Genomic DNA, 57,671 nt, shown 5'->3' on the forward strand with positions numbered 1-57,671 from the left:
AAAGAGTACTCCCCGGAAGTGACACTCCCGCTACCTCCGCTCAGGGGGCTTCCTATCTGCCCCCTTCGTTGCGAACTCTGAAAATGAATGTTGCGAAAGGGCATGCAACCGGGGAAGGCTGGGCCAGGGGGGCTCCAGTCTGTCTGAAAGAATACCGATTTTTACCCACCCAGGATCATGCCGTTTATGCCGGTGTGACCGGGGAACGGTTGCGGCTGATTGGTGCTCTGGAGCAGGTTCAGAAAAATCTTTTTCAGACGATCGAAACGACGGAGCTGGTTGCAGAACGTGAAGTGCTTGGGGCTCATTACACGCTTGCCTGTGACCCGGACTTTAAAAGAAGAATGCTTGACCATGTGAATAATGGCCTGTCGGTCGTAGAAAGTATTGAAGCCACACTGGAGCATTTTTCGCATGCTCTGAAAAGCGGCGACAGCACTTATCTACAGGACAGGGTGATTGATATCCGGGACCTGTGTGATCAGCTGATGCATTTTTCCTACGGCAGTGGTTGTTTGTATACCCCTGACGTTCTCAGCCAGCACAGTATTTGTCTTGCCGACAACCTGACCCCCAGCCAGTTTCTGGCCCTGGATCACCGTTATCTTAATGGCCTGGTGCTGGAGTCTGGTGGTAAGGCGTCACACACGGTACTGATTGCACAGGCGAGAGGTATTCCTGTTGTCGTGGGAGCGGAAGGAGCCAGAGAGCTGATGAATGCTTCCAGCGAAGTCATTCTGGATGCCGGGCTGGGCATACTGATTGGCGATCCTTCCAGAGAGGTTGGGCGGTATTATCAGCAGGAACGCCGAAAGCAGCAAAGAATGAATGAGCGCTATCACCCTTTTATTGGCAGGCTGGCTGAAACCCGTGATCATCAAAGGCTGGAAATAGGCGCCAATATCGTCGGGGTAGAGGATGCAGAGCAGGCTTTTGGGCAGGGTGCTGAGAGCATAGGGCTGTTTCGCACTGAAATGATTTACATGCAGAGAGAACAGGCTCCGGATGAAAAAGAACAGGTGACCACCTACAGTAAAATCCTGGCGCTGGCTGAAGAGCGTTCCGTTATTATTCGCACAATGGATGTTGGAGCGGATAAGCCTGTTGATTATTTTGAGCTGGAAGAAGAAGAAAACCCTTTTCTGGGTTATCGTGCTATTCGTTTATATCCGGAATTTCTTGATCTCTTTCGCATACAGGTTCGTGCCATTCTGCTGGCTGCCCGTGAAAAGTCTGTACTGGTTATGATTCCGATGGTCAGCTGTCTGGACGAGGTTCTGTGGGTCAGGGATGTAATCCACACTATTCAGGAAGAGATGGACCAGAACAATGAAGTCTATGGAGCCATCTGCCTGGGTATTATGCTGGAGGTTCCCTCAGCCTGCCTGATCATTGACCAGCTGGCACCCTGGGTCGATTTTTTCAGCATCGGCAGCAACGATCTTGCACAGTACTTTCTGGCAGCAGACCGGGACAATGAAAAAGTTGGAGATTTGTACAGCTATCTGCACCCGTCTTTCCTGCGTCTTCTGAAAATGGTAACGCATGAAACCCGACAGCATCAGCGCTGGACAGGTCTTTGTGGCGAGATGGCGGCTGATCTCGAAGCCTTACCCCTTCTGGTCGGTTTGGGGCTGGATGAAATCAGTCTGCCAGGTACTTTTATTCCCGCAATTAAAGAGAAACTCAGCCATCTGGACTCTTCAGAGTGCCGGAAACTGCTGGATCAGGCGATAGCCTGCAACGGTATTCAGGCGGTGCAGGCTTTACTGCGGGCATTTCGCTGCGATGTGACTTCCAGAGCCGTATTTGATCCGGCCATTGTCAACCTTGATTATGAAGCGCTCAGCAGGGAGGAAGCGGTTAAAGAATTGGTTGATATGATGTTGATGGATGGACGTTTATCGGATGGTTGTCATGTGGAAGAAGCTGTCTGGGCGCGTGAAGCCCTGTACCCAACAGGGATGGGGAGTGGAATTGCGATTCCCCACTTACAGTCTGAACATGTGTTGTGTCATTCCGTGGGCATTTTGCGGTTACGGGAGCCTTTGTGCTGGCAGGAGGGCAGTGAAGACGGAGTGAAAACAGTATTTTTACTGGCTGTTCCGGACTCAGGCACAAAAGATCAGCACATGAAAGTGTTTTCCCGGTTGGCGAGAAAACTGGTCAAACCCGAATTTATTGAGCGTTTTGACCAGTGTGACGATCGGCAGCAGGTCATTTGGTTGCTGGAAAAAGAAATCGAATTGTCAGATTGAATCCGGTGGTTTCTCAGAGTTGTGCCAGTTGTTTCAGGAAGCGTAGTTGTTCATCATTGTTCAGCTGTTCCAGGTGTTTGGCATAGGGGTTCTGGTCTTCTTCGATCCGCTCTCTGCTGTTTGCATCGTCTTCAGGTTGATAGCCAGCAGTGGGGGGAGGCATATCTTCTGCCCGGTTTACCAGACGGGCGGCCTTACTCATCTCACCTTCATTGGCCAGCAGCTTCCGCCATTGATCACAAAATCGGGTCGCTAGCTTTTTTTGTGCAGCGGGAACCGGATACCCTCTGTTGCTTTCAAGGCTATCGATATCAAAGTCATCTGAAAAACGCATATCTTCAAGGCGAATGACATCGCGCATAACTTTTGCTGCAAGGCTGTCCGTATGTCGGGTTCCTGCAACAATATCAGCAACAAAAGCGGCAACAGGAGGGGTTACACTCTCTGCCTGCAGAAGGAAGTTTTGACACTCCTCTCTGGCCCTGGGGTCTGCTTTCCTGTTCAGCAGGTCTTGCTCCGAAACGCCAGTAGACATAATACCCAACTGAATAAGCCGGATGATATCGGTACTTAAGTGTTTGGCTTCATCGTGATTAGAGAAGCGATGCAGGCTCATAAGTAGTTCGAACAGCAGGGCTTTGCGAGTGGTGTGGGCGTGGCGGTAACGAATATCTGAAGCCTTGTGCGATGGATCCCCAGCCTGCAGGGCAAACGGAGCAGAATTAAGAACGGAGTCAGGCTGTTTGGCAGGATCTATAAATATTCGATATTTATTTATTTCCGCCAGATAAGGTGGTTGTCCTGTCAGCCCCTCCGGAGAAATATCTGGTTTAGTATAATCTGGCGGCTCAGAACGCTCCGGGGGATTAGCACTTCCAAAAACAGGTTCACCAGCTTCAGGCTTGTGGGCGGGGTTTGGCTGATAGTGAAAGTTATCCTTTACTCGGGCAGGAGCAGGAGCAGGAGCTGGTTGAGAAGGTGTTTCGAGCTGCCTCTCAGGAGTCGTATTTGGTACACGGGTTTGAAGAAATTCAGTGATTGAAGTGGGTGCAAAACCTTTGGGAATGGGAGGTGTTGTCACTCCTGCAGCCTGAAGTTGCATTCCCAGCCCTGTGAGAGTTGCTTCTTCTTTATCAAGTTCCTGCCTGAATTTTTTGGTTCGTTCCCGATTATAGTGACTATCAATGGTTCTCATGCTCTCAATCAGTTGATGCCTGGCGTTTTCAGCTTTACCTGTTTGCTGTTGAAAGGCGTTGTCATCAGCAGGAACCAGACGATTCATGTCTCCGTTGTTATCAATGTGGATAATGATAAACGGAAGAGCATCCCGGGGTGATTCAGGTACGTTGAGGCTGTGGATTATGGCATCAAGATACTCAAGCATGTGATGTTGGGTACGCATGGCCTGAACGGTTTTCCACTGCCCGGCAAACGTGTTTTTTAAAAATTCAGTGTGCGCGGCTTCATTAATGACAGACGTTGAGGCGTGAGGGGAAACGGTACGCTCGCTGACTGTCTTCGTGACCGGCGATTCCGATGCCAAACCCGGAGGAGAGGGAATATGCCGGGTTCTTTTGGCAAGGGATGCCCCATCTGTATCAGGAGGCGTGGTTGCTGGTCGTTTGCTGTCGCGAGTCGACGGTGTGTAGGGGTGAGTCGGTACTCCTCTGGAGGGTTTTCCTGGTGGAGAACTCATAATCGATTAGTCCTTTTTACCTTTCATTCGTTGTACATTACTGAAGTGCTGATCTTCTGTTTCTTCGTACTGAATTTCTGAAAGGGTGACGTTCTCAATATGAGCCAGTGCTTCATCAAATCCAGCCTGAATAGCAGCGGCCAGCTCGTTTTTATCAGCCTTCGGATGTTTAAAAAAGCCGCCTCCTACCATAGGTGATCTCAGGACGGGTAGAACGGGAAGGTATTTAGCTTCAGCGTAGATATTCCAGGCATTCTGTGCTGCCAGAATATTGCCGCTGAACATTTTAATATCCAAAAGCCATTGTCGTTTACCATCCTCCGTATCAGGGTAGGAACCATCGGCACCATTGGGGGCAACAGCATAGATCATGGCACCGTTTGCCTGATCTCCCCCCGGAGGGGTATTGAAGACATCAATGAAAATGGTTCCCGTATTATCTGTGGCGTCTTGGGGTCTATAGATTGCAGCTCCCACTAATGCCGCATTCCTGTCAGGAAAATGATTCGGGTCAAAGGTGACAAAGCCGCCTTCAGGACCAGCCTTCTCGACCATGTATTCGTGAAGCGCTTTATAGCGCTTTGCTTCTGGTATCTGGTCCGAAAATTCACTGTTGATCCCTCCATGTCCGACAGCCAGGTCTGGATTGCCAGAGTTGACCGATGCAATCTTACCCCGGGCAGCTGGTTCAGAGGCGGTGTGGTAAATATTGGCAAAGCCTGTTGACGGAGAAGGCTGTAGGAATGTTGTCTCAACTTTCTGTAGTCCCTGACCGGTGGGACGAATCTCTTCAGCTACCTCCCCGGGTGAAACTGGTTTGGGTGGTTCTGCCTTTGGACGTTTTCTCAATCTTTGTTGTGGCAGTTCTGACGGGTCAACATCATCCGGCAAGGTTCTTGTTGCTGGCTGACTTTTTTGGGGGCCCAGTGGAGCAGGTGGGTCGGGGAACAGTACAAACTCACCTTCTTCGATCGTGGAGCTGTCAGCCGTCGCGCTTGCCGGTTGCGTGGATGGTGTTACGTTTAGCAGTGAACTGAAGGCAAACATGATAGGTGTGTAGGGTATTTCAGGTTCCGGGATGTCGACCTGGTTTAATTCATTTCGACAGGCTTCCAGTCTGGCTTCTGCTCTCAGGGCTTTTTCACCAAGCACTGTTCCTTTCGAGCCTTTGTAATGCTGATCGATAGCGTTGAACTGCTCTGCAAGCCTGGCTTTGAGAGCCTGATATTTTTCTTTGTTTCTTTTCAGTTCCGGATCGGGGGGAATAAGCCGGACCTGTTTGCCACCGTCATTCACAAGAATGAAGAACGGAGTGTTAACAGAGGTCTGCTCCGGTTGTTCCAACTGTTGCAGCAGCCTCGGAATCGAGGACACAAAGTTCACCTGAGCCCTAAGCTCCCTGACTTCGTGTGTCTGGTTTGTGAAGTTCTGTATGGCTCGTTGTGGTGCGTTGACGTTGACTGCAGGTGTAACGGTGGAGAGGGTGCGGCCTGCAATTGGCTTTCGTGGAGGTTGTAAAGCACTGGGTGGTGGCGGGGGAAAAGATGACTCTGCTGATACTGTGGTCACTTCGTCACCATTCTTTACCCCGTGCGAAGGTGGCGACGACGGGGGAGGTGTTAACAGGCCGTCGGCAGTGTATGGAGTACCTCCAACTGAAGAGGAGTCGCTGGAACTCATAAAGTTATCCCAAAGAGAGGGTTTATTGACTGGTTATCGGTCAGGTTTGGGGTTTGTAAATGCTATTCCGTGATAACGGTTCTGGCTCCTTCCGGAATCAGCGATTTAAACTGTTGCCAGATGTTGGTTGTGGCCATACTTTTCTCTTTATTCGATTGTCTGGAACCAGGAGTCATGCAACTCAAGCGAGCTTATAAAACAACAAGTGCTTTCCCGACAAAAGCATTGCAGCTCCATCTTGATATGGTGAGGCTTTGCAGCTGTCAGCAACAGCCGGACATCTTGCACTTTATGCCCCGGTAAATCTGACCGGACGTCATAACTTCGTATTTTAATGCCTCCGATGGTAACGCCTCCCTGTACGGCATGCCATGCGTCCAGCAGTCTTTGCAGGGTTGCCGGTACAAATGACACCTTGAATAAACCAGGCAGATCACTGTCTTCATTGACACCTCCATGTATGGAGATATTGGTAAAATCCAGTTCCCGACAGTATTCTTGCCTGACTTGCCGTTGATCCTTGAGTTGATACATTGGGAGCGTCCTTGAGTGGGTAGTTGGCAACAACTAATACTTTAGTCTAATAATGCCGTTCCAACTCCAGCCTCTGCGTCACCTTCCCACCTGAAGACCCTATGCTGGTCGCCAGACACAAGGCTCGCCAGTTGTTATTCGTCCCATTCAGGAGTGAGTCCCGCACTTCGACCAGCTGCCCCGGCTCCACCAGTCCCGGTGCCGTGTTGCTGTCGGTCAGTGGGATCTCGATGGTGGTGACGCTCTGGTTTCCCCCTTTGGCCAGCTCATTGCGGCCTCGCTCGGTGTTGACCTGGGTTTCTGTCAGCCAGTCTTCCAGAATATCCGGTGCCGGATCGTTGCCTGCTGACCCTTGCCGCTTGACGTTGACGGCGACTCCGGCATGGGTGCCTGAAACATAAACAGCGTTGTATTCCGGCTCGGGTCGCCAGCTGGCGTTCAGGCTGACCATCAGGCTGGCGGGTATGATTTTATCCATGGTGGCATCGTTCCACTTCCAGGGGCTGGCTGGGTAGCGGGGCTGGCTCCACCAGCTGCAGGATTTCCTCGCCCTGAAGTTTCTGTTTTGCCCAGGCTTGCCCCAGTGCCAGGGATATTCCGTTCAGCCGTTCCATGCCGCCACCGAGTTTGGAGGTCTGGTCGACGATGGCCTGCAGCGTGCCGTCCATGGGGTCAAGGCCGAAGTTCTTCAGGGCGGTGAAGGCATCGGCTACCTGTTGCCTATGCTCCGCAATCGGGCAGTGACTTTGGTAAGGGTGTCTTTGGCGAGATCCCTGGCTCGGATAACAATATTCAGTACGCTGTTGCTGCTGGCCATTGTGTTCGTCTTCCAATTATTAATTTCTAATTTTTAGAAGTTTTTGAAAGCTGGCACATTCAAGAATTTTCCATATGCTACTTTTAAAAGCCAAAAGGAAGGCAGTAAAAATATGAATAAAAATGAATTGTTTTTTTGTGTTTTTGTCATCCTGTTTTCGATAACAGGTTTTGCGGGTGTTAATTGTGAACAGTGTGGGCATGAGTATGAAGGAGAAAGTTGTCCGTATGAGGAGCAGCACCTACTTTTGCTTGACCAACTAGATGCACTTATAGGTAGTGATAATGAAAGTACCTCAGAAGCTTGCTCGATGAATAGTGGTGATAGCTTTAACCACTTTTACCTCGATCCGGGTTGGGGTTCACTGCCCGTGGTGACTTACTTCCCGAATGGGAATTCTGTTATGTTACTTAATGCAGCTCCCCCAAAGTACAGTGAGTATGATTCAAAACAACTATATAATTCTTTTAAACTTAAAGCTGACAGATATTGTGAAGGTTCTTTGGAATGGATAAGTGTCTGGCAAGAAGCATACGCATTTGCAATGGCAGATTCCTACAATATCAATTACCTTTTTTTGGGAGTGACAGCACTAGCCAAATTACAAAGATTCAATGAGGCTCTGAATTTGCTTGAATATATAAAAACTCATCCTGTCTCACAAATAGATGCCAAAGTTATTAAGCGTATTATTAAGCAAGAAAATTTCATTTACCACTGTATTGAAAAGTATGACCATAATTAGGGTGGTTGACTTTTAGTTGTAGTAAACCAAATTATAAAGGCCACTTACATTCTCAATAAATAATAGTGGCCACATATGGACATCTACTAATCAACCTCCTAACACCTGAGTCATTTTCATAAACTGCGAGATACCCGATCCGGTTTTGGTACTGTCCCGCAGCACCTCAAATTCCATACTCACTTCTGCAAACTCATCATGGTTCCGCACCGGCAGTTCCAGCCATTGGGCGGGTAGTGGGTTTGCCAGAAAGGGTCATCGACGGGGCGAACCGTACCGTTCCACTGCTGATGCTCCGGGCGGGTACGGCTGTCTTCCACGGCGTCATAAATCAGAAACGGGGCGGTTTCCCTGTTGGCCTCGATGCTTTGCCACTGCCCCACGGCATAGGCACTTTGCAGGTTGGTGCGGAAGATGTTTTCCAGCCGGGAGGTACTGCCCAGCTCGGCTTTGGTGACTTGTCCGGTTAGTGGGTCAATAATATCTTTCTTACCCCACCAGCCAGCCTTCTGAAGTTTTGGGATCAGGTCTTTCTTGAAGTCCGCCAGCGTCAGCCCTTCATCCACCACCTTCCGGCTTTGCTCCTGAACATAAGACAGCAGATCGTTATCCATCATCTTAGCGACGGTGTAGGCAGCGTCGTTTTCTTCACCGATCATGTCCAGCCAGCTGAATGAGGTTTTCAGCCCCTTGCCCTGGAAGTGCTTGATGGCCTGCTCGGGCTTGAGGTCGAAGGCGGATGAGAGTTCGAAGAAGTTGTAGATTTCTGTGGACATAAAAAAAGCTCCTTGATATCAGGAGCTTCTTTGTCTTTGTGCTGTTAAATCAGTCAGGCTTGTTCCGCAGAGTGGTATCTATTGCCAATCAAACTGGTAAGAATGTTGTAATCCTTTGAATCAACACATCCGCTGGTATATCCAGTCCATTATGAAGCCTGCGGATCATAGCCAGACTCAGTGGGCGCTTTTTGTACCTTACTGGCAGAACCAAAAAAAGCTTCATATCCTTTTGGGTTAGTCCTTGCTGATCCATGCGGAACTTAATGGCATCAATTGGATCAGGCTTGTCCATAGGAAAATGGACAGATTCATATTGTTCAATGAGCAATGACAATACTTCCAGTTCATTATCTTCATCAGAATCTTCAGCGTGGTCAATATCCATTAGAGCCATGAGGCGCTCCATGGCATCAGCATGATCTTGTTTTGTCTTTATGACTTTGATCGCAGACATCACTTATCCTCCTGTTAAAAGTTTTTTTTGCTCAGGAATGCTACTGATCGTTCGTCATTTTGAGAAGCGACTTCAGCTCCCAGCCAGAGATTCATACTTTAAGTTACCGACAAACAAACTGAACTATGTGCCGAGATTCAGAATTAAAATCTGCCTTTGTTTCTGTGTTGCTCAAGAAATGATATGTTTGGCTCATACATTTTAGGCATTTTTATTTTCTGCCCCTCTTTTTTCAGGAAGTATTCAGACACACTCTTACTAGCAAAATGATCCCTAATGTCCCTTGATAGAATCAGCCGATAGTCCTCATCAAAGCTGATTAGGTTCCGGTCGAACGCTGCGTCATAAGTTGCAGACAAGCATAAACCATTGCTTGGATTCATCCGGTTATCTTTATCTTCAGCCCAAGGCACAATATGGCTGGCACGATTAACGGCGGGAATATCTAGCCCTGTGATACAACAACTGCCCTCGTATATCTCCAGAATCATCTTTCTGAATACATTCTGGTTACTTCGAACAGTGACAGAGCGAGTAACGTCCGTACCTACCATATTCTCATAGTCATTCTGCAAGAAAGCAGGGATGGTCACATTTTGGTTTAACCTACTGGCTAAATCTGTGGCACTTCCTGAATGCTGGTGAAAACTTCTTAAAAGGTTCTGTTCGTGCAAGTGCTCCACAAGAAAGCGCTGGTAACTTTTTAAAGCGGCAGAGCAATAGCCCCTTTGTAAGTAACTTCTGGGGATACCCTCAATATTCCAGATGCTTCTGTTGCCTTTTCTCTGCTCCTCCAAGACTTTCAATCGCAACTCTTCGAGGCGGTCGATAGAAGACATTTCCCAAATATTGATACAGTCAAAAAAGCCCTCTGGTTTCTGCATGAGCATTTGGCTCAGAAGGTCGAGTGCTCTGATATAGGATGTGGCTTTACCGCTCCCCTCGATGTTTGAGGCGAACATGTAAGTTTGATATGCACTTTTGCTCATGGTTTTCTCTTGATCTGTGTATCACATGTCAATTATGCACTTGTGAAATCTGGATGAAAGAAGCCAAGGCAGCTCTGTTGCGTACTCAGGCTGAATAGCTAAGTCTTCTCAAGCAGTTTGCATAGGGTTTGTCCCTGTCAAAAATTTTGACAACTTCAAACGAAATATCTAACTTTGCAGACAACACACCCGCCATGCCTAGGTTGACTTTGGTCTTCAAGCGCAAATCGAGCGGGTTTTTTATGCCCGCCTGTTGTGAGAATAAGGAGCGGGTCTAGGAGCCTGACCGAGAATAGGATTTATCTGATATAATAGCGTTCAAAACGCAGCCCTGATGAAGCCTGATGTCGCCACCACCAAAATTCAAGGATAGCCCTGTTGAGTTCGACCAGCACCTGCTGTTTCCAACCAACATCTTTGATCTTCTTCCCAAAGATCATGACTGCTACATCTATGAGACCATCTTCCAGAACATTGATACCTCGGAAGTTGAAAAGCAGTACCATCACCTTGGACAGCATGCCTACCCACCCAAGCTGATCGTAGGTATCCTGATCTACGCCTACAGTCATGGTGTATTCAGCTCCCGTGAAATAGAAAAACGGTGTCGGCAGGACTTGGCATTCATGTACATCTCTCAGATGAATTGCCCAAACTTTCGGGTCCTGGGGGACTTCCGCAAAAACAACCTGTCGTTTTTTCATGACTGTTTCAAACAGTCCGTCAAGCTGGCGATGGAGCTGAAACTGGCATCGCTTGGGCATATCAGCCTGGATGGTTCGAAATTCAAAGCCAACAGTTCAAAGCATAAGGCCATGAGCTACGGCCGGCTTAAAGCCAAAGAGGCAGAACTCAGCGCTGAGGTTGATGAACTGATCAAAAAAGCCAGCCAGTGCGATCAGGAAGAAGACGACGCCTACAAAGAAACCAATGGCTACAGTATTCCTGAAGACCTCCTGTTTAAAGAAGAACGGCTGAAGAAAATTAAGGCTGCTAAAAAAGCACTGGAAGAGCGTGAGAAAGCCCTCAATCCGGACGAGCCAATAGACGACAAGAAACAGATTAGCTTTGCAGACCATGATGCCCGGATGATGAGCAAGAAGGGGTACTGCGAATACAGCTACAATGCTCAAATTAATGTAGATGCGGATCACCAGATCATTGTCGGCCAACACATCAGTCAACGCGCCAACGACGTACAGGAAGTAGAGCCTGCTCTTCAGGCTTTGTCAGAATCTACCGATGGCGCGGCTGTGGATAAATGGAGTATGGACAACGGCTATTTTTCAGGGCCAAATCTGCACACCTTGGATAAACATGGAATAGACGGTTATATCGCTACTGACAAGGAAGAAAAACCGGCTGTTACGGACCTTGAAAATACTGATCGAAAATTTGTCAAAGCGGATTTTACATACAATATTGAAGCTGACGTCTTCATCTGTCCGGCTGGGGAAAAATTGGTTACCAATCCAGCCAGTAAAGCTAAGAGGAAAGGCTACCGGGCAAACAAGGAAGTATGCCGAGAGTGCGCTTACCGCTCCAGATGCAGTGGCTCCAAGAAAAGTGCAGGCAAGGTAATTCGCACAGACAAGTTTGAAACTGCACGACAAGCCATGAATAAAAAAATGGAAACAAGCGAAGCGAAAGCGGTATACGAACGTCGCAAAGTAATAGCGGAACCGCCGTTTGGTCAGATAAAAAACTCTGGATTCAGGAGTTTCAGTCTGCGCGGGAAAGAGAAAGTGGAAGCAGAGTTTTCACTGGTATGCACAGTGCATAATTTCAAAAAAATTGTGAAGAAAGCTTTAACGGGGTCACTCCGTCTTGAGGATTTAAAAAAGGTTGAAAAAGCGGCATAAAGGTAAAGAAAAGCTGTAAATTGGCAAAAATGAGCAAATCAACCTCAAAAAGTGGTTGTTTTTTGCTCATTTTGAATTTTGCGAAACCTTTAGGAGGACTGCCTAAGCTATTCTCGGTCAGGCTCCTAGCAACTTGCATAACCGCACAATGAAAGACCTGACCTTATTTTTTCATTTTTTGTTTTGCGACCTTAATTTTTGCACCGGTGTGGTGTGGGGAGAGCTGGAGAAAGACCAGCTCTTATCCGATTTATGCGCTGGTTAACCTAATTGGATATTCTTTATCTTGTACACGAACTCTGGCTTATTTGCATATTTTAATGCTCTATCCCAGAGTGGGCGAGTTCGGTCATTGAGATTTTTTGTTAATGCTTTTATCTCTTGTGGTGCATCATCACGGAAGAAATTCTGGTTCTTGCGATTTTTATCATAGCTCACGTCAGAAATCTTAAATTTAATTCCCTGAACTCTCTTTTGCTTTTGTTGCTCTATATCCAGGTGTGCTGTTTCCCAAGTTATTGCTCGGATTGCCAAATAATACTAACGTTCATTCAACTTCCCATTAAAAGTGAATTTAGATTTTGGAGGATATTTTGGCTTCAGCTTTCTCTTAAATAAAGAGTCATGAACAAACCTGAAATGAAGATCATTATCTGACATGTCATATCTACGGCAATCAGAAATATCAACCCAATGCCCCTTTGATTTCTGAAGATGTTTTTTAACAAATAAAACGGCAATAGCCTCTTCAGAACCGGCATACTCAAGGTACTTGTTTAATAGCTTTTCATTCATAAATCAAAATACAACCTTTGCTTTAATGGAACTCTATCTCAATGTTGGAAGCGAATAACGCCAAAATCAGGTGCGCCGAAGGCGTCATCTGGATTTTTTTGGTACGCCCGGCATGGGCATGAACTTATGGGGTGAAAGTCCCCTGTGGGTAAACCAGCATCGGATCTGGAGCCGAATAAGCCCACCGATGACAACCACTAGCTTAAGGCAAGTGCAATCTCGCGAGGGATTGTGCGGAGGCAGTCTGACTGCAAAAGTGCGAGCCGACGGACAGAAATCGTATACAAGGCCGAGTCTCGTGGGCGAGTGAGCCAAGGATCACAAAGCCCTCTGGTTTGAGAGATACGGTAAATGCGGCGGTTGTGTACTGAAAGTTCATGCTCTTATCCGGGGAGGTCTGTTCAACATGCGATTGGTCAATCCCAGTTCTCAGCCACTGGTTACAACAGGCTCGGCGGACAGGGTTCATCACCCTGTTCGAGCAAACCCGATGACCACCAATAGCGCCTGCAGAAGTAATTCTGTGTGGTGATTGAACAGAAGTCAGCAGACGTCATAGTAGTTGTTCGACAGAAGTCGTTAATCCGATTGGAAGTCGTCAACGAAGGACTGAACACCGACGAAAAGAGGAGACTGATTCCCTCAACACAGTGCAGCCGTCCGGCGACTCACTGGAGTTGGCGAAAGAATCTTTAACCAGCTTTGAACCACGATCTACTGAGTTGCGCACTGGAACCTGCCAATTTGCTGAAAGCATGGAAACAAGTCAGAAGTAACAAAGGAACTCCCGGAATAGATGGGATCACCATTGAAGCCTATCCTGACTTTGCCCGTCAGCGCTGGCCTTCAGCGCGCCAAGCCTTACTCAATGGGACTTACAGACCATCTCCCGTCCTCCGGGCTGTTATAGAAAAGCCCGATGGTGGAGAACGGTTGCTGGGCATCCCGACAGTCATGGATCGAGTGATACAACAGGCCATTGTGCAGGTATTATCACCCATCTTTGACCCTGACTTCTCTCCCAGCAGCTTTGGTTACAGACCGGGAAGGTCTGCACAAGATGCTGTACAGCAGGTTAATCGATACATTAAGCAGGGGCTGCATCAGGCGGTTGATGTTGATCTGAGTAAATTCTTTGACACAGTCAGCCACGATGTTCTTATGTCGAGAGTCTCTCGAAAGATTCACGACAAGCGTCTGTTGAAGCTGATTGGCCGCTACCTTCGTGCTGGCGTCATGATTGATGGGCAATGCTACCCAACCCGGGTAGGTATGCCACAAGGCGGTCCACTTTCACCGCTGCTGTCGAATGTCCTTCTCGATGACCTGGACAAGGAGCTGGAGTACCGGGGGCATTGCTTCGCACGCTACTGCGATGACTTTGTGATCCTTGTTGGCAGCCAGCGAGCTGGGGAGCGAGTGATGGAAAGCATCACAAGTTACCTTGAGCGCAAGCTGAAACTGAGGATAAACCCGACAAAGAGCAAGGTGGTGAAAGCTACCGAAGCTGAGTTCCTGAGTTTTACCTTCACAGGGAAGCGAATCCGCTGGTCGGAGAAGAGTCTGAACCGTTTCAGGCGGAAAATCCTGAAACTCACTGGCCGAAGCTGGGGAGTATCGATGGAATATCGCTTGAAGAAGCTGACCGAATATATCCGGGGCTGGATGGGTTATTTCAGGATAACCGAATATTACAGTCCCATACCGCGACTGGATCAATGGATACGTCGGCGGATTCGCTGTTGTTTTATCAAGCAGTGGCGAAAGCCGAAAACCCGTTACAGAAATTTAATCAGGTTAGGTGTTGATCACATCAAGGCCGCCTCGATTGCAGCCAGTAGCAAAGGGTATTACCGGCTAAGCAAAACCTATGCGGCACAGTTAGCATTAAACGACAGTTCTCTCAGTAAACTCGGGCTTGTTTCCCTGAAAGATTTGTGGATCAGGTTTCACCATCCTCGGTGAATCGCCCGGTGCGGACCCGCACGCCGGTGTGATGTGGGGGCTGGAGGTTAGAGACCTCCGGCTACCCGATTTAGCTGCCATCACAACTGCATTGTTCGTTGATAACTCCAAACCAGAAGCTGCAACTCCCGCCATTTGCTGTGGGCTATCCGCCATGTAGAGCTGAGAGAGGCAGAGGTGTTGAGTTCACACTCTGAACCCAAAAGCTGAGAGTTTGTAAAACTTGATCCTTGCACTGAATCAAAAACCGACCAACTGCTTTAGACTTACCGCCAGTGACAGCAGAAAAGGTGGTGTGGCTGAAACTGGCGTTGCAAATTTTTTGCGAATGAAAGTAGGACTTTATCGCCAGGGGCAATGAACCCAACCCAACGTTGAGAGAGGCGCTATTGCTGACAAACACCGAACTGAACATCACCCATCTTGTCATTCTGGATGGTGAGTTTGTCTTCGGTGCCGCCCTGGTAATCCACATTGTAGGGCGGGTCTGTCCACACCATATCCACAGGCTCACCCTGTACCAGCTGTTCGATGTGTTCCGGGTTGGTGCCGTCGCCACACATCAGACGATGGGTGCCTAAAATCCAGATATCTCCGGGCTGGCAGGTGGTTTTCTCGCTGGGTTCCGGGCAGTCATCGTCGTCGGTCAGACCATCTTCCGGTTTATCCAGCAGGTCAGAGGAGGCGAGAGTTTCCAGCAGGCTGTTCAGCTCGTCATTGTCCACCTCGATGCCTTCCAACTCAGCAAGAGAATCAGACCGGATCTGGCAGTCCATGAATGACATGAATTCGTCGTCTAAAAAGGCCACTGAGAGCAATGAGTAAAATTAAAAATAGCCCCAACCCAGCCCCAGGCTATCTGAAAACAGCCATAAACAGCTGATTAGATGGACTATTTTGCTTTTGTTGCTTTTTCGGTCAGTAGAAGCAACAAATGAGAATCAAAAAGCGAGTCGCTATAATCTCCTGATCCAAAATTCTTTTTAAGAAAACAACAGAGGCTGTAAGCCTGAATGATGAGTAAAAACTCCGCTCAACGCTTTTTGTTTGAAAACGCCGATATTCGTGGCGAAATCATTTCCATGGACAGCTGTTTTACCGATGCGCTGGCTGCCCATGACTACCCACAGAATGTGCGTGAACTGCTGGGAGAGCTGGCAACCGCTGCCCTGCTGCTGAGTTCCACGCTGAAGTTCGAAGGTATTCTCAGCCTGCAGGCAAAGGGTGAAGGCCCTCTGTCCCTGCTGATGGTTGAATGTACTGATCAGAAAACCTTTCGAGCGCTGGCTCGCTGGGAGGAAGGTGCCGACCTGTCCGGCCTCGGTCTTAAAGCCCTGCTGGGTAAAGGTACGCTGGTGATGACCATCGATCCTCACAAAGGTAACCGTTATCAGGGGGTTGTGCCTCTGCATCATGAATCCCTCGCAGACAGCCTGAAAGACTATTTCCAGCAGTCAGAGCAGCTGCCGACCGAGTTCTGGATTGCCAGTAATGGTGACCAGTGTGCGGGTATGCTGTTGCAGGCTCTGCCAGCGGGTGTCGAGGCGTCCGATGACGTTCGTGAAGAGTCGTGGAACAGACTCTCTATTCTGGCGAACACGGTGACCAGCGATGAACTGCTGTCTCTGGATCATGAAACGTTGCTGAACCGTCTTTACCATGAAGAAGACGTTCGTCTGTTTGATGAAGAGCCGGTTGCATTCAACTGTAACTGTTCCCGCCCAAGAAGTGCCAAAATTCTGCATAGCCTGGGGCGTGCAGAAATTGACGCTATTCTTGCAGAAAGTGGTGAAGTGGCTATGGACTGTCAGTTCTGCAACCAGAAATACGTTTTTTCTGAAACAGATGTTGCGGAAATTTTTTCGGGTCAGGAGCCCAGGCCGCACTGATCCGGCTTGTTTCTGATCTATCTGTAGCAGCCTGATGCAATGTCAGGCTGCTGCTTTACCTGACGCACCAGGAGGCAACGCAAAACAACATCAAAATGCTCACCTATTGTGCTATCAGCACCTTGTATTAACAAACTTTGACTTCAGACAACGTTTTCCAATTCGATAACCGTTAGCTTATTAAATAAATAGAGTAGTCAGGAAATAAGCTAAGCCTTTTAGATAACATTTTTAGAGTCAATATAACGAACAATAAGTTTAAGTTGTTTTATTTATAACTTAAGATGTGCGCAAGCACACAGAATAACAAAGTTTTTCATAATAGAGCATAAATAACTACTACAAGCTTGGGAGAGCTATTGCTATGAGTGAAGCCAATGTAAATGTCGTGCTGGACCCCGAAGCCCTGGTTAAGGTCGGTATCAGGGATGTTCAGGAAATCGTTTACAATCCGTCGTATGATGCCCTGTTTAAAGAAGAAACCAGGCCGGAGCTGGAAGGTTACGAAAAAGGAGTTGTTACTGAACTCGGCGCTGTAGCAGTGGATACCGGCATTTTCACTGGACGCTCCCCCAAAGATAAATGGATTGTTAAGGACGAGACCACAGAAGACACTATGTGGTGGACTACGGAAGAATCCAGAAACGACAACAAACCGATCAATCAGGAAGTGTGGAATCATCTGAAGAGTCTGGTGACTACACAGCTGTCTGGCAAACGACTGTTTGTAATTGATGGTTTCTGCGGTGCGAATCCTGACACCCGACTGAGTATCCGCATTGTGACAGAAGTGGCCTGGCAGGCACACTTTGTGAAAAACATGTTCATCCGTCCAACCGAAGAAGAGCTGAAGACCTTTGAGCCAGACTTCGTGGTGATGAACGGTGCCAGGACCACAAACCCACAATGGAAAGAGCAGGGACTGAACTCTGAAAACTTCATTGCCTTCAACCTGACTGAAAAGCTGCAGGTTATCGGTGGCACCTGGTATGGCGGTGAAATGAAGAAAGGTATGTTTGCCCTGATGAACTACCTGTTACCTCTGCGCGGCATTGCCTCCATGCACTGTTCTGCCAACGTAGGTGAAAAAGGCGATGTTGCCGTATTCTTTGGTTTGTCCGGTACGGGCAAGACGACACTGTCTGCAGACCCTAAACGGGCATTGATTGGTGATGATGAACACGGCTGGGATGACGACGGCGTCTTTAATTTTGAAGGTGGTTGCTATGCCAAGACCATCAAGCTGACCGAAGAAAACGAACCCGATATCTACCGTGCTATTCGTCGCGACGCTTTGCTGGAAAACGTGACCGTCAGTGCTGACGGAAAAATTGATTTTGACGACAGTTCCAAGACAGAAAATACCCGGGTGTCCTATCCGCTGTATCACATTGATAACATTGTTAAACCGGTTTCCAGGGCTGGTCATGCCAAGCGGGTTATCTTTCTGACTGCTGATGCCTTTGGTGTTCTGCCTCCGGTTTCCAAACTGACGCCTGAACAGACCAAGTACCACTTCCTGTCTGGCTTTACTGCCAAGCTGGCAGGCACCGAGCGTGGTATTACCGAACCTACACCAACCTTCTCTTCCTGCTTCGGTGCAGCCTTCCTGACTCTGCATCCCACCCAGTATGCAGAGGAGCTGGTGAAGAAGATGGAAGAACACGGTGCTACGGCGTATCTGGTGAATACGGGCTGGAATGGTACCGGCAAGCGTATTTCCATCCAGGCCACCCGCGCCATCATTGATGCCATTATGGATGGCTCTATTGATGAAGCTGAAACAAAGACTATGCCGTATTTTGGCTTGCATGTACCTCAGAGTGTCAACGGGGTAGACGATGCCATCCTGAACCCTCAGGACACTTATGAAGATAAGGCTGAGTGGGAGCGCAAGACCCAGGATCTGGCGGATCGCTTTATTACTAATTTCAACAAGTTCACTGACAACGAGGAGGGGAAGGCTCTGGTGTCTGCCGGTCCAAAGCTGGATTGATTAACCACCTTTAGAAAAAAGTTTCAACGTCTTTTATACCTTTAGTACCTGAATGAAAACGGGAGCCCTGGCTCCCGTTTTCATGTGTAGTATGGGTCTTCAAACATCTCGATCTGTTCTTTATAAGCGTCTTCCATACGGTTTTTTAGTATCTTGAAAGCGTGGAGGGCGGGTTCCAGACGATCCTGAAATTCGGGGTGATCTTCGGTCATATACAATAACTCGCCTAGAGACTTGGTTAACTGTATGGCAATAGGGGTTAAGCCATCGATAGTTTGTGGTGGTTTATCCATGTTCTTAATCTGCGATACAACCTCTTGAATCTTAGCTTTCCATCTGCCATCCATCGTGTATTTTACGGGTAATGATCCTAATTTTTCACATATGTGACTTAGAGAAAGTTTAGGTTTGCTTGAAACATTATACCGTTCGACCTCTTTATCCAGTGCGTCAGCACTCGTATTCAGGTTATCTAATGTTTCCAGCAGCTTGGCTGAATATTTCTCCATATCACCTTGTGTGGTGACTAAGGAGGGTGAAAAGGTGTTGAAAAGCTCTGAACCTCCTGCTTTCAGAAGGGACAGACACATGCCAGAGCAGTTTTGCGTCTTACTGAGTGTTTTATAGAAGTGTTCAGGGTGATCCGGGTCTTGAACCGCTTCCCAACGTTCGCGCATTTTGTCTAAATCAAGGCCAAACATGATGAAAGTTTCCTTGCCTGATTCCTGATGCTTATCAAAGCCAACGCAGGGTAAATAGTGTTTCTCTGCCCGTCTTTGCCATTCGGCACCATTTTTACTGGATGTTTTTTGGAAAGGTAAAGGGTTGTAGTTTGCTTCTTTGATGGTTCTGTCCGTTATTTTGGGAACAGCATCTTGATGACTATCTGATTGAGATAACAGCGTTTGGGACGGCTCTGCTTCGTCATTAGCTATTAACTTACGTGCATCTACACCGTCTTGTAGTTTGAATTTTGTATCAGGCCGAAGATACATACCTTTCTCTTTTCGATAGCTTTTAGGAGTTTCAGGGAAATCCTGTGCAAGATATCGATACAGCTTCATTCTAATAGGAGCAAGCAGCCGCTTAAATAGGTTTTTAGATTGGTTCCAGTTAATTAGTCGAATGTCTCCTGGTGCCCATGTAGCGTATTCATTGACTCCAGCAATTTTATCTTTCATCGATAAAGCAGTATGAATACTGGAGTCTTTTTTCCCGGGAGTTGTCCAGTGCCTAACAACAATATGCCGTGACATACTTTTAGCATCACCACGACTCCATTTGAAATCTTCAGGCACATCAAAAACAGAAGCTTTACGAGTACAGAGTTTTTTTTCTTCCAGTTCCTGCAAGCTGGAAACCACCGGTTTCATCGCTGTAAGCTCTGCCACCGTGTTTGATGAAGGAATCTTGACCTGACGCGTTATTCCGCTTTTCAACTTTGCCCAGCCAACGGATAAAAAGCCTGCTTTTTTGCCCTGCGCCTTGTTTTGTGCATTAGAAACCTGTGCGGCAAAGCTGGCAGCATCAGCCCTGCTTTTGAAAACATAGGTGGTGAAGCCTGCTTTGCTCATGCCTTTAGCCTTGTGGATAGGTTAACCTGCTAGTTGCATCGGCTATGGCATGAAATTATGAAGCGTTCCCGAATACTCTGATCAGTCAGTAATTGAATGGTCAGAATCTGTGGGATGATATCGTTGTTTTTTGTACGACGATTGTAGCCTTTTAAGTCATTGCTGGTGGCAGCATGCAGCGACACTTTTTGTGCTTTTCCCCAGGCCTTTTTTGCCGCTTCAACAGTGGTTTCGACAATGGCTTGTTCCTGTTGTTCGTTCAGCCCACCCCTCAAGCCCTGCAAATCAATACTGCTGTGCGTATGAGTGGCCGTGAGAATAATGTTTTCTTTTGCCAGCCGGGTTTCTGTTGACAGGCGCTCCCGCACTGTTTTTGCCAGCGCCTGGCTGAAACCAATAGCGTCCAGTGAAATAAATACCAGAGAGTCGTTCACTTCATCGGTCAGGAACAGCGCCTGTACGCCAATGGGGTCATGGGAAACTGTGGCATGACGCCAGCAAAGCATGCCATAACCGGCCATACAGACGGCCTTGTCGCTGGTTTCAGGGTGTTTAGTATACGGGATAGACTGGCTGCTAAAGCCTGCACGCCATCCAGATGCACTCTGGCAGACAAATAGAAGAGCAAAGCACAGATTCAGGACTGTTGTTTTATTCATAACCATCTGAACTGGTTTTCTGATCGCTAACTCAACCTCTGCTACAGACAAAACGTCATGAACCGTTATAATTCTCCATCCAAATTCAAAGCGCTATAAATAACGAGTAAGGTTTTATGGAGATCATCTTTCAGCGTATAGCAGAAGAGCTGAATGTTCGAACAGCGCAAGTGGTTAGCGCTGTTAATTTGCTGGACGATGGTGCGACCGTGCCGTTTGTCGCCCGTTATCGTAAAGAGGCTACCGGCGGTCTGGACGACACCCAGCTTCGAGTTCTGGAAGAAAGGCTGCGCTACCTGCGTGAGCTGGAAGACAGGAGAGCAACCATCCTCAACAGTATTCGCGAGCAGGACAAGCTGACTCCGGAACTGGAAAAAGACATTTTAGACGCAGACACCAAAACGCGCCTTGAAGATCTCTACCTGCCCTACAAGCCGAAGCGGCGCACAAAAGGTCAGATTGCGATTGAAGCCGGTCTGGAGCCTCTGGCAGACAAACTGTATGAGCAGCCGGAACTTAATCCGGAGACCGAAGCCGCTGGCTATGTCGATGCGGACAAAGGTGTTGCGGATACAAAGGCAGCCCTGGAAGGAGCCCGCTACATTCTGATGGAGCGCTTCAGTGAAAACGCTGAACTGCTGGGCAAGCTGCGTAGTATGCTGTGGGAAGAAGGCATTCTTTCCAGCCGTGGCATTGAAGGCAAGGAAGAAGAAGGCGCCAAGTTCCGTGACTACTTTGAACACGACGAGGCGATTAAAAACGTTCCTTCCCACCGCATGCTGGCAATCCTGCGTGGTCGCAACGAAGGCATTCTGCAATCCAGCCTGAAGCTGGCGAATGAACCGGAATCCCGTCTGGAAACCCATCCGTGTGAAGGTGTGGTAGCGGATTTCTACGACATCGTTCATCAGGACCGTGCTGCCGACAAATGGCTGAAAGAGGTTGTGCGCTGGACCTGGCGCATCAAGCTGCTGCCACAGCTGGAAACAGAACTGATGGGAACGGTGCGTGAAAGTGCAGAGGAAGAAGCCATCAAGGTCTTTGCGAAAAACCTGAAAGATCTGTTGCTGGCAGCTCCTGCAGGTTTGCGCCCGACCCTGGGGCTGGACCCGGGTCTGCGTACAGGCACCAAAGTGGCTGTGGTTGACGGTACCGGCAAGCTGGTGGAACACACAACGATTTTCCCACACGCTCCTCAGCGCCAGTGGAAAGAGGCTCTGGGTACGCTGGCTACCCTGTGTCTGACTCATGGTGTGGAGCTGGTGAGTATTGGTAATGGTACGGCTTCCCGCGAAACTGACCGCCTGGTGGCTGAGCTGATGCGTGCCTATCCAAAACTGGGTCTGACCAAAATTGTTGTCAGCGAAGCGGGGGCGTCGGTTTACTCGGCTTCTGAACTGGCTGCCCGTGAATTCCCGAACCTGGACGTTTCCATTCGTGGCGCCGTATCCATCGCCCGTCGTCTGCAGGACCCTCTGGCGGAACTGGTAAAGATTGAGCCAAAAGCCATTGGTGTGGGACAGTACCAGCACGATGTCAGCCAGACCCAGCTGTCACGCTCTCTGGAAGCGGTTGTTGAAGACTGTGTAAACGCCGTGGGTGTTGACGTGAACACTGCTTCCAGCGCATTGCTGACCCGTGTATCCGGCCTGAACCGTACACTGGCAGACAACATTGTTGCTTTCCGTGACCGTAATGGTGTGTTCAAAAGTCGTGAGCAATTGAAAGACGTTGAACGTATGGGTGCCAAGACCTTCGAACAGGCGGCAGGTTTCCTGCGCATCATGAACGGTGACAACCCGCTGGACGCTTCTGCGGTTCACCCGGAAACCTATTCTGTGGTGGAAAAAATCGGTGGCAGGTTTGAACGTGATGTTCGCAGCCTGATTGGCGACAGTGGTTTCCTGAAAGCCCTTGACCCGAAAGAGTACACCGATGAAGCCTTTGGTGTTCCGACTGTAACTGACATCATTGCAGAACTGGACAAGCCCGGCCGTGACCCACGCCCTGAGTTCAAGGCACCGGAATTTGACGACAGTGTTGTCAAAATCAGTGACCTGAAGCTGAATATGGAGCTGGAAGGCGTGGTGACAAACGTAACGAATTTTGGTGCGTTTGTTGATGTGGGCGTTCATCAGGACGGTCTGGTGCATATTTCTGCGCTGTCTGAAAACTTTGTCAAAGACCCGGCTGAAGTCGTTAAGGCGGGTGATATCGTTAAAGTGAAGGTCATGGAAGTCGACGTTTCCCGCAAGCGTATTGGTCTGTCCATGCGTATGAAGGACAAGGCGGAAGAAGTAGCTGAAGCCCGTCAGCAACCACGTCGTGAACGTTCTGCTGGTGGTGCCGGAAAGCCACAGCAAAAGCAGCAGGGTCGTGGCGGTAACCGTCAGAAGGAAAAGGCAGCAGGTTCTTTTGCAGACCTGTTTGCTAATGCCAAAAAGCTGCGTAAATAAACGGATGTGAGTCCTGCTATCTGAGCCTGTTTAAATAACGGGCTCAGATATCGGCAAGAGGTCTGCTGATTTTTGTTTTCACAGTAAACACTGGATTAGAGAGTATGGCAGGGGTATGATCTTCGCGTTTTGCGAAATGTTTTTAAAATAATCACCTCAGCTTCACTATCCATGGTCAGTATTGTGTACCATGATCGCCCCTGTAAGCAGCGCTTTTCATTACTAAAGCTAATCAGAAGCTCTTTGTGCTGTCTGTTTGCTTTTGGGGGTATCGGTAGTGCTGTGGCTGATCCGATTTATCATCTGTCCGGGCAGGTGTCTTCTGACCGGGCTGACCAGACAGATGACAATGTTGAGCAGGATTATGGTGTGCCGATTTTCAGGATTAGTGAGTTCATCTGGTTTGACATTACCATTGATCTGCCCGCCCATCCGGAAACCGCCGAGGAGGTAGAAGAGCAGAGAAATCGCAATGCTCAATTCCGTAAATCGGGCAAGCCTGAAACTCTAATCTTTTTACCTGATTTCAACGAAATCACCGAAGGGATTCGTCTTCGTTTTCATTACCTGTTCAATTGATTTCTTCCCCGGTGTCTTGAAAACACAATAATCGATACCATTTATCAATGAATTGCTCTTTGAAGTGCATGCTTCATCGTGTTTTCACAGACTGCTGGCTCATTCCTGCAGCAGGTGCATATCAGGCATGAACGCTATATAGTCCGCCTGGTAGCATAAGTACTTTCACTGAGAATCTGGTCGTGTTGCTACTGTTTCCGGTTCAGGCTGTTTCACTCACGGTACGCCGGAGTTTCCGGAGTCATTGCAATCGCAGCAGGACAGTCTTAAGTCCGACAGGCTCCCGGTATAAACAGAATTGGAACTGATCTTGACTACTCTTTACGAGCGTCGCCTGAAGCTTTTGCAGCGACCTGAACATTACAAGTTATTCAGCGGTATACGACATGGGATTGAGAGAGAAGGTCTGCGGGTCAGTCCGGATGCCCGACTGGCGCAAACGCCGCATCCGAAGGCTCTGGGCAAAACTCTGACCCACCCCTATATCACCACTGACTACTCTGAAGCGCTGCTGGAATTTATCACGCCGGTACATAACCGGATTGATGATACTCTGGATTTCCTGAATGAGCTGCATATATTCACCAGCAAGGTGATGGATAGTGAACTCTTATGGGCAGGGAGCATGCCATCCATTCTGGAAGGTGAGGCTCGCATTCCTATTGCCCGCTATGGTCATTCCAATCCGGGCATCATGAAGTCGGTTTATCGGGAAGGGCTTGCACATCGCTATGGCAAGGCAATGCAGACTATAGCCGGTTTGCATTACAACTTTTCCCTGCCTGCTGAATTGTGGCACCTTCTTGGTAAGGAAGAAGCTGGCAATGGCGGTGAACAGGCTTTTCAGTCTGGATTTTATCTGGGACTGATCCGTAACTTCCGTCGTTATTCCTGGCTGCTGATGTATCTGTTCGGTGCTTCTCCTGCTGTCAGCAAAAGCTTTTTTGCTGAGTCAAAGGAGGCTCACAGCCTTCAGAGTTTTGATGAGGACTCTCTCTTTCTTCCCTATGCCACCTCTTTGCGTATGAGCGATATGGGTTATACCAATAATGCCCAGTCATCGCTGAACATCTGTTACAACACTGTGGAAGAGTACGTGGCGAGCCTGTCAGAGGCAATCAAGACGCCGTATCCGCCTTATGAGGAAATAGGTGTTAAGCAGGGAGACAAGTATTTGCAGTTAAACGCTAACCTGCTGCAAATAGAAAACGAGTACTACAGCAATATTCGACCCAAGCGCATTGCCCGTCGTGGTGAAAAGCCTCTGGCAGCGCTGGACAGCAGAGGCATTGAATATATTGAAGTGCGATGTCTGGATATCAACCCGTTTGAACCGCTGGGGATTTCTTCAACCGATGCGCATTTTCTGGATGTTTTTCTCGTTTACAGTGGCTTAAAAGACAGCCCGGCTATAACCACTGACCGGGAGTGCCGTCGTACCACAGAAAATTACCGCAAAACTGTTGAAGAAGGTCGCCGTCCGGGTTTGATGCTGGAGTCTGAACATGGGGAGGTGTCTTTGCAGAGGTGGGGACTGGCGTTGCTGGAAGATATGCTTCCTGTTGCCCAAATGCTGGATAAAGCCAATGAAACCAGCGGCTTTACTGACAGCCTCAGGCAGCAGCAGAACAAGCTTAACGATGTAAATCTGACGCCATCAGCTAAGCTGATGGATGCTTTGCAAAAGGATTCGCAAAGCTATACGGATGCCATCCTGAATCTTTCCAGACACCATCAGGCGCATTTCATGAATAATGAAATAAGCCAGGAGAGGCAGAAGTATTTTGAGTCGCTGGCTGAGGAGTCTGTCGAGAACCAGAGGCAGCTGGAAGCGGCTGATACTCTGAACTTTGATGAGTTCCTGAAGCAGTACCACGAGTCCAGCTAAGACTTTCATTATTGAATGGCAGGGCTCTTGTAACGTTTGTAAAAAATGAAGTTAAGGTCGGATTACGAACAGCTGATCCGGCTTTATCAATAGAACAGCAACGCAGGCCCAACAATAATGACCACTCCCCCCCGTTCAAGGTTGATTTTTTTATTCGTGTTAGCCGCCAGTGCGGCGCTGATGGCGTTTTCATTTTACTTTCAGTTCGCTTTAGAGCTGGAACCCTGCCCACTGTGCATTTCTCAGAGAATTGTTATCACGGGACTTGGTATTGTTGCGCTGGTGGCAGCCCTGCACAACCCGGTCAACAGTGGCTATCGCCGGTATGGATTTTTTCTGGCTCTGTTCAGTCTGACTGGTGCGTTACTGGCGGTCAGACAGATATGGATACAGAACCTGCCACCGGAAAGCGTGCCTGCCTGTATGCCCGGGATTGAGTACCTTGTTGATATTCTTCCTGTTACAGACCTTCTGAGAATCATGCTGACAGGGACAGGTGATTGTGCAGAAGTTCAATGGGTTTTTCTTGGGCTGACGATTCCCGGCTGGACTTTGATTATCTTTGTTGGCTTTATCCTTGTAGGTTTATTTGAATGCCTGAGAAAAAGAAGCTGTATTGTTTAATCGTCTATGTGGGCAGCTTTTGCTTTCTGCACTGGCTATTAATGAACAAATGGCATCGCCTAAATGGAACTGTCGACTCAACTAGAAATAATTTTTTCTAATTAAAGATTTTTTTTATATTTTGAATTGCAAGTTGAAAACGAAATGAGCCCTAAAATACAAGGGTTTCACCGTGATGATTTTGTTTTAGAGAAAAAAGCTTATGGATATTTTGCAATTTGCCTCTTGCCGCAAAAAATTCACTGTCATAATCTAGCAACTGAATCATCAAATAACCGGTGACTAAGTGATGCCGTTTCCATATCGATGATAAGATCCAAACGTCAAGAGGAACTGCCATGCTGGAGGGTTGCAAATCGGCCAAAGAGCGTTGGGGAGGCGTATCGCATATTATTGATCGCTGGCTCGGCGAACGTCAGGAATTGATTGTCCTTTTCTGTTCAGTCAATGGAATGGATCAATTTCACGATGACAAGCGCCCTGTCGCCAATAAACTAGAAGAAATGTGCCAGATTCTGGTTGACTATGCATCATCCGGGCATTTCGAAGTCTATGAGCAGCTTGTACGGGAGGGTATGGAGTTTGATGATGGTGGTATTCAAGTTGCCCAGTCCATCATCCCAAAGCTGGAAACAAATACGCAGGTTTGCCTCAGGTTTAATGATACCTGTGAAAGTATCAGTAGTGTTCAGATGTTGCATAACTCCCTGTCTGAGCTGGGGGAAGCACTGGAAGAACGCTTTTCACTTGAAGATAAACTGATCGAAGTTCTGCACGAATCGCACCGCGACCTGGTTACACAGGCTGACTGAATTTACAGTGTGCTTTACGGTTAGTCTGTTTAATGCAATATCGCAGGGACAGGATAAAAAGTCCGGACTAATAAATCCGGACTTTTTATACAGGAACGCTATTTTTTCTCGTCTTTTTTAGCGTTGTCTTTTTTCACTTCAATCAGTTCCACTTTGAAGGTAAGTACTTCATTGGGGCCAATTTTGCCCGGAATTCCTCCGGGGCCATACGCCAGATCGGCAGGAATAAATAACTCCCAGGTTGAACCTTCAGGCATCGCCTTCAAGGCTTCTGTCCAGCCACGAATCACCTGATTGAGTTTAAACGTCGCAGGTTGTTTTCGTTCATAAGAGCTGTCAAAGACAGTGCCATCCAGCAGTTTGCCCTCGTAATGAACAGTGACTTCACTGGTTTCAAGTGGCTTTTCGCCTTTGCCTTCTTTAATAATTCTGTATTGAAGACCACTTTCCATGGTAGTGATACCGGGTTTTTTGCCATTTTCTTTCAGGAAAGCCTGCCCTTTCTCAAGGTTTTTAGCGGCTTCTTCCTGCAGTTTTTTCTGTCGTTTTTCTTCCTGTTCTTTACGGGCTTTTTCAATAAGCTGGAACATCTCCTGCTTATCCAGCTCCAGAGGCTTACCTTCCAGAGTGTCTTTTATTCCTTTGGAAAGGGCGTCAGCATTGACTCCTTCAAACTGCTTAAGCTGCTCAGCAAGAATCGCCCCCAGACTATAGCTGACTTTATCAGCTTCCGATTCCAGTGCAGCAGAAGACTGGAGGGTATATGACATCAATGCGATGCCGACCAAAGCTTTTAATCTCATGGAGTGTCTCTTTATGTAGGTTGTCTGGGATGCAAAAATAGCTTTTTTGTCCTTGCATCGTAATTTTTCCATCTTTGTGCATATATTAAAAGATATCAAGCAATCTGGAACATTTTTTTGTAAAAAACCCTTCTTTTATAGTGTTATTGTTATTTTAATGCTGTTTGCATAACTCAATTTTTAAAAAGTTACGAATGTTTTTTTGGAATTTAATTAAGAAAAAATTTGCAGTCCTGTAATAAGCGCTCTATGTTTTTACTTAAAACTGGGTATTAATTATTCAGATTTTTTATATGCAGTAATTTACGAAGTAATGGAGTACTTAATAAAGGCAATGACGAGGGACGACAAATGCCTGTAGCCAAGAGAAAACCAGCAGCTAAAAAACCGGCTGCTAAAAAACCAGCGGCCAGAAAGACTGCTAAAAAAGTAGTTAAAAAGGCAGCTGCCCGTAAAGTAGATCCGGTTAAAAAGCTTGAGAAAGAAATTGATGCTCTCAAGAAAAAACTGGATAAAGCCAAGGAGTCTTTGAAAAAGGCCAAGGCTAAAGCAAAAGCTTCTGCCAAGAAGGCTGCTGCTAAAAAGCCTGCCGCCAAAAAGACGACCAAAAAAGCCGCTACCAGAAAGAAAGCTACTACGAAAAAGACGGTAGCCAGAAAAAAGCCTGCGGCTAAAAAGGCAGCTACCAAGAAAAAGGCACCAGCCAGTAAGGCCGCTAAAAAGACAGTAGCTAAGAAAAAAGCACCCGCCAAAAAAGCTACCAGTAAAGTAGCTGCCAAGAAGAAAGCTCCTGCTAGAAAAGCTGCCAGCAGAAAGAGAGCGACTAAAAAGAGTTAAGCCTTTTTTGCCTGTAGGCTTATCCGGCAGGGGGGCTTCCCCCCTGCATTTTTCCTATAACGATTTTCATTCCCTCTCGCTTGCATTTTGCGAGTGCTTCCTTAGTGGTGGTATATCGACGGTGTAGCGGTGATTTAGTAGCGATATCGTAACGATACCTGCCACTCTTTTTATTGGACATGTTTTGTTTAACAGCAGTTGTTTAACAGCAGTTGTTTAACGAGAGTTGTTTCCCAAACCTTTCTCCCTCCAGTAAATTCCTTATAATGCGCGGCATGATCACATTGAATTCAGTCAGCTTACAGCGCTCTGGAAAAGTCTTGCTTGAAGGCACCAGTGCAACAATTCATCACGGCCAGCATGTCGGGCTGGTGGGAGCCAACGGTTGCGGCAAGTCCAGCCTGTTAGCCCTGCTTATGGGAGAACTGCAGCCAGACCAGGGCGATGTATCCATTGATCTGGGGCGGGGCATTGCCCACATGGCTCAGGAAATCAAGGCGCTTGAGCGCAAGGCAGTCGAATACGTTCTTGATGGGGATGAGCAACTCCGTGCCATCGAGCAGAAGATTAATAACGCTGAAGCCACAGGGCAGCACGAAAAACTGGCCGAGCTTCATGAGCAGCTGCTGCAGGCCGACGGTTATACGGCTCGCTCCAGGGCTGAACAGATGTTGCACGGCCTGGGCTTTAGTAATGACCAGATTGAAAACAGTGTCAAAGACTTTTCCGGTGGCTGGCGTATGCGCCTGAATCTGGCACGTACCCTGATGAGTCCGTCTGACGTTTTGTTCCTTGACGAGCCGACCAACCACCTGGACCTTGATGCCATCGTCTGGCTGGAAGGTTTCCTGCAACGCTACCAGGGAACATTGGTGGTCATTTCCCACGACCGGGATTTTCTCGATGCAGTTACCGATATCACCATTCATATTGAACACCAGAAAACCAACACTTACCGGGGCAATTACTCTGCCTTTGAACGAATGCGTGCTGAACGGCTGCAACAGCAACAGGCTGCGTTTGAGAGACAGCAGAAGCAACGGGAACACATGGAAAAGTTCGTAGAACGTTTCCGCGCCAAGGCTACTAAAGCCAAACAGGCCCAGAGCCGTTTAAAAGCGCTGTCCCGGTTAGAAGACATTGCTCCGGCACATGTGGATTCGCCTTTTACCTTTCGTTTTCCTGAACCGGATAAAATGTCGTCCCCCCTGCTGTCGATTGACCAGGGAGAGCTGGGCTATGGGGATAAGGCACTGCTGAAGCTTAAACTCAGTGTTTTGCCTGGCTCTCGTATCGGTCTGCTGGGGGCGAATGGTGCCGGTAAATCCACCCTGATTCGCACACTGGCGCAGGAGCTGCCACTGATTGGTGGTAAACGACAGGATGGTGAGCATTTGGAAGTGGGCTATTTTGCCCAGCACCAGCTGGAAAGCCTGGACCCTCACGCCAGTCCTGCCCTGCATTTGCAGAGGATTAGTCCGGATGCAAGAGAGCAGGAACTAAGAAACTTTCTGGGTGGCTTTGGCTTTCATGGCGATAAAGCGACAGAAACCATTGAAGGCTTCTCCGGTGGCGAGCAGGCCCGGCTGGCTCTGGCGATTGTTGCCTGGCAGAAGCCTAACCTTTTATTGCTGGACGAACCGACCAACCACCTTGATCTGGAAATGCGCCATGCGCTGACCATGGCGTTACAGGAATTCGAAGGGGCGATGATTCTGGTTTCTCACGACAGAAACCTGTTACGCAGCACGACGGATGAACTGCTGCTGGTGCATGATGGCAGAGTGGATGTGTTTGCAGGTGATCTGGACGACTACAGTGACTGGCTGACAAAACAGCGTACACAGGCTACTGAGCAACAGAACGAAGGTTCTGAAGAAGTAGCAGCGCATTCAGCCCGGGGAAGAAAAGATCAGAAACGCCTTGCTGCTGAACGCCGTAACGCCATGCGACCATTGAAGAGGCAGGCAGAGAAGCTGGAGTCTCAACTGGACAAACTGCAAACTCGTTTGGCGGCTGTGGAAGATGAACTGGCGGATTCATCGATTTACGATGCTGCGGAAAAAGACCGACTCAAAAACCTGCTGGCAGAGCAGACAGACCTGACCAAAGGTATTAATAACACCGAAGAAGAGTGGATGACGGCTCTTGAAGAGCTTGAGGCATTTGAGCGGGAACTGTCGTAGATATGGCAGGGTTATAACGATACCAGTTCATAAACTCAATGAGTTTGACGTGTTGTGCAGGTTGGGTCGAGCGGTAGCGATACCCAGCATGGCGATCAGGAATTAGTTTCCGTGTTGGGAGTTACCCTGAAGAGTACAAGCGCTGCGCTTGCTCCAACCTGCATAACTAAGCATCAAGCTTCGTAAGCAACTTCTTCTTCAGTGACACCGTCTTCAGAAACGTTGTCCAGTTTACCCAGTAAAGCACCAACGCGCTCACCCCAGGCACTTAATTCCTGCTTCAGTTCAGCGTTTTCCTGCTCCATGCGGTTATTGGCAGTGCGCAGCTCTTCCAGTTCCATACGAGTCAGTTCGAGCTTGTCGATCAGGTTTTGCAGCTTGGATTCCAGATGGCCTAAGGATTCAATGGACATATGTGTTTCTAGCACCAGCATTTTGTCAGTTAACAGGGCTCTCTGCGGATACGCATACAGGCGGGTATAGCAGCAGAGTTTCGTACTCAGGCATACGATAGCACATAGTTTTAATAAGTACCTCGTTGCAAAGTCAGTTTACTTATCCGTACTTTTACCTTTTTACAATTATGCGCCGCGAAAAAAGTATTTCGTAAGGGAATCGTAAGTTCTGGCGATCTGGAATTTATGGTGGATTTAGCAACTATACTTGGCGAAATTGAATAGCGAAGATTACCGCTATCTGACATGTAAATGGGCCATATTGGTCAGATGTCTTGTTATTTGCATCACCATACACGCTGTCACTGATGCTGGCAGTTTCTTCTTGATCAGTCAGTAGCACGTCTGAAAGCTGTATTTCCGGAAGAGAGATGGCGGTGTACCCGGGGGCTTTTGCCTCAAGGAGTATTGCATGAGCGAGACGACACAGCCCTGTGCCAGAATCGTTTCTGTGCTCAATGTTGAAGATGAAGCCATGCGCGCTTTTTACAACTCTCTCACACACGACCAGAGTGTCGAAGATTACATCTCTGCACGGCATCTGCATTTTGCTTCACAGACTGTCGAAGGTGTGTTTCTTAATCATTTGTTGGCTCTGACCGAGCTGGCTCTGGATCATTGCAGTTCTGCCAGCTGACAACCATCACCATTGCCGATAAACTGCAACGTCCTGTTCCTGTGATGTCTGCTGATTCTGGTAGATGCAGGAGCGGGAGGGGGCTGAATACTTCGAATAAAACCAGGCTCCGTAAACAGCTTCAACAAAGCTCCGGGAATGGAGCGCATAAGACCAGATAAGACTAAGTAGAACGACAGGAAGTATTATGCCAGATGTCATACCAGCCCATTCGGTAGGGCTGGTTACGCCTCAGACCCTTCGTTTTGATGAACCTCTCGAATTGAGTTGTGGTCGTACCTTGCCCGGTTTTGATCTGGTGGTCGAAACTTATGGAACCCTTAATGCCGATCACAGCAATGCGGTGCTGATCTGTCATGCCCTGAGTGGACACCACCATGCTGCCGGTTATCATTCCATGGACGATCGTAAACCCGGGTGGTGGGATAACTGCATTGGTCCTGGCAAACCTATTGATACTGAACGTTTTTTTGTGGTCAGTCTGAATAACCTTGGAGGCTGTCATGGCAGTACCGGGCCGGTCAGTATCAATCCGGATACTGGCAAACCCTATGGCCCGGACTTCCCGATAGTCACGGTAGAAGACTGGGTACAGAGCCAGGCTCGTTTATCCGATCGCCTCGGTATTGAACAATGGGCTGCTATTGTAGGCGGCAGTCTTGGAGGTATGCAGGTACTGCAGTGGTCTGTCGCTTATCCGGATCGTTTGCGACATGCGGTTGTGATTGCTTCTGCGCCCAAGTTGTCAGCACAGAATATCGCCTTTAACGAGGTGGCACGTCAGGCGATTATGTCCGATGAACAGTTCCGTGAAGGTCGTTATCTGGAGCATGAAACCATTCCGCGCAGCGGGCTTGGGCTGGCTCGAATGGTGGGCCATATCACCTATCTGTCAGACGATGCCATGGGCGCCAAATTTGGTCGGGAACTCAAGAACGATGCATTCAGTTTTGATTATGACGTGCAGTTTCAGATTGAGAGCTATCTGCGTTATCAGGGTGAAAATTTCTCCGGCTACTTCGATGCCAATACTTACCTGTTGATGACCAGGGCGCTGGATTACTTCGACCCTGCCAGGCAGCATAACGATAACCTTGCCAAAGCCCTGTCAGCGGCCAGCGCTAAATTTATGCTGGTGTCGTTTACGACCGACTGGCGTTTTTCTCCTGAGCGTTCCCGGGAAATTGTGGATGCGTTGCTGGAATCTGAGAAAGAGGTCTCCTATCTCGAAATTGATGCGCCTCAGGGACATGATGCCTTCCTGATGGATATACCCCGCTATATGCAGGCGATTTCGGCGTATATGGACCGGGTTGCGGCCGGTTGTGGTGCGGTCAATAGTGGTGCGGTCAATAGTAGCGCGGTCAATAGTCGTCCTTCGGTTAAAGCGTGCGATAGCAGGGAGAGGCAGGCATGAGCAAACGTAATGATTTCGATATCATACGACAGTGGATAAAACCACAGAGTCGGGTTCTGGATCTTGCCTGTGGCGACGGCGAACTGCTGAAATCTCTGAAGCAGGAAAAGCAGGTAAAAGGCTACGGTCTGGAGATCAACCCCCAAAATATTGAACGCTGCATTGTTAATGGCATTAATGTCCTTGAGCAGGATGTTGATCAGGGGTTGAGGAATTTCCGTGATGGCAGTTTTGATACTGTGATCATGACTCAGGCGTTGCAGGTACTGCGCCACCCTCACCTTGTTCTGGATGAAATGCTCCGGGTGGGCAGGGAATGTATTGTTACTTTCCCGAACTTTGGGCATTGGCGCTGTCGCTGGTACTTATCCACACAAGGTAAAATGCCTGTATCCAGGTTTATGCCGTATACCTGGTATGACACGCCGAATATTCACTTCTGTACGTTCAGGGATTTTGAGGAACTGTGTCGGCAGAAGCAGTTAACTGTCATTGAGCGGCTGGTAGTGGATAATGCTCACAAAGGGGATTGGAAAACTAAGTTGTTCCCAAACCTGATGGGCGAAATTGCGATTTATCATCTAACCAGGTGATCTGGAAATAACCAGGTGATCTTGAAATAAAGAGGTGCAGCATGAAAATAATAAATAGCAAAAAATCGTTTTTAGTACTTCTGGCCGGTTTTCTGATATTTGGCAGCGGATGGGCTGCCCCTGTTTCTGAAGCAGCCGTTCCTGAAGCAAGGCTGCTGAAAAATGAGCCCCTGCGCTTCGGAGATTACGAGGTGTATTTTTCAGCATTCAACAGTACGTTCATAACACCGGAAATTGCCAGAGCTTACCAACTGGAGCGGAGCCCGAAATACGGTCTTGTGAACATTGCTATTCGTAATGTTAAAGACAGTGAGGTTGGCAAAGCAGTGACTGCACAGCTGGAAGGTCAGCAGAAAAACCTTCTGCAACAGTCAGTGTCTCTGCAGTTTAAGGAAGTAAAGGAAGGCCCGGCAGTCTACTATCTGGCAGGTTTCCGGTTCAGTAATGAAGAGCTGCTGGAATTCAGCATCGACGTAAAGCCTGAAGGTTCGGACACCAGTTATCCGGTTAAATTCAGGCAGACTTTTTATCAGGACGGCAAATAGTTGTCCTAAATCGAGAGAAGACATTATCGTGAGTGGTGAGCATCGCCAGATTGTTCTGGCCAGTGGCAATCAGGGTAAACTGCGGGAATTCCAGCATCTGCTGGCTAAACTGAACATCGACATGCTGCCGCAGAGTCAGTTTAATGTGGATTCTGAGGAAGAGACAGGGCTGACCTTTGTTGAGAATGCGATTCTCAAAGCCCGCCATGCAGCAAAAATTTCCGGGCTGCCAGCCATTGCCGATGACTCTGGCATTGAAGTGGATGCACTCAACGGTCAGCCAGGCATTTACTCTGCCCGCTATGCCGGTGAAGACGCTTCTGATGCTGAGAACAACGCCAAACTGCTGAAGAACCTTGAAGGCTTGCAGGAGACACAGCGAACCGCCCGTTTCCACTGTGTACTGGTTTACCTGCGTCATGCGGATGATCCGACACCTCTGGTGTGCCACGGTGCCTGGGAAGGACGGATTCTGGAAGCCCCCAGCGGTGACCGTGGGTTTGGTTACGACCCACTGTTTTATGTGCCTTCTGAAGGTTGTTCTGCGGCGGACCTGCCAAAGGAAGTGAAGAATAGTATCAGCCATCGTGCCGTTGCCCTGAGAAAACTGGCAGAGCAACTTCAGGCGTAAATGATCATGTTGCAACTGCCCCCCCTGAGTCTTTATGTACATATCCCCTGGTGTGTCAAAAAATGCCCTTACTGCGATTTCAACTCTCATGCCCTTAACGGCGGGTTGCCTGAACAGGCTTATGTGGATGCCCTGTTGCAGGACTTTGATCAGGAACTGAAAGCCATTCAGGGAAGGCCTCTGCAAAGTATCTTCTTTGGTGGAGGGACGCCCAGCCTGATGTCGGCAGACGGGTTTGACCGGTTGTTGCAGGGCTTGCAGCAATGGATCGCTTTCGCTGACGATATTGAAATTACTATGGAAGCCAATCCGGGTACCTATGAACACGATCGCTTCAGGCGTTATCGGGATGTGGGCATCAACCGTCTGTCTCTGGGGGTGCAGAGTTTTCAGGATGAGAAGCTGAAAGCCCTGGGGCGAATACACTGTGCAGCCGAGGCGCAGGAAGCCATTGCTTCTTTACAGTCCATTGGCTTTGATAACTTCAATATTGACCTGATGCATGGGCTACCGGGGCAAACCACAGAGGATGCGTTGTTTGACCTGAAGACGGCGATCGACCTGAAGCCGACTCATCTGTCGTGGTACCAGCTGACCATTGAACCTAATACGATTTTCTATTCAAAGACGCCCGTGTTGCCGGAAGATGATGAACTCTGGTCTATTCAGGAAAAAGGCTGGGAACTGTTGGATCAGGCTGGTTTTGAACAGTATGAAATTTCGGCGTACAGCCAGCCTGGACGACAGGCGCGGCATAATCTGAACTACTGGCAGTTTGGCGATTACATCGGTATCGGTGCAGGCGCACACGGCAAGCTGACCGACCGTGACGCCGGCAGGATTTACCGCAACTGGAAAACCCGGATGCCCGTCGACTACCTGAACGCTGAAAAGTCTTTTGAGGCTGGTCGAAGAGTGCTGGAAGCGGATGAGCTGCCGATTGAATTTATGATGAATGCCCTGAGGCTGAATGCAGGTGTTCATGAGCAACTGTTTGCAGAACACACAGGTATGAACCTGAATGTGCTGGCAGAACAACGAAGCTTTGCCATTGAACAGGGATTGCTGGAAAATAGCGACAGGCTGCAGCCTACACGTCAGGGACGGTTGTTTCTGAATAATCTGTTAGAAATGTTTGCCTGAGCCAGCCTTAACAGGCTCTTGCAGGAATAACAATAAACGTACAGGTAACCACCATGGACGGGATTGCACAAATTATTATTACTGTGTCACAGTTTTTCCGTAACAACCTGACTCTGATCGCCATCGCTTTAACGGCAGTGGCCGTAGTGTTTGGTGGCAGGACATTGTCAGCCTTATGCAGTAACTGGACTGCACGGATGCACGGAGTGTTGAGAATACCGGTTCGGGCAGCGTTTAATCTTGCCCTGTTTGGCGCGGTTTTTTCTTTTGTGCCTTACTGGCTGGCGAGCCTGCTGGCGTATTTCAACAACTATACGCTGGCGCCGGTACTGCTGGCCCTGTTCATTCTGGTGGGGCTAGCTTCAGACCGTTACACTCGCTGAATAGTAATCATTTTTCGCCTGCTCACTGTGCTATTTTTAAGGTTCACGACTGCGGTAATGTGACACGCCTGACTTAAGACGTGGCAAAACAAGCTGATAGAGTTCAACAGCCTGGTTATTTGTCTCAGTAGAAAAATCATTACAACCTTCATTCTGAAAATGACCAAACTGATTATTACAGGTACTTCCGATGGATTTGTATGAGTTGGCCAGACAATGCAATGGCGTTGTTGGTTGGAAATTCTCCCAAAGTAACATAAAAGCAGTAAGGCTTGGGGGGGCTGGCATATGCGCTGCACTGAGTGCTAGCTGGATAAACTATCACGCTCATGATGATAGTCTGGCTAATCATTTCAGGTCAGGAGGGGTCGGTCAGCCGGATATTCTTCCAATACATAACATGATGTTTTTGCAGGAGAGTTTCAATAGTCACAGGATCCAACTTTCCAAAGCACAGACCCAACAACTGACCAACAGACAGGATCATCAACTGGCTGCCACACAGAAATGGTTCAAAATGCACGGCATGATACTCTTGACGATAGCCCGGGGGCATTCTGCTCACCAGGATGTCGAGTACAGTATTATCACCTCTCTTGCAAAAAGTTATTCCTGCTACGCATACGTTATTTTTGGCGATGTATTTGCCAGCCATTCTGTTGCAATCTGGCTTGGAGGCTCTAACTATATCAATGGAGATATCTGTTTTTTTGAACCGAATTACGGTGAATTCTGGTTCGAAAGCAAACAGGATTTTTTCCGGTTTTTTCCCGCTGCTTTTTATCAGCTCCGAAACTCAGATCGTAAGTGCAATGAAAGTTGGATCGTCATGACTTATGCGTTGTCGAATAGAGCATTGTAGCGCTTCTGGTTAGGGAAGTGGCAAAGCAAAATTTACCAGAAAGGCATCATTTAATCAGCGGGTTATGCAATAGCGGCTTGTCCAACCACCGCAATGCTTTTCCATTGGTTAAGTTTCTGCTTTAGCAGAATAATACCCACCACAAAAGTTGCTAATTCACTGACGGGGGCAACGACCCAGATACCCTCAGATCCCATCACTACAGGCAGAGCCATCAGCAATATAAAGCTCAGTACACCACCCCTCATTAACGACAGCGTTCCGGCAAGGCGTGGCTGTTCCAATGCTGTAAAGAAGCCGGAAATAACAATGTTGGCACCCATCAGGATAAACGCCAGACAGAAGACTTTCATAAACTGGTGCGACAGGCTGATCAGTTGCGCATCATTCAGGAACAACGCTGCCAGATGGTGACCAAAGAAGAAAATACCTGCGTAAGCTGCCGTACATATCATCAGGGCTGTTCGAATAGTCAGGTTGATGGCTTCAGTGATGCGAACATAATCCTGCCTGCCACGCAGAAAGGTGACGATAGGCTGCATGCCTTGAGTCAGGCCAATCATGGTCAGTAGCATCAGGTTGTTGGCATAGCCGATTACACTGAACGCCGAGAGTTCAGACGTACCAAGGTAAGCCAGAATCATGTTGTTGAACAGAAGCAGAATTAAACCTGCAGACATTTCGGTAATGCAGTCTGGCCCGCCAATTTTCACAAAGCGGAATAGCTCCCTGAGTTTCGGCATGACTCTGACAAATTTCAGAGTCCCCGTTTTGCCGAGGTAGCCAGTGAAGTGAAGCAACAGCAGTGTCGCCTGTGTCATCTGGGCGCAGCCTGTGGCGATAGCCGCTCCACGCAGACCCATACCCAGCCGGATCACCAGTATATAATCCAGAACAATGTTCATCGCTGCCGCCACACAGATCACCATCAGTTCCAGTCTGGGGAAACCGTCGACCTTGACAAACACTTCCATGGAATAGGCGACAAGGTAAAAAGTATTGAATAGCAGCAGGGTTTGCAGATATTCCACCACCATAGGAACCAGCTCATCCTGAGCGCCCAGCAAAACAGCGATATCTTCAATGAAAATATAACTGAGCGTACAAACCAGGGCGCCAAAGATCAGCAATGCATATATGGTGCTGGAGAACAGACGACTGGCGTCTTCATGTTTACCTTCGCCGCGTTTGGCGCCCACAATAGTGGCCGAGCCAATGGTGACCAGAATGGAGATGGCGAACATGATGCTGATATACGGCATCGACAGATTAACAGCCGCCAGAGCATCAGCGCCGACACCCCGCCCGACAAACATGCCATCGACCATGGTGTAGAGTGCAAAAATCCATACGGCCATCGTGGATGGAACCGCATATCGAAAGAGAGTTTTTCCTATGCTACCTGATTGCAGGTCAATGGTTTGAGACATGTTTAAATAAGCTTTGAGTGGAGTTATGGCTTTCAGCCAACCTGGTATTAGCTTAAAGTCTTGAGCGGTTCCAGAGTCAAGCAGTTGCCTGAAGTGCTGTTATTTTTATTGGTTTACCTCAGACAAAAGTGGTTTTCCCTAATTCTGGTGCGGTTGTAAAATGTCGGATAAACAAAACCAAACACTTCATGACTCCTTCTTTTAATCCAGTAAAAATTTGTGTTCACAAAGTTCTTTTCAGCAAATATATGAATCTCTCCATGGGCAGAGGCATCGTAAAAGCGGATTATTGCATTTTTATTCAGGCTTTCTTTGATTCTGTTTTTTAATTTCTTTCTTGTATTCATATGTACACCAGAATTTGCCTTAAAGTGTGTAAAGGCTCCTATAACATAAATATTTTTGGCATTTCCACCACCACCTGTGCGCATCATCTGCAGCATTTGCTCCAGAAGTTCAGGTTCCGTATCGACGGTAACATGAGCGCCTACCAGCCCGTTTGGCAGGGCGGCAGTAATAGAAGCACACAAGCTGATATTCGGGTAACAGATTCCACAGTATGCCGAGCCAACGAACTCCTCTCTGAGGACGGTGTAATTAACATCATTTCTGGTACGGATAGGCATAATTGCATCTCATTGTTCACAGATTGAGTTCTTTGCAGCAAAATAACGTTGTTGAACATTCTAATATTTTTAAAGCTCCCTTGTGTCGGCAGTTGTATGAAGCTATATCGAATCGGAGAAATCAGTCAGTTATACGGCATCAGTGTCGATACCCTGCGGCATTACGAAAAGATGGAAATTCTGATGCCCGAACAAGTAAGCGACAGTGGTTATCGCTACTACTCCAACCGGCAGATCTGGCAGCTGAATATCATCCGTACCCTGCGGCAGCTGGGCATTGGGTTGTTAGATATTCGCGATTACATGAGCCATCGGACCCTGGATAAAAGTCAGGCTCTGGTGGAATTTCAGCTGGACACCATTGACCAAAAACTGCGGGAACTGAATCGCCTGAAACAGGAGCTGGAAGATCGGCACTATTATTTTCAGGAATCACAACAGGTGAAGATTGGTGAAATACAGCTCAAAACACTTCCTGTGCGAAAAGTCTGGATTGAGATGCGTGACGTTCGGACAGTCTGGGAAATTGATCGTCTGCATAAAGAGATAGAACTGAATATTGAAGAGTCACGACTGAGCTATTTTGCCTGGGGACGTGCCGGAGCTTTTATCAGTGAAGGCGATTTTCACAAGGGCAATCATACCCATTACAACGGCTCTTTTATTATCGACAAACTGGCTGATAAAGAGATTCCGGCAGGAGATTACCTGTGTATGCATTTTCAGGGTGAATACAGCCAGCAGAATATTGATGAACAGTATTTCAGAATAAAAAATTATATGAAAAAACAGGCACTGGAGATCGATGGTCCTGTGGTGGAAATCTACAAGCTCGACATCCACGAAACCGATGATGAACAGGAATATCTGACTGAGATACAAATTCCGGTAATAGCTCAGGAAGAGCGGCTATTTCTGGAAACTAAAGCGAAATAACCGTTCCTGTCGACATTGTGCAATCAGGCGATCCGCTCAAACAGCAGATCCCAGACACCATGACCAAGACGGTGACCTCGTTTCTCGAATTTGGTCAGTGGTCGGAAATCCGGCCTTGGCGAATAAGCCTGAGTTCCTGCCATGTTGCTGAATCCTTCTGCACCACTCATGACTTCCATCATCTGCTCTGCGTAATTTTCCCAGTCAGTCGCCAGGTGAATGACTCCGCCGACTTTCAGTTTCGGACGCAGCAATTCAATAAATTTTGACTGAACCAGACGACGCTTGTTGTGGCGTTTTTTATGCCATGGGTCTGGGAAATAAATCTGTACCCGGGACAGGCTGGCGTCTGGAATACATTGTTTCAGCACCTCTACAGCGTCGTCGTTGTAAGTGCGAACGTTTGTGAGTCCGGCGGTGCTGGCTTCATTCAGCAGGCTGCCAACGCCGGGACGATGCACTTCAACACCGATAAAGTTTTTGTCGGTTTCTGCACCGGCCATGGCAGCCAGGGACAACCCCATGCCATAGCCAATTTCAAACACGACAGGTGCTTCCCGGCCAAAGGTAGCGGCTATATCCAGAGTGCCGTCGTTCAGCTCCAGACCCCATTTGTTCCAGCATTCATCCATTGCCCGTTGCTGACCGGCGGTCATACGACCCTGACGCAGCACAAAGCTTTTTATTTCCCGGCGTTTGCGGGGGACGATGGTCTGTCCGGTTTCTTTTACAGAGTCCGCAGACTCGTTGGAGTTGATCGAATCACTCATGAGGCATTCATAGTTCTAAATGGAAAACCGGCGTAAGATACCGATCAAAAGATCATTTGAAAATAGCAAATAGTGCCAATGCCAGCCAGCCCAGCAGGAACGCCACCCCGCCAAGGGGCGTAATCATTCCCAGCCAGCCGATGCCCGTTAAGGCCAGTGCATAGAGACTGCCGGAAAACAGAATAATGCCAGCCAGAAAGCTGTTGGCACTCCAGCGCAGTAGTTTTGAACTGGTAAAGTGAAGACCAAGCAGGGCAATAAGGATCAGGGCAAGGCTGTGATAAAACTGATATTCAGTACCGGTTACCCAGGCATTAAACAGCCGCTCGGGTAGCTGTTGTTTCAGGCTGTGAGCACCGAAAGCTCCCAGACTGACAGCAATGAAGCCACTGATCGCACCGGACAGAAGATAAGGATTAGCCATAGTGTTGAGTATTTTAGTGTTGAGTATTTTTGTTGTTGAGTCGCACCAGAGCCACCCACTTTTGTTACCTGTAAAAGTGGGTGGCAAAAGTGATCAGATATTGAATGACTGCAATGATTTACCAGTGTCTGGCAAATCAATCACGGTATCTGCTGCCAGCAGTAAGCCGTCCTGAAAATAACGGTTGCTGCTTTCATGCTCACCAAGATGTGCCAGCAGCCTGCCCAGCTCATTGTAAGTATCAGCACGTTTGCTGAATCTCAGGCTGGCTTCAAAGTACTCACGGGCTTTCCCCCAGAGTTCGTTGCGAAGTGCCAGACGACCGGCACTTAATAACAGATCCGGATCGTTTGGACGCTCTTTCAGTAATGACTCCGTGAACAGAAGCTGTCGCTTCAGGTCATTGCTGCGAATTTTACCGTACAGAAGAATCAGGTCTGCGCTATAACATCTGGGCAGATGTTCCCGCAGGATCGGTGCCGCTTTTTCTTCCAGCCCGAGCTGAACCAGGCTGCTGGCATAGCGATACAGAATAACCGGGTCTTTGCGCTGAGCGAAACTCAGGTCGTTCCATATTCGTTGCAGAGGTTTTGCCCGTTCATCGTCAGTCATTGCTCCGCGGCTGTTATTGCTGGCTTGTTCAAACAGAGCTTCAAACGATTGCAGTTCCAGCTCCCGGTACTCATTATCATCAATGACTTTCAATCGTTTCAGTTTCGGCAGCAGAGCGGCCAGTGACTGCCAGTCATGTAAACGACAATAAACCTGTTTCAGGAGTTTAAGCACAAATGCGTGACGAGGTTCTTTTTTGTGCAACCGTTTAATGGTGGCAAGAGCCTGCTCCAGCTGTCCGGCAGACAGCTGGATCTGTGCCTGGGTAATACCAATTGCCAGGTCTGCACCGGGTGCTTTGTGGTCAGCCCTGCGAAGGTAGTCGGAACAGGCATCGTGATGACCGGCTTCATGGGCGGCACGGGCTGCCGCCAGATAGGTCAGCAAAGGTGTTTCACCGGCTTCTGCCGCCTGAACCAGCAGTTTTTCTGCTTTCTTCCAGTGACCATGGGTGAACTCGGCAAAGCCTCGAATGCTCAGCTTGCGGGCGTGCCGCTGTTTTGCGATGGCAGTGAAGGGGTAGATAAAACTGGTGGCACCAAACATCATGCGAACCAGCCCGGACACCAGCCAGACGACACCCACCAGCAACAGTATCATCAGGCACAGACCCCAGAGTGTGCTTTCAAAGGTCATGTTTTCATAGGCGATCAACACATAACCTGTGTCGTTTACCATGATGTTGGCTAACAACAGGCAGCCGAAGAGCAGAAGCAGGAACAGGGCAAACGCTTTCATGAGGTGTGTACCCCGCTGTCAGCTTCTTGAGCTTCATCAGGCGTCGATTCGTTATCGGGAGCCGTTTCGGTTGAGTCCCGGGAGTCTGACGGTTTCTCTGAAGACTGGAACTGCTCGATGGCATCCAGAGCCCGGTTAATATTCGGCAGGTTTGGATTGACAGTGACAGACGACAGGGATTGCAGTTCTTCCAGCATACCCAGGGAAGCATCGCCTGACATTTCAAAGTAACGTTCTACCCAGCGTTGCGCCTGCTGCAGGGATTCATCATAAATACCCTGCTCTTTTGCCAGCAGTGCCAGCTTTGTCTGTTCGATAAGGAGCCTCAGGTTCTGGCGCATCAACAGATTGTCTTCAGCCGTCAGCAGAGGAGTGACAGGGGAGGTCCGGTCGGTTGTGAAACGGAACAGGCTGGTAAAACTGTCCCAGGTATTTTTGAGCATGCCGAGCAGAACGGTTTGCCAGCCACTGTTTTCTGTTTCCGCCAGGAGAGTTTCTGCCGGAACCGCTTCGGTCTGACTGTCAGGCTCCGGTTTATTAAAGCCCTCAGGCTGCAACAGGGGCAATCCAGCAACCTGACTGCTCAGGGCGGAGAGGCGAAGGTAAATACCTTCCTGGTCCAGGTGCGGCACCATACGCAATACTGCAAGGTCCTCGGCCAGTGCTTCCCGGATCGGGAACAGGCTGTAATCGTCCAGTTCCAGAAGAATGGTGTCGGCATCCTGCAACAACGCCTTGGCACTGATAACGTCGGAGGTCATTAACAGCTTCTGGTTGGCAAGGCGCAGCAGGTATTCCACTTCTGCCAGCTGCCAGCCATCCTGGTTGCTGCCTGCCAGCTCGCGGACATGACGGGAAAGGACATCAATACGGTTCAACAGACGGTCATTACGCTGTTGCAGGGCTTCTATCTGCTGGTCTACGGGAGAGAGATTATGAATGGTTTCCGTCAGCCTTGCCTGTTGGCGGGCTATCTGGGACTGCAACTGTTCCTGTCCACTTTGCAGGGCAGGCTGACTGTCTTCCAGTGTTTTACCCCGCCAGCCGATGTAAGCCGTGGATGCCAGTGCTGTCAGCGCAATCAGTAATGCCAGCAGGGCGACCAGCAGTGGGAACCGGGAAGGTCTGGCAGCTTTGGTTGCAGCCGTTTTACTGCTTTTTTTGTTTTTACCTGGAGTGTCCGGTTTTACATCCGCCACTTCAGGGCTTTTGGCTTGTTCGGAGTCTTTAGACTGTTTGCTCACATTATTATTGCTCACAAGATTGCTCACAAAAAAGTTTCATCGTTGATCTTCTCGAGAACCGATAGCATGGCGGCATGGTCGGCACCTGTTGCGGTATAAACCTGTCTGAACCCCAGTGATTCAGCCAGTCCGGCGACCCGTTGACCCGGAATCACCAGCCGACAGTGTTCAAGCAGGGTCCGGGGCAGATACTGGCGCAGGTTCCGGACGGTTTCGCCACTGCCCGCAAGAATGACATTAATACCATGATCTGCCAGCTGTTGTCGCACTTCATCGGGCTGATAGTCCGGGCAAAGGCGTTGATAGACCTCAAGAGTATCCACCTGTGCGCCCTGCTGGCGCAATGTCTTTTCCAGAAAGTCCCTGCCGCCTTTTCCCTTGATCAGTAACATGCGCTGCCCTGTGATGTCCTGAAAACCGTCCAGGGCCAGCAGACTTTCGCTGTTGTTGCCTTGTCGGGAGCAGACGGCGGGTACATCCAGTTGAGCCAGAGTGTGGCGGGTTGTTTCGCCAATGGCAAACCATTGCTGATGAATGGGCCGTTGTGGCCAGTAGTTTTCGATCAGTTCCAGCCCGAAGCGTGCGGCGTTCTGGCTGATGACGATTACCTTTTCGTAATGGTCCAGCTGCAGTACCCGGTCGCGAATGGCCTGAGTCTCAGCTAATGCAACAATGCTCAGCATGGGCAGGACAAAAGCTCTGCCGCCTTGCTGGTGGATACGTTCAGCCAGCTTGCCACCCTCTGGTTGAGGGCGGGTAACCAGAGCCCGAATTCGGTTGAGTGTTGCGTCAAAATAGCAATCAGTCATGCATTAATTCACCGAGGATTCTGTCGGCACCTTTTTGTAGCAGTTTTTCCGCAACCTGAATACCTGCCGTCTCGCCTTCACTGCGGTGACAACGGGTCTGAGCTTCCAGAAGTACACGACCATCGGGTTGACCGACCAGTCCCCGGATAAACAGTTCATCGCCCTGCAATTCGCAATAGCAGGCAATCGGCACCTGACAGCCTCCGTTCAGGCGACGGTTCATGGCGCGTTCAGCCAGTACCCGGTCAGCAGTGTCCTGATCGTGCAAAGGGGCAAGCAGTTGTTTGATGGCGTCATCGCCAATGCGGATCTCGATGCCAACAGCGCCCTGCCCAGCCGCAGGCAGACACTGTTCAGTGGTCAGGCAGTTGCGGATTCGATCGGCCATGTCCAGACGAATGAGACCGGCGGCAGCCAGAATGATGGCGTCATATTCGCCATTATCAAGTTTGGCGAGCCGGGTGTTGACGTTGCCACGCAGAAAACGGATGGTCAGGTCCGGGCGGAGCTTCAGTAACTGGCATTGACGACGCAGGCTGGAGGTTCCCACCACGGCACCTTCCGGTAATTCGTCAAGACGGTTGTAATGGTTGGAAACAAACGCATCCAGCGGGTTTTCCCGTGGACAGATGGTCGATAGTCCCAGGCCATCAGGAAACGACATGGGAACGTCTTTCATCGAGTGTACGGCAATATCTGCACGTCTTTCCAACAATGCGTTTTCCAGCTCTTTGACAAACAGCCCCTTGCCGCCAATTTTTGCCAGGGGAGCATCAAGGATACGGTCGCCTTTGCTGGTCATTTTCACCAGTTCTACACTGAGCTCCGGATGGAAATGCTCCAGACGTTCTTTGACATATTCTGCCTGCCACAGAGCCAGAGCGCTTTTTCGGGTAGCGATTCGGACGGTTTTCATGAATGGTGTTACTGCCTGTCTGCCCGACAGTGTGACGGGCTTGTTATTAATAATGGTTATTAGTAATGGTTTTCGAATGGTTCAGATAATACGACAGGACGGAGGCAGACCCCAACCGCTCTATAGGGTCTGCATGATTTTTTTCATCAGGGGAACATGGCGTCGACTGACAGAGAGTGGTTTGTCGACATGGGTCAGCTGAAGGCTGTAATGCCCGTTTTCATCCCTCAGCATCCGCTCGATCAGGCTTTTGCGCACCAGAGCGTTGCGGTGAATCCGCACAAAAGTGGCGCTGAGCTCCAGTTCCAGATCTTTCAGCGGATCGTCAATCAATGTTTCGCCATTCTCATGGTAAACGGTCACGTATTTACTGTCGGCCATAAAGTAATAGACGGAATCCAGTGGTACCAGTTCGATACCTTTCAGGGTTTTGGCTGAAATGTGGCTGCGCATGCTGCTGCCCTGCAGCGAACCCTGCAGCTGGTTCAGCTGAGCCCGGTTAACGTTGCTGGCACGATTGAGAGACTGTTGCAGGTCTTCTGCCTTCACGGGCTTGAGCAGGTAGCCTACAGCCTGTACGTTAAAGGCTTCGATGGCGTGGTTGTCATAAGCGGTGCAGAAAATAATGGCAGGCGGCTGTTCCATTTCGGTCAGAAGGCCTGCTGCTTCGAGCCCGTCCATTACCGGCATGCGAATATCCATCAGCACAATATCGGGCTGATATTCCCGGGCGAGTTCTATGGCTTCGTAGCCGTTGCTGGCGTCTTTTTCCAGCGGCTGAAACCCTTCCAGACGGTTGAGCAGATGGCGAACCCGGTCTCGGGCCAGAGGTTCATCATCGGTAATCAGTATTTTCATGCTGTGGATAACTTATTTTCCGGGTAGCTGATAATGGTTTCGTAAATCTCTGCTCCGTTGTTCAGGGTCAGATGTGTGTCAACGCTGGCATGGTTGCCATAGAGCAGCTGCAACCGTGACCTGATGTTTTCCAGTGCCAGCCGATTACCCTGTTCTACCGCCTGCTCGCTGTTTTCCGGCACCGGGTTCTGTACCCTGATAGTTACTTTATCGTTATCAAGCGCAATATCTACACTCACCGTGCCGCCCTGCTGTCTTGGCTGGATGCCGTGGTAAACCGCGTTCTCGACAACAGGCTGCAATGTCAGGGGGGGAATTGACAGGGTGGCTGGCAGGGTTTCAGGTAAATTGTGAAAACGCCATTCGCTGTCGAGACGGTCGCCGAGCCGGTGCTTTTCTATTCTCAGATAACCTTTGCACAGTTCGATTTCCCGGCTCAGGGGAATCAGGTTTCCGGCTTCCTGAAGACTGGAGCGAAACAGATCCGACAGGTCCTCCACCGCTTCTTCTGCTTTGTCCTGATTGATATGAATCAGGCTGGCAATGCTATTCATGCTGTTAAACAGAAAGTGCGGGCGTATACGTGCCTGCAACGCCTGAAAGCGTGCGTTGGCGTTGGCAATTTCCTGCCGGGAGGCTTCATGCTGAATATAAAAATAGCGCAGCAGCATCGCGGTCATGATGAGAGCGATAAAGCCGTGGCGTAACAGCTGGGTCCAGTCAGGATAAGTCAGCAGAAAAGCATCTCTCCACAGGAACCACTGTGCCAGTAAGGTCACGACAAGGGTTATGGCAACAACGGTCACCAGAACCACAGAGACAACCACAGCCATTGGCAAGTTGAACAGTAACCGTCGAAGCTGGCAGAGTACCGTCGCACTGCACAGCACAATCCACTGCACAAACAGTGAGGTGGTGGCCAGCCGGTTCCAGTCAAAGCCCTTGCTGTCAGGAAGATTGCTGCCGGGAAAAGCCAGTACCTGGGTTAAAACAAACAGTTCGGCAACTAGCACCAGCATAAAAACCGCCGAGGTGTGACACAGGTCGGGAATAAACAGGTTGTCTCTGTTTTTATTATTGAGAGTGGAGTCTGGCATGGGCTGATTAAATTGTTCTTATTGAAGCCTGTTCTTATAATGCCGTAGCCGGAGCTGTAAGTGCAAAGCTCACAAACAGCCATGAGCGGAAAATGCGGCTCACTCCGAAACATGAAAATGACTGAGGAGTCTGGGAGAGCTGCATTTTCATAGTAAAGAAAGCAAAGAGGTTAGACATGTCTGATAACAGTAATCAGCAGTGGGGCGGGCGGTTCAGTGAAGGAGTGGATGCGTTTGTGGCACGATTCACGGCATCCATTGATTTTGATCGTCGCCTGTATCAACACGATATTGCTGGTTCAATGGCACACGCCCGCATGCTGCACAAGGCAGGCATTCTGACCCGTGAAGAACAGGACGCTATTATCAGCGGTCTGGAAGGTATTCTGGAGGATATTAAGCAGGGCAATATCGACTGGTCCGTTGAGCTGGAAGATATTCACATGAATATCGAGGCGCGCCTGACGGATCGAATCGGGGATGCCGGTAAAAAACTGCACACAGGACGTTCCAGAAACGATCAGGTAGCCACGGATATACGTCTCTGGTTGCGTGATGAGATCGACAATATTGATCAGGAGCTGAACCGTTTTCAGCACGGGTTGCTGGATCTGGCAGAGCGTGAAGCTGAAACCATTATGCCCGGCTTTACCCATCTGCAAACGGCCCAGCCTGTTACCTTTGGTCATCACCTGATGGCCTGGTATGAAATGCTGACGCGTGATCGTGAGCGTTTGCAGGATTGTCGTAAGCGTGTGAATGTTTCTCCCCTGGGTGCAGCGGCACTGGCGGGTACCACTTATCCTATTGACCGTGAATTTACCGCCCGGCAACTGGGGTTTGACCGTCCGACCCGTAACTCTCTGGACTCTGTCAGTGACCGGGACTTTGCCATTGAGTTCTGTTCTGCAGGCGCATTGATCATGACGCACCTGTCCAGAATGTCGGAAGAACTGGTGTTGTGGACATCGGCCCAGTTCAATTTTATTGATCTGCCTGACCGTTTCTGTACCGGATCATCCATTATGCCGCAGAAGAAGAATCCCGATGTTCCAGAGCTGGTGCGGGGCAAAACCGGACGGGTTAATGGTCATCTGATATCGTTGCTGACCCTGATGAAATCCCAACCCCTGGCTTACAACAAGGATAATCAGGAAGATAAAGAGCCACTGTTTGATACGGTAGACACACTGAAGGATTGTCTGCGGGCATTCGCTGACATGGTTCCACATATCGAGGCGAAAAAAGCGTCGATGGCAGACGCCGCCCGTCGTGGTTTCAGTACCGCGACCGATCTGGCGGATTATCTGGTAAGAAAGGGAATGCCTTTCCGCAATGCCCATGAAGTGGTGGGCAAGTCGGTGGCTTATGGTATTGAGCAGGGCAGAGACCTGTCTGAAATGACCCTTGAAGAATTGCAGGTATTTTCTGACACCATTGAGGCGGATGTGTTTGACGTGCTGACTCTGGAAGGTTCGGTCAGCGCCCGTAATCATATTGGCGGCACTGCGCCGGAGCAGGTGCGGCAGGCGGTTCGTTATGCCAGAGAGTTATTAAAAGTCTGAAGTCTTCTATCGGGCCGGGTGTCACTCATGGACTGCATCTCTGGTCAGTCGATGACCCCGAGGCCGCATTGAGGTGAACACTCCATGTCCCGACTCCAATGAGTCAGTGCGTTTTTTTCAGAGAGGCTACCTCTTCAGTGGGTAGCACTTTCCGACACGCTCTGTCGTACAGTGATTGTCCAATATAATAAAGACCTGAAGAAACAGTGGCTGCAGTTGCCCGAATTATCTGACAGGAACGGGTAGCCAGTTTTTTTATCATCGGCCACAGAGTTAAAGCAAGCATTACAGTACTAGAAACATGTGTAACCTTTTTTGCCCAGGGGTTACTGCCTAGCTCAACAAGGCTACGCTCCAGAGGTCTGATGCCCGACAGGTAATCAACATAATAACCGTTATAAGGGGTCTGCTCGAACACTTCCTGGGCAAAATGCATACAGTTTTGGGAGATAAGGTCGTATTGGCAATCTCCCGTGTCTTCCCGGCACTGTGTGATTTTAACGTCCAGAAAGTCGGATACCTTCTGATACTCACTTTCATCAAGTGGAAAATGTATGCGTTCACTGCTGACCGGCTGGTTCCCATAGGCCTTATACTCATCCACTAGCGAAGCTTCCTGAGAGAGTAAACCTAAACGGTAGGTGGTTGCCATATACTTGTTGTATTCTGCCGCCGGCAGCACCCAGGCAGAAGACTTCATTGCTAAAGATATGTCAGGAATGTTACGGAGTTCGCTGAAATTAATACTGCCGGTGCTCGAAAATGTACAGCCGGAGGCAAGGTCAAAAAAAAGCACTGAACCGTCTTCGTCGAGTCTGAAGGGGCTGGGTAAATCAGTCAGCTCTCTAGCCAATGCCGCTGTATTCTGTTTTCTACCTCTTGGGTATCGGCCTACTGCCCGACCCGATTCGTCTCCTGTACGAATTAACTCCACAAAAGTATGACTTCCGGTACTGTGAATTATCAGTCGACCAAAAGCCTGATCGCTGCTATTTTTCTGAGCATCCAGAAAAGCCTGAATATCTCCCTTCACGTGACTGGTTCGCAAAGAGTAAAGTAAAAGTTGCACGACCATTGTTATCATGCTCGATGACATTAATGCCGTCAGGGAGTAAGTTTCTTTCGTAGTGATGGCGTTGTCTATTTCCGCATCCAGCTTGATTAACAGGGCATCAAGGCACTCATTAATAGCGGCGGAGAGAGCCGGATTGACTTCAAGCCCCTGATTAATCAGTTGCTCTGCCCGTTTCTCAATTAACTTACCCAGCTCAGGCGTGCTATCAAAAAATAAAGTGTCACCGGATTCATCAAAGGGTAACTGGCAAACGTCGGAAGTTTGGTTCCAATAGTGGTGGAATGTTTTCTTAAAAAAATGCCTGCTTACCCCCTTATTATCAAGACCAAATGGCTTTTCCAGGGATTCTGGTGTGTAAGCGGCAGGATTGGATTTTCCGGTTGAAAGGTCAGCGTCCCCTTTGGTTGGACAAACTGCTAAAAGCAGTTGCCTGAACATCTGTCGTCGGATATCCGGTGGGACTTGCAGGATTTTCATTTCAGGAGAAGGCAGGTCAGGTTTAAGGGCAGGAGCCACCGAGTTCCTTTCTGTCACTTTTCGACCCAGCAAAGACCCCAGCTTCTGACAGCCATTATAGATGCAGTCGGGTATAAATCTGGTCAGCTGGCTTCTTACACTGACCGAAAAGGTGGCAGTTTTCCCCTCAGCTCCAGCTAGCCTGAGGGCTGTGGCTTCATCTTCAGCTGCAACAGGAACACCGTCTGCGGGTCTGGACACCGGAACATTTATACTTTGACTGTCTGTGATCATCATCTCATCCTTGAGAACTTTAAGCTTTAGACGCTGCCACAGCGATTTTGTTCCCATCTCAGGCCAGACAGTCTATTTGGTTATATCCACCAGTACTTCGAGTTTCGCAGGGGCGGTTTTCGAATCTACGGTCATATTAATTCGGTCACTGCCTACGTGAAATAAAAAGTGGAACGATAATGCAAGAAAGCAAAAGATGGAACTATCCGTAGGTATGACGATCACACTGATTACCAATGTTTTGTTTGTTACAATCCTCCGTTATTTCTCCTTTAATTGGACCGATGTATGAGTCAGCTTCTCCACCAGTTGCTTCTGGATCAGGCAGAGAAAACACCTGATGCCAGGGCATTGGGTATCAAAACACAATGGTATGATTATGCATCTGTTGCCAATCATGTGAAACGTGTTGCCACTGGTTTGCAGCAGCTTGGGCTGGCTCGTCATGAAAGGGTCGCCATTTACCTGCCTAAAACAGCAGAAGCCGTATTCAGTTTTTTTGGTGCAACCGCTGCGGGTGGTGTCATGGTTCCGGTGAACCCGGTGCTGAAGGCCCGGCAGGTCGTACATATTCTAAAAGACTGCAATGTCCGCATTCTGGTGACGAATAAAGCCAGATATAAACAGCTTCAGCCGTTGCTCAGTGAATGCCATGATCTGGTTCGGGTCATTGTAGTCGATTCTGCTGATGTTGATGGTTCGACATTGACCTGGAATGGTTTTCTGGGAAAGGCTGAACAGTGGTTGCCTCCATCCAGTATTGACGCTGACATGGCTGCCATTCTCTACACCTCCGGCAGTACAGGCAAACCCAAAGGGGTTGTATTATCTCATCGCAATATGGTGACTGGTGCGCACAGTGTGGCAGAGTACCTGCACAATACAGCTGACGACCGGTTGTTGTGTGTGCTGCCATTCAGCTTTGATTATGGTTTCAGTCAGCTGACCACAGCCTTTTCTGTGGGGGCGGGTTGTTATCTGCTCGAATACCTGTTGCCAAGGGATATCGTAAAAGCGGTAGAAAAGCAGGGTATTACCGGTTTGGCGCTGGTTCCGCCGCTGTGGGTTCAGCTGGCTGACCTGGAGTGGCAGGAAGCGGGTCATGGTTTGCGCTATTTCACCAATTCCGGTGGCGCTATGCCGACTGCAACCTTGTCTACTTTAAGAGAAAGATTACCCAATGCTTCTCCGTATCTGATGTATGGACTGACAGAGGCATTCCGTTCCAGTTACCTTGATCCCTCTGAAGTTGACAGGCGTCCGACGTCTATGGGGAAGGCGATTCCTAATGCCGAACTGTTAGTGGTTAATGAAGAGGGCGATGAGTGCCAGCCCAATGAGCCCGGTGAACTGGTTCATCGCGGTGGTCTGGTGGCAATGGGGTACTGGAATGATACAGAGCGTACAGCTGAACGTTTCAAGCCAGCTCCTATGGCGTTTAAGGAAATTCCGACACCTGAACTGGCAGTATGGTCAGGGGATGTTGTAAAGCGGGACGACGATGGCTTTCTGTATTTTATTGGACGTCGTGACGATATGATCAAAACGTCTGGCTACCGTGTCAGCCCCAGCGAGTTGGAAGAGGTGGTTTATGCTTCTGGCCTGATTTCTGAAGTGGCTGCCATTGGTCTTGCTCATGCTCGTCTGGGGCAGGCGGTGGTTCTGGTGGTCGTGTGCGCAGATGGTCAGGTGTTCGATGAAAAAGCCATTACCAAATATTGCCAGCAGCATTTGCCCGCCTACATGGTGCCTGCAAAGGTGATCGAAAAGCAGAGCCTTGCCCGCAACCCGAATGGCAAGATTGACCGGAAAGTATTGACTGAAGAGTACAAAAGCCTGTTCAGTGCAACAGGAGTGAAGCAATGAGTAAAAAACATGACCGGCTTGAACGAATCAATAGTCGTAACAATGAGTTGTTGATAGCTGACAGGAAAGCTTCGGAGCTGGTTGATATTGTGGGTGGGACACCGCTTTATGTTTACAGCCGGACAGAACTAAACGACAGAGTTAAAGCGTTGCGCGCCGCCATGCCGGAAGCCCTGAAGCTGCATTATGCGATTAAGGCAAACCCTATGCCTGCGGTTGTGCAGCATATGTCATCCATGCTGGATGGTCTGGACGTTGCCTCACATAAAGAGATGCTGGTGGCCCTGGGAACTGGCGTTGTACCGGAAACGATCAGCTTTGCCGGCCCTGCCAAACAACCTGGCGAGTTGAGGGCTGCGGTTGCCGCAGGAATTGTCGTGAATGTTGAATCAGTTCTGGAGCTGGAAAGGCTTTATGTCATCAGTGAAGAGCTGGGTATCCGACCCAAAGTGGCATTTCGTGTGAATCCGGATTTTGAACTGAAATCCTCTGGCATGAAAATGGCTGGTGGACCTAAGCAGTTTGGTATTGATGCGGAATTAATGCCGGATATCCTGTCAGGTCTGGATACAGCAAACATTGATTTTAAGGGTTTTCATATTTTCTCAGGTTCACAGAACCTGAAAGCTGATGCGCTGATAGAAGCTCATGACAAGACATTTGAGCTGGCTGCCAGGCTAACAGCGCTGGCACCGGCAAAAGTGGAACACGTCAACATTGGTGGTGGCCTTGGTATCCCCTATTTTCCTGGTGAAAAGGCGCTGGATGTAACACCTGTCGCTGAAAACCTTCAGCGTTTGCTGGATTCCCGGAGTGGTGATTTCCGTGACACTGAAATTGTTATGGAGCTGGGACGATACTTCGTCGGGGAAGCCGGTTACTACCTCTGCAAGGTGACAGATAAGAAAGTGTCGAGAGGTCAGACTTACCTGATGACAGATGGTGGCTTACATCACAATCTGTCTAATTCGGGTAACTTTGGTCAGGTCATTCGCAAGAACTACCCTGTGTTGATTGCCAACCGTGTCGATGGTGGTAAAACAGAAAAAGTCGAAATTGTCGGCCCTTTGTGTACACCGCTGGATATTGTCGGCGCTAAACTTGAACTTCCTGAAGCAGAAGTTGGGGATCTGATCGCTGTATTCCAGTCTGGCGCTTACGGCGCAACAGCCAGTCCGCAGGACTTTTTAAGTCATCCACATGTCCGGGAGTTACTGATCTGATGTCTGCACCTGCACTGCCTAAAGCAAAAGTCAGGGCTGCAACGGCTGAAGACTTTGATGCAGTTTATCCATTGTTACAGGAGCTGAACAGCACGCGTTTTACACGTGAAATCTGGCAGAGACTGTTTACTAACCTCTGGCATGAGGAAGACTGGAGTCCGGGCTATGTGCTGGATAATGGCGAGGAAGCGGTCGGTTTTCTGGGTGGGCTGAACTCGACGACAGTTCTGGATGGAGAAACTCACACAGTGTGCAACCTGACGGCGTGGATTGTTAAGGATGAATACCGTAGCAACTCCATCATGTTGCTTATGCCATTTCTTAAACGCAAGAATACCAGCCTGACCAGCCTGACCTCTTCTCCTGAAGCTTATAAGGTGTATAAAAAGCTGGGGTTTAAGGATGTCGAGATAGAGTGCCGGATTATTTATCCACTGCCGTCTTTTAACAGGCAGTACAAAGTGCTTTCAGCAAAAGATGAAGTGCTGGCGGTATTAAATGAGAAGGAAAAAAAGGTATTTACTGATCATGAAGGGCTGGATGTAAAGCAGGTAGTGATCCGTGATGGGCAAGAGTATTGCTATCTTTTAATGACCCGGCGTTTGGGGCGTGGGCATATTCAGATGATCAGCAATGTAGAGTTATTCAGGAAGGCAGTTGGGGTAACGTGCGGATCAATCTGCAAGAGCATTGATGTTAAGTCGTTGCAGGTCGATGAGCGTTTTATGGCGGGGCAGAAGATTCTGCTGTCTCGTAGAAAGGTGTTTCCACAGCCTAAGCAGGTTCGGGGTAAGCTGTCTGCTTTACAGGTAAATGCTGCTTATTCTGAGCTTTCAGTACTGGCTACACCCTGAGGTGTAGCCAAATCAGTCTGCTGTTCAGGAACGATCCTGATTTACATAATTCAATAGGCTTCCTACTGTTTCGAATATTGTTGCATCGATATCATCGTCTGCTACGTCTATTCCGAAAGATTCTTCTAAAGCAGTGATGACACCGACAACGGCCATTGAATCGAATTCAGGGAGTGCGCCGAGAAGTTCGGTTGATTCATCGAAGTGACTGGTATTAATTTCCAGAACTGTTTCAAGTAGAGCGTTTAGTTCTTCAATTTTTGGCATTTAAGTTACCTGATGCTGTCAACAATGTCAGCTTTGCTGTTTGTTTGATTTCAAAGAAGTTAAAGGTAAAGTTTAAAGCTGGATTTGTTATTTTAAATTAAATAAAAAGCTTTAGTATTAGTAAAAGAGTAATTTAAAAATAGACCATCATTGTTTACCAAAAGATAAAGTGTCATAAAAGCTATTCCATTCGTTAGCTGATAGTAACCCCGTATCAAGCATATCTCTCTTAATGACATTTATCTTGATCTGCAATTTTTTATTTATTTTGTTTTTTGATTTCAGGTATTTTAAACCGGTGTCAATCCAACAAATTTGACCATTGAGTTTTGACATAACATTTTGAAAATGAAGATCTCGATAAATTGCACCATTGCTAGCCATTGTGTTTATATCATTGGCTATCTGAATCAGGATTTTCTCTAAAACTCCTTTTTCCCTGAAGGCAATAGTATGATGCTCAACTGGCAAATAGTCTTTAAGGTATTCAGTAATGAGCAGCTCATTTACGTCATGACTCATTGGTGAAATACCCCAATATTTTATATTGTGTACATTTATTCCGAGTTGCTTTAAAAAATTATTACCTTTTATTTCATCATAAGATTTTGATCGGGTGGTTAATAGTCTGAAGTTGTCACGGAAATAGCTGCTTACTTTGACTGTTTTATAGATATCCATTCCCTCTTTGTAAACAGCAGAATATTTGCTTTCATAAATTTTATTGTCAGTATCAATATTTCTTTTACCTTCGTATGATCCTATGTTTTTACTATAGAATTTTTTGTTACGAAAAATAACGGTATCTTTAAGCATCATCATTTATAGATTCTATGAAAAAAAGTTCATTGCTTCGAACAGATTTTCGGAAAAAAGGATCGTGGCCATAATTTGATGTTTTTCTGTCAATGAAAATAGACTGGAGTACAGAGCGAATTTTTTGTTTCAGTTTTTGTGGGCGACGAAGGTCATGCATCATTTCAAGGGAGACAGCTTTGGCAAGCTGGTCTTCCTCGTTAAGTGGAAAAGAAAACACACTTTCAATTTTTGTTACTTCGAGTGAAGGAGGCAAAGATACGGATGTATGAGCAGGGCCAAAAGGGTGCATATCTGTTGTGCTTAGATGGTTTGTATATAGAAGTAAGTGATCAGGATGGTGATTAGATTTTGAAAGGGCTTCTCGCAAAGCAGAAGTTGCTGCTTTGTGATCGGGGTGTGAGTCTAACTGTTCATGCGGAGTAATAATTGTGGTAGGTTTGATCTGATTTATTAATTCTACAAAATCCTGAACAAGGTTGACCCAAGTTGGGTGACCACTATTATCTGAAGAAAGCTTGAAGGCATTAAACTGTCGAAAAACACGGGTATCTGTTACTTCACTTGTTTGGGATAGGACAGGTATTAAAGGAGATTTCTCCATCGCTGGCAGCTGTTTGCAAAAATAGCCAAGCTGAATTGAATTAGAAAAAGGTTGATTGCCCCAGACTGGAACAGTCAGGCTATCCCAGCTTCTTACTAACCCTTTTAGCCTGGAAGCAATTTTTGAATTAGAAGAAAAGTGCTTGAAAGTATAAGGTTCCACTTCGCCAGCTGTAACAGTCACGATGTGACTATTTGTATTACTGTATAAGCCAAAGGCAGCAATTTCTGCATCGTCGGCATGAGGGGCAATAACCATAATACAATCAAGATTAATATTGGAGTTGTTGAATGTATATAATACGGCGGAGTTGCTAATCGAACAGTAATTTTGCTCAATAGTTATTTCGTAACTTCCAAAGCTCTCGACTAGTGATGTGATATTTAAGAATCGCTTTCCATTGACTGATCTTTCAAAATAATGTTGAATCTGCTTATCTTTACACGATATTTTTACGTACGGATCTAAAAACTTCCCCGTAAGCGTAGATTTTGAAAAGACTTCAATAAGGTAGGTAGTTGGTTGGTTACTTGATTCAAATGAAAAAGTACCTTTTTCAATTGTTATAGATTTTGCATTTACGTCACTAAATTCATAAGTATAATCTTCGTTAGTATTGTACCATATGTGATCAGAAAAGATAATCTG

At 48.3% G+C, this 57,671-nt stretch carries 55 protein-coding genes (2 of these 55 cut by a window edge); 25 read left to right on the plus strand and 30 right to left on the minus strand.

The features are described from left to right. Positions 1-2,258: the 3' portion of a phosphoenolpyruvate--protein phosphotransferase gene (gene ptsP / locus NX722_RS20465; protein WP_262564706.1), read on the plus strand. It extends 256 nt beyond the left edge of the window; 2,258 of the gene's 2,514 nt are visible here — the last part of the coding sequence; the start codon falls outside the window, past its left edge; its stop codon occupies positions 2,256-2,258. Between the two features lie 13 nt (positions 2,259-2,271). Here ptsP and NX722_RS20470 read toward each other — a convergent pair whose 3' ends face one another. From NX722_RS20470 to NX722_RS20490, 5 genes are all read right to left on the minus strand, one after another. Next, on the minus strand, positions 2,272-3,954 hold the full coding sequence (locus NX722_RS20470) for a hypothetical protein (protein WP_262564707.1): 1,683 nt from the start codon (positions 3,952-3,954) through the stop codon (positions 2,272-2,274). Positions 3,955-3,960: 6 nt separating this feature from the next. Beyond that, positions 3,961-5,634: a hypothetical protein gene (locus tag NX722_RS20475; RefSeq protein WP_262564708.1), complete on the minus strand. Its 1,674-nt coding sequence runs from the start codon at positions 5,632-5,634 to the stop codon at positions 3,961-3,963. Between the two features lie 147 nt (positions 5,635-5,781). Further along, on the minus strand, positions 5,782-6,168 hold the full coding sequence (locus tag NX722_RS20480) for a hypothetical protein (RefSeq protein WP_262564709.1): 387 nt from the start codon (positions 6,166-6,168) through the stop codon (positions 5,782-5,784). A gap of 46 nt (positions 6,169-6,214) precedes the next feature. Next, complete coding sequence (locus tag NX722_RS20485; protein ID WP_262564710.1) at positions 6,215-6,646, minus strand: hypothetical protein; 432 nt, start codon at positions 6,644-6,646, stop codon at positions 6,215-6,217. After that, entirely contained in the window at positions 6,639-7,001 is a 363-nt protein-coding gene (locus NX722_RS20490) for a tape measure protein (RefSeq protein ID WP_262564712.1), read from the minus strand. Before NX722_RS20490 ends, NX722_RS20485 begins: the two co-directional genes overlap by 8 nt. A 96-nt stretch (positions 7,002-7,097) precedes the next feature. On the opposite strand from NX722_RS20490, the gene NX722_RS20495 reads away from it, so the two are divergent. Then, positions 7,098-7,730 (plus strand): hypothetical protein, encoded by a 633-nt coding sequence (locus tag NX722_RS20495; RefSeq protein ID WP_262564713.1) that lies wholly within the window; start codon positions 7,098-7,100, stop codon positions 7,728-7,730. Between the two features lie 179 nt (positions 7,731-7,909). Here the strand turns inward: NX722_RS20495 and NX722_RS20500 are convergent, their stop codons facing one another. The 3 genes from NX722_RS20500 to NX722_RS20510 all read right to left on the minus strand — a co-directional run bounded on the left by NX722_RS20500 (position 7,910) and on the right by NX722_RS20510 (position 9,952). Then, positions 7,910-8,506, minus strand: a complete 597-nt coding sequence (locus NX722_RS20500; protein ID WP_262564714.1) for a phage head morphogenesis protein — start codon at positions 8,504-8,506, stop codon at positions 7,910-7,912. 88 nt (positions 8,507-8,594) lie between these two features. Beyond that, on the minus strand, positions 8,595-8,963 hold the full coding sequence (locus NX722_RS20505) for a helix-turn-helix domain-containing protein (RefSeq protein ID WP_262564716.1): 369 nt from the start codon (positions 8,961-8,963) through the stop codon (positions 8,595-8,597). 143 nt (positions 8,964-9,106) lie between these two features. Continuing rightward, on the minus strand, positions 9,107-9,952 hold the full coding sequence (locus NX722_RS20510) for an HNH endonuclease (protein ID WP_262564718.1): 846 nt from the start codon (positions 9,950-9,952) through the stop codon (positions 9,107-9,109). A 344-nt stretch (positions 9,953-10,296) separates the two neighbouring features. On the opposite strand from NX722_RS20510, the gene NX722_RS20515 reads away from it, so the two are divergent. Beyond that, a complete protein-coding gene (locus tag NX722_RS20515; protein ID WP_262563985.1) occupies positions 10,297-11,814 on the plus strand; it encodes an IS1182 family transposase in 1,518 nt (505 codons plus the stop codon). A 261-nt stretch (positions 11,815-12,075) separates the two neighbouring features. Here NX722_RS20515 and NX722_RS20520 read toward each other — a convergent pair whose 3' ends face one another. Continuing rightward, positions 12,076-12,348: a hypothetical protein gene (locus NX722_RS20520; protein ID WP_262564719.1), complete on the minus strand. Its 273-nt coding sequence runs from the start codon at positions 12,346-12,348 to the stop codon at positions 12,076-12,078. 6 nt (positions 12,349-12,354) lie between these two features. Then, the gene (locus tag NX722_RS20525) at positions 12,355-12,609 is read right to left on the minus strand and encodes a hypothetical protein (RefSeq protein WP_262564720.1); all 255 of its coding nucleotides are present in this window, start codon (positions 12,607-12,609) and stop codon (positions 12,355-12,357) included. Positions 12,610-13,311: 702 nt separating this feature from the next. On the opposite strand from NX722_RS20525, the gene ltrA reads away from it, so the two are divergent. Further along, positions 13,312-14,574, plus strand: a complete 1,263-nt coding sequence (gene ltrA, locus NX722_RS20530; protein WP_262564722.1) for a group II intron reverse transcriptase/maturase — start codon at positions 13,312-13,314, stop codon at positions 14,572-14,574. A 386-nt stretch (positions 14,575-14,960) separates the two neighbouring features. Here ltrA and NX722_RS20535 read toward each other — a convergent pair whose 3' ends face one another. Next, positions 14,961-15,359 (minus strand): hypothetical protein, encoded by a 399-nt coding sequence (locus NX722_RS20535; RefSeq protein WP_262564724.1) that lies wholly within the window; start codon positions 15,357-15,359, stop codon positions 14,961-14,963. 228 nt (positions 15,360-15,587) lie between these two features. Between NX722_RS20535 and hslO the strand changes: the two genes are divergently transcribed. Then, positions 15,588-16,463: an Hsp33 family molecular chaperone HslO gene (gene hslO, locus NX722_RS20540; RefSeq protein ID WP_262564726.1), complete on the plus strand. Its 876-nt coding sequence runs from the start codon at positions 15,588-15,590 to the stop codon at positions 16,461-16,463. A 364-nt stretch (positions 16,464-16,827) separates the two neighbouring features. Further along, positions 16,828-18,459, plus strand: coding sequence for a phosphoenolpyruvate carboxykinase (ATP) (gene pckA / locus NX722_RS20545; protein ID WP_262564727.1), 1,632 nt, complete (start codon positions 16,828-16,830; stop codon positions 18,457-18,459). Between the two features lie 80 nt (positions 18,460-18,539). Here the strand turns inward: pckA and NX722_RS20550 are convergent, their stop codons facing one another. After that, positions 18,540-20,033 carry a hypothetical protein gene (locus tag NX722_RS20550; RefSeq protein WP_262564728.1) on the minus strand — a complete coding sequence of 498 codons (1,494 nt, stop codon included), beginning with the start codon at positions 20,031-20,033 and terminating at the stop codon, positions 18,540-18,542. Between the two features lie 29 nt (positions 20,034-20,062). After that, entirely contained in the window at positions 20,063-20,692 is a 630-nt protein-coding gene (locus NX722_RS20555) for a neutral/alkaline non-lysosomal ceramidase N-terminal domain-containing protein (protein WP_262564729.1), read from the minus strand. Between the two features lie 116 nt (positions 20,693-20,808). On the opposite strand from NX722_RS20555, the gene NX722_RS20560 reads away from it, so the two are divergent. The 5 genes from NX722_RS20560 (at position 20,809) to rsd (ending at position 27,051) form a co-directional block, all read left to right on the plus strand. Beyond that, on the plus strand, positions 20,809-23,148 hold the full coding sequence (locus NX722_RS20560) for a Tex family protein (RefSeq protein WP_262564730.1): 2,340 nt from the start codon (positions 20,809-20,811) through the stop codon (positions 23,146-23,148). Positions 23,149-23,319: 171 nt separating this feature from the next. Continuing rightward, entirely contained in the window at positions 23,320-23,727 is a 408-nt protein-coding gene (locus NX722_RS20565; RefSeq protein WP_262564731.1) for a hypothetical protein, read from the plus strand. 310 nt (positions 23,728-24,037) lie between these two features. Continuing rightward, positions 24,038-25,615, plus strand: a complete 1,578-nt coding sequence (gene gshA, locus NX722_RS20570; protein WP_262564732.1) for a glutamate--cysteine ligase — start codon at positions 24,038-24,040, stop codon at positions 25,613-25,615. A gap of 117 nt (positions 25,616-25,732) precedes the next feature. After that, positions 25,733-26,239, plus strand: coding sequence for a disulfide bond formation protein B (locus NX722_RS20575; RefSeq protein ID WP_262564734.1), 507 nt, complete (start codon positions 25,733-25,735; stop codon positions 26,237-26,239). A gap of 338 nt (positions 26,240-26,577) precedes the next feature. Next, positions 26,578-27,051, plus strand: a complete 474-nt coding sequence (rsd, locus tag NX722_RS20580) for a sigma D regulator (protein ID WP_262564735.1) — start codon at positions 26,578-26,580, stop codon at positions 27,049-27,051. Between the two features lie 98 nt (positions 27,052-27,149). On the opposite strand, the gene NX722_RS20585 is transcribed toward rsd, so the two are convergent. Continuing rightward, positions 27,150-27,854: an FKBP-type peptidyl-prolyl cis-trans isomerase gene (locus NX722_RS20585; protein WP_262564736.1), complete on the minus strand. Its 705-nt coding sequence runs from the start codon at positions 27,852-27,854 to the stop codon at positions 27,150-27,152. A gap of 272 nt (positions 27,855-28,126) precedes the next feature. After that, on the minus strand, positions 28,127-28,633 hold the full coding sequence (locus NX722_RS20590; RefSeq protein WP_262564738.1) for a hypothetical protein: 507 nt from the start codon (positions 28,631-28,633) through the stop codon (positions 28,127-28,129). Between the two features lie 378 nt (positions 28,634-29,011). Between NX722_RS20590 and NX722_RS20595 the strand changes: the two genes are divergently transcribed. After that, positions 29,012-30,877, plus strand: a complete 1,866-nt coding sequence (locus NX722_RS20595) for an ATP-binding cassette domain-containing protein (RefSeq protein WP_322740944.1) — start codon at positions 29,012-29,014, stop codon at positions 30,875-30,877. Positions 30,878-31,050: 173 nt separating this feature from the next. On the opposite strand, the gene NX722_RS20600 is transcribed toward NX722_RS20595, so the two are convergent. Beyond that, positions 31,051-31,290: a cell division protein ZapB gene (locus NX722_RS20600; protein WP_262564739.1), complete on the minus strand. Its 240-nt coding sequence runs from the start codon at positions 31,288-31,290 to the stop codon at positions 31,051-31,053. 454 nt (positions 31,291-31,744) lie between these two features. On the opposite strand from NX722_RS20600, the gene NX722_RS20605 reads away from it, so the two are divergent. The 8 genes from NX722_RS20605 (at position 31,745) to NX722_RS20640 (ending at position 37,543) form a co-directional block, all read left to right on the plus strand. Continuing rightward, positions 31,745-31,969 carry a hypothetical protein gene (locus NX722_RS20605; RefSeq protein ID WP_262564740.1) on the plus strand — a complete coding sequence of 75 codons (225 nt, stop codon included), beginning with the start codon at positions 31,745-31,747 and terminating at the stop codon, positions 31,967-31,969. A 187-nt stretch (positions 31,970-32,156) separates the two neighbouring features. After that, positions 32,157-33,386: a homoserine O-succinyltransferase MetX gene (gene metX / locus NX722_RS20610; RefSeq protein WP_262564741.1), complete on the plus strand. Its 1,230-nt coding sequence runs from the start codon at positions 32,157-32,159 to the stop codon at positions 33,384-33,386. Further along, a complete protein-coding gene (gene metW, locus NX722_RS20615) occupies positions 33,383-33,979 on the plus strand; it encodes a methionine biosynthesis protein MetW (protein WP_262564743.1) in 597 nt (198 codons plus the stop codon). Before metX ends, metW begins: the two co-directional genes overlap by 4 nt. A gap of 41 nt (positions 33,980-34,020) precedes the next feature. Next, a complete protein-coding gene (locus tag NX722_RS20620) occupies positions 34,021-34,524 on the plus strand; it encodes a DUF4426 domain-containing protein (RefSeq protein ID WP_262564744.1) in 504 nt (167 codons plus the stop codon). A gap of 25 nt (positions 34,525-34,549) precedes the next feature. Next, the gene (locus NX722_RS20625) at positions 34,550-35,155 is read left to right on the plus strand and encodes an XTP/dITP diphosphatase (RefSeq protein ID WP_262568701.1); all 606 of its coding nucleotides are present in this window, start codon (positions 34,550-34,552) and stop codon (positions 35,153-35,155) included. A gap of 6 nt (positions 35,156-35,161) precedes the next feature. Then, positions 35,162-36,298 carry a radical SAM family heme chaperone HemW gene (gene hemW / locus NX722_RS20630; protein ID WP_262564745.1) on the plus strand — a complete coding sequence of 379 codons (1,137 nt, stop codon included), beginning with the start codon at positions 35,162-35,164 and terminating at the stop codon, positions 36,296-36,298. Between the two features lie 53 nt (positions 36,299-36,351). After that, on the plus strand, positions 36,352-36,681 hold the full coding sequence (locus NX722_RS20635) for a DUF3392 family protein (RefSeq protein WP_262564746.1): 330 nt from the start codon (positions 36,352-36,354) through the stop codon (positions 36,679-36,681). A gap of 190 nt (positions 36,682-36,871) precedes the next feature. After that, positions 36,872-37,543, plus strand: coding sequence for a YopT-type cysteine protease domain-containing protein (locus NX722_RS20640; RefSeq protein WP_262564747.1), 672 nt, complete (start codon positions 36,872-36,874; stop codon positions 37,541-37,543). Positions 37,544-37,605: 62 nt separating this feature from the next. Here NX722_RS20640 and NX722_RS20645 read toward each other — a convergent pair whose 3' ends face one another. After that, the gene (locus tag NX722_RS20645) at positions 37,606-38,973 is read right to left on the minus strand and encodes an MATE family efflux transporter (protein ID WP_262564748.1); all 1,368 of its coding nucleotides are present in this window, start codon (positions 38,971-38,973) and stop codon (positions 37,606-37,608) included. A gap of 113 nt (positions 38,974-39,086) precedes the next feature. Beyond that, a complete protein-coding gene (locus NX722_RS20650; RefSeq protein WP_265442373.1) occupies positions 39,087-39,503 on the minus strand; it encodes a hypothetical protein in 417 nt (138 codons plus the stop codon). 192 nt (positions 39,504-39,695) lie between these two features. Between NX722_RS20650 and NX722_RS20655 the strand changes: the two genes are divergently transcribed. Continuing rightward, complete coding sequence (locus tag NX722_RS20655) at positions 39,696-40,535, plus strand: MerR family transcriptional regulator (RefSeq protein ID WP_262564750.1); 840 nt, start codon at positions 39,696-39,698, stop codon at positions 40,533-40,535. A 23-nt stretch (positions 40,536-40,558) separates the two neighbouring features. On the opposite strand, the gene trmB is transcribed toward NX722_RS20655, so the two are convergent. From trmB to NX722_RS20695, 8 genes are all read right to left on the minus strand, one after another. Continuing rightward, positions 40,559-41,305: a tRNA (guanosine(46)-N7)-methyltransferase TrmB gene (trmB, locus tag NX722_RS20660; protein WP_407648021.1), complete on the minus strand. Its 747-nt coding sequence runs from the start codon at positions 41,303-41,305 to the stop codon at positions 40,559-40,561. Between the two features lie 52 nt (positions 41,306-41,357). Next, positions 41,358-41,729 (minus strand): DUF423 domain-containing protein, encoded by a 372-nt coding sequence (locus NX722_RS20665; protein ID WP_262564752.1) that lies wholly within the window; start codon positions 41,727-41,729, stop codon positions 41,358-41,360. A gap of 93 nt (positions 41,730-41,822) precedes the next feature. Beyond that, positions 41,823-43,079 carry a heme biosynthesis HemY N-terminal domain-containing protein gene (locus NX722_RS20670; RefSeq protein WP_262564753.1) on the minus strand — a complete coding sequence of 419 codons (1,257 nt, stop codon included), beginning with the start codon at positions 43,077-43,079 and terminating at the stop codon, positions 41,823-41,825. After that, entirely contained in the window at positions 43,076-44,323 is a 1,248-nt protein-coding gene (locus NX722_RS20675) for a uroporphyrinogen-III C-methyltransferase (RefSeq protein WP_265442374.1), read from the minus strand. The genes NX722_RS20670 and NX722_RS20675 overlap by 4 nt, the downstream gene beginning before the upstream one ends. A 23-nt stretch (positions 44,324-44,346) precedes the next feature. Further along, the gene (locus tag NX722_RS20680; RefSeq protein WP_262564755.1) at positions 44,347-45,132 is read right to left on the minus strand and encodes a uroporphyrinogen-III synthase; all 786 of its coding nucleotides are present in this window, start codon (positions 45,130-45,132) and stop codon (positions 44,347-44,349) included. Then, positions 45,125-46,048 carry a hydroxymethylbilane synthase gene (hemC, locus tag NX722_RS20685; RefSeq protein WP_262564756.1) on the minus strand — a complete coding sequence of 308 codons (924 nt, stop codon included), beginning with the start codon at positions 46,046-46,048 and terminating at the stop codon, positions 45,125-45,127. Before hemC ends, NX722_RS20680 begins: the two co-directional genes overlap by 8 nt. Positions 46,049-46,168: 120 nt before the next feature. Beyond that, positions 46,169-46,906: a LytR/AlgR family response regulator transcription factor gene (locus tag NX722_RS20690; RefSeq protein WP_262564757.1), complete on the minus strand. Its 738-nt coding sequence runs from the start codon at positions 46,904-46,906 to the stop codon at positions 46,169-46,171. Beyond that, entirely contained in the window at positions 46,903-48,003 is a 1,101-nt protein-coding gene (locus NX722_RS20695) for a sensor histidine kinase (protein WP_262564758.1), read from the minus strand. The genes NX722_RS20690 and NX722_RS20695 overlap by 4 nt, the downstream gene beginning before the upstream one ends. A 176-nt stretch (positions 48,004-48,179) precedes the next feature. Here NX722_RS20695 and argH point away from each other — a divergent pair, with 176 nt between their 5' ends. Further along, positions 48,180-49,568 carry an argininosuccinate lyase gene (gene argH / locus NX722_RS20700; protein ID WP_262564759.1) on the plus strand — a complete coding sequence of 463 codons (1,389 nt, stop codon included), beginning with the start codon at positions 48,180-48,182 and terminating at the stop codon, positions 49,566-49,568. 103 nt (positions 49,569-49,671) lie between these two features. Here the strand turns inward: argH and NX722_RS20705 are convergent, their stop codons facing one another. Then, complete coding sequence (locus tag NX722_RS20705) at positions 49,672-51,396, minus strand: hypothetical protein (RefSeq protein WP_262564760.1); 1,725 nt, start codon at positions 51,394-51,396, stop codon at positions 49,672-49,674. Positions 51,397-51,681: 285 nt separating this feature from the next. Here NX722_RS20705 and NX722_RS20710 point away from each other — a divergent pair, with 285 nt between their 5' ends. Genes NX722_RS20710 through NX722_RS20720 form a run of 3 tightly spaced genes read left to right on the plus strand, consistent with a single transcriptional unit; the run spans position 51,682 to position 55,336 of the window. Further along, positions 51,682-53,259, plus strand: coding sequence for an acyl-CoA ligase (AMP-forming), exosortase A system-associated (locus NX722_RS20710; RefSeq protein ID WP_262564761.1), 1,578 nt, complete (start codon positions 51,682-51,684; stop codon positions 53,257-53,259). Further along, positions 53,256-54,482 carry a pyridoxal-dependent decarboxylase, exosortase A system-associated gene (locus NX722_RS20715; RefSeq protein ID WP_262564762.1) on the plus strand — a complete coding sequence of 409 codons (1,227 nt, stop codon included), beginning with the start codon at positions 53,256-53,258 and terminating at the stop codon, positions 54,480-54,482. The genes NX722_RS20710 and NX722_RS20715 overlap by 4 nt, the downstream gene beginning before the upstream one ends. After that, the gene (locus tag NX722_RS20720) at positions 54,482-55,336 is read left to right on the plus strand and encodes a GNAT family N-acetyltransferase (protein WP_262564763.1); all 855 of its coding nucleotides are present in this window, start codon (positions 54,482-54,484) and stop codon (positions 55,334-55,336) included. The genes NX722_RS20715 and NX722_RS20720 overlap by 1 nt, the downstream gene beginning before the upstream one ends. Positions 55,337-55,360: 24 nt before the next feature. Here NX722_RS20720 and NX722_RS20725 read toward each other — a convergent pair whose 3' ends face one another. The 3 genes from NX722_RS20725 to NX722_RS20735 all read right to left on the minus strand — a co-directional run. Then, positions 55,361-55,603 carry a phosphopantetheine-binding protein gene (locus NX722_RS20725; RefSeq protein ID WP_262564764.1) on the minus strand — a complete coding sequence of 81 codons (243 nt, stop codon included), beginning with the start codon at positions 55,601-55,603 and terminating at the stop codon, positions 55,361-55,363. Between the two features lie 147 nt (positions 55,604-55,750). Beyond that, positions 55,751-56,425, minus strand: coding sequence for a protein kinase family protein (locus NX722_RS20730; RefSeq protein WP_262564765.1), 675 nt, complete (start codon positions 56,423-56,425; stop codon positions 55,751-55,753). Next, positions 56,412-57,671, minus strand: partial view of a PIG-L deacetylase family protein gene (locus NX722_RS20735; protein WP_262564766.1) — the 3' portion only. Its footprint extends 108 nt past the window's final position; 1,260 of the gene's 1,368 nt are visible here — the last part of the coding sequence; its start codon lies off the right edge, out of view — the gene reads right to left on this strand; its stop codon occupies positions 56,412-56,414. Before NX722_RS20735 ends, NX722_RS20730 begins: the two co-directional genes overlap by 14 nt.

The organism is Endozoicomonas gorgoniicola, from assembly GCF_025562715.2.
In the GTDB taxonomy this organism is placed as follows: domain Bacteria; phylum Pseudomonadota; class Gammaproteobacteria; order Pseudomonadales; family Endozoicomonadaceae; genus Endozoicomonas_A; species Endozoicomonas_A gorgoniicola.

Excerpts from the sequence above, each read along its gene's own strand:
- NX722_RS20470 (WP_262564707.1), bottom strand. The coding sequence starts at position 3,954 with ATGAGTTCTCCACCAGGAAAACCCTCCAGAGGAGTACCGACTCACCCC.
- NX722_RS20475 (WP_262564708.1), bottom strand. The coding sequence starts at position 5,634 with ATGAGTTCCAGCGACTCCTCTTCAGTTGGAGGTACTCCATACACTGCC.
- NX722_RS20480 (WP_262564709.1), bottom strand. The coding sequence starts at position 6,168 with ATGTATCAACTCAAGGATCAACGGCAAGTCAGGCAAGAATACTGTCGG.
- NX722_RS20485 (WP_262564710.1), bottom strand. The coding sequence starts at position 6,646 with ATGGATAAAATCATACCCGCCAGCCTGATGGTCAGCCTGAACGCCAGC.
- NX722_RS20495 (WP_262564713.1), top strand. The coding sequence starts at position 7,098 with ATGAATAAAAATGAATTGTTTTTTTGTGTTTTTGTCATCCTGTTTTCG.
- NX722_RS20500 (WP_262564714.1), bottom strand. The coding sequence starts at position 8,506 with ATGTCCACAGAAATCTACAACTTCTTCGAACTCTCATCCGCCTTCGAC.
- NX722_RS20505 (WP_262564716.1), bottom strand. The coding sequence starts at position 8,963 with ATGTCTGCGATCAAAGTCATAAAGACAAAACAAGATCATGCTGATGCC.
- NX722_RS20510 (WP_262564718.1), bottom strand. The coding sequence starts at position 9,952 with ATGAGCAAAAGTGCATATCAAACTTACATGTTCGCCTCAAACATCGAG.
- NX722_RS20515 (WP_262563985.1), top strand. The coding sequence starts at position 10,297 with ATGTCGCCACCACCAAAATTCAAGGATAGCCCTGTTGAGTTCGACCAG.
- NX722_RS20525 (WP_262564720.1), bottom strand. The coding sequence starts at position 12,609 with ATGAATGAAAAGCTATTAAACAAGTACCTTGAGTATGCCGGTTCTGAA.
- NX722_RS20535 (WP_262564724.1), bottom strand. The coding sequence starts at position 15,359 with ATGTCATTCATGGACTGCCAGATCCGGTCTGATTCTCTTGCTGAGTTG.
- hslO (WP_262564726.1), top strand. The coding sequence starts at position 15,588 with ATGATGAGTAAAAACTCCGCTCAACGCTTTTTGTTTGAAAACGCCGAT.
- pckA (WP_262564727.1), top strand. The coding sequence starts at position 16,828 with ATGAGTGAAGCCAATGTAAATGTCGTGCTGGACCCCGAAGCCCTGGTT.
- NX722_RS20550 (WP_262564728.1), bottom strand. The coding sequence starts at position 20,033 with ATGAGCAAAGCAGGCTTCACCACCTATGTTTTCAAAAGCAGGGCTGAT.
- NX722_RS20555 (WP_262564729.1), bottom strand. The coding sequence starts at position 20,692 with ATGAATAAAACAACAGTCCTGAATCTGTGCTTTGCTCTTCTATTTGTC.
- NX722_RS20560 (WP_262564730.1), top strand. The coding sequence starts at position 20,809 with ATGGAGATCATCTTTCAGCGTATAGCAGAAGAGCTGAATGTTCGAACA.
- NX722_RS20565 (WP_262564731.1), top strand. The coding sequence starts at position 23,320 with ATGGTCAGTATTGTGTACCATGATCGCCCCTGTAAGCAGCGCTTTTCA.
- NX722_RS20575 (WP_262564734.1), top strand. The coding sequence starts at position 25,733 with ATGACCACTCCCCCCCGTTCAAGGTTGATTTTTTTATTCGTGTTAGCC.
- rsd (WP_262564735.1), top strand. The coding sequence starts at position 26,578 with ATGCTGGAGGGTTGCAAATCGGCCAAAGAGCGTTGGGGAGGCGTATCG.
- NX722_RS20585 (WP_262564736.1), bottom strand. The coding sequence starts at position 27,854 with ATGAGATTAAAAGCTTTGGTCGGCATCGCATTGATGTCATATACCCTC.
- NX722_RS20600 (WP_262564739.1), bottom strand. The coding sequence starts at position 31,290 with ATGTCCATTGAATCCTTAGGCCATCTGGAATCCAAGCTGCAAAACCTG.
- NX722_RS20605 (WP_262564740.1), top strand. The coding sequence starts at position 31,745 with ATGAGCGAGACGACACAGCCCTGTGCCAGAATCGTTTCTGTGCTCAAT.
- metX (WP_262564741.1), top strand. The coding sequence starts at position 32,157 with ATGCCAGATGTCATACCAGCCCATTCGGTAGGGCTGGTTACGCCTCAG.
- metW (WP_262564743.1), top strand. The coding sequence starts at position 33,383 with ATGAGCAAACGTAATGATTTCGATATCATACGACAGTGGATAAAACCA.
- NX722_RS20620 (WP_262564744.1), top strand. The coding sequence starts at position 34,021 with ATGAAAATAATAAATAGCAAAAAATCGTTTTTAGTACTTCTGGCCGGT.
- hemW (WP_262564745.1), top strand. The coding sequence starts at position 35,162 with ATGTTGCAACTGCCCCCCCTGAGTCTTTATGTACATATCCCCTGGTGT.
- NX722_RS20635 (WP_262564746.1), top strand. The coding sequence starts at position 36,352 with ATGGACGGGATTGCACAAATTATTATTACTGTGTCACAGTTTTTCCGT.
- NX722_RS20640 (WP_262564747.1), top strand. The coding sequence starts at position 36,872 with ATGGATTTGTATGAGTTGGCCAGACAATGCAATGGCGTTGTTGGTTGG.
- NX722_RS20645 (WP_262564748.1), bottom strand. The coding sequence starts at position 38,973 with ATGTCTCAAACCATTGACCTGCAATCAGGTAGCATAGGAAAAACTCTC.
- NX722_RS20655 (WP_262564750.1), top strand. The coding sequence starts at position 39,696 with ATGAAGCTATATCGAATCGGAGAAATCAGTCAGTTATACGGCATCAGT.
- trmB (WP_407648021.1), bottom strand. The coding sequence starts at position 41,305 with ATGAGTGATTCGATCAACTCCAACGAGTCTGCGGACTCTGTAAAAGAA.
- NX722_RS20665 (WP_262564752.1), bottom strand. The coding sequence starts at position 41,729 with ATGGCTAATCCTTATCTTCTGTCCGGTGCGATCAGTGGCTTCATTGCT.
- NX722_RS20670 (WP_262564753.1), bottom strand. The coding sequence starts at position 43,079 with ATGAAAGCGTTTGCCCTGTTCCTGCTTCTGCTCTTCGGCTGCCTGTTG.
- NX722_RS20680 (WP_262564755.1), bottom strand. The coding sequence starts at position 45,132 with ATGACTGATTGCTATTTTGACGCAACACTCAACCGAATTCGGGCTCTG.
- hemC (WP_262564756.1), bottom strand. The coding sequence starts at position 46,048 with ATGAAAACCGTCCGAATCGCTACCCGAAAAAGCGCTCTGGCTCTGTGG.
- NX722_RS20690 (WP_262564757.1), bottom strand. The coding sequence starts at position 46,906 with ATGAAAATACTGATTACCGATGATGAACCTCTGGCCCGAGACCGGGTT.
- NX722_RS20695 (WP_262564758.1), bottom strand. The coding sequence starts at position 48,003 with ATGCCAGACTCCACTCTCAATAATAAAAACAGAGACAACCTGTTTATT.
- argH (WP_262564759.1), top strand. The coding sequence starts at position 48,180 with ATGTCTGATAACAGTAATCAGCAGTGGGGCGGGCGGTTCAGTGAAGGA.
- NX722_RS20705 (WP_262564760.1), bottom strand. The coding sequence starts at position 51,396 with ATGATGATCACAGACAGTCAAAGTATAAATGTTCCGGTGTCCAGACCC.
- NX722_RS20710 (WP_262564761.1), top strand. The coding sequence starts at position 51,682 with ATGAGTCAGCTTCTCCACCAGTTGCTTCTGGATCAGGCAGAGAAAACA.
- NX722_RS20715 (WP_262564762.1), top strand. The coding sequence starts at position 53,256 with ATGAGTAAAAAACATGACCGGCTTGAACGAATCAATAGTCGTAACAAT.
- NX722_RS20720 (WP_262564763.1), top strand. The coding sequence starts at position 54,482 with ATGTCTGCACCTGCACTGCCTAAAGCAAAAGTCAGGGCTGCAACGGCT.
- NX722_RS20725 (WP_262564764.1), bottom strand. The coding sequence starts at position 55,603 with ATGCCAAAAATTGAAGAACTAAACGCTCTACTTGAAACAGTTCTGGAA.
- NX722_RS20730 (WP_262564765.1), bottom strand. The coding sequence starts at position 56,425 with ATGATGATGCTTAAAGATACCGTTATTTTTCGTAACAAAAAATTCTAT.